General features: G+C 65.4%; 51 protein-coding genes and 1 tRNA gene (1 of these 52 only partly in view). 27 read left to right on the plus strand and 25 right to left on the minus strand.

Annotation, left to right across the window (positions count from 1 at the left end):
* Positions 1-14: 14 nt before the first annotated feature.
* The 4 genes from FDT80_RS12280 to FDT80_RS12295 form a co-directional block, all read right to left on the minus strand.
* A complete protein-coding gene (locus FDT80_RS12280) occupies positions 15-962 on the minus strand; it encodes a hypothetical protein (protein ID WP_138662607.1) in 948 nt (315 codons plus the stop codon).
* A 290-nt stretch (positions 963-1,252) separates the two neighbouring features.
* Positions 1,253-1,325: transfer RNA gene (locus FDT80_RS12285), tRNA-Gln, on the minus strand.
* A gap of 83 nt (positions 1,326-1,408) precedes the next feature.
* Entirely contained in the window at positions 1,409-2,725 is a 1,317-nt protein-coding gene (locus tag FDT80_RS12290; protein ID WP_138662608.1) for a mechanosensitive ion channel family protein, read from the minus strand.
* Positions 2,726-2,794: 69 nt separating this feature from the next.
* On the minus strand, positions 2,795-3,784 hold the full coding sequence (locus tag FDT80_RS12295) for an NADPH:quinone reductase (protein WP_138662609.1): 990 nt from the start codon (positions 3,782-3,784) through the stop codon (positions 2,795-2,797).
* A 90-nt stretch (positions 3,785-3,874) separates the two neighbouring features.
* On the opposite strand from FDT80_RS12295, the gene FDT80_RS12300 reads away from it, so the two are divergent.
* Positions 3,875-4,783: a haloalkane dehalogenase gene (locus tag FDT80_RS12300; RefSeq protein ID WP_138662610.1), complete on the plus strand. Its 909-nt coding sequence runs from the start codon at positions 3,875-3,877 to the stop codon at positions 4,781-4,783.
* A 44-nt stretch (positions 4,784-4,827) separates the two neighbouring features.
* Here FDT80_RS12300 and FDT80_RS12305 read toward each other — a convergent pair whose 3' ends face one another.
* Positions 4,828-5,334, minus strand: a complete 507-nt coding sequence (locus tag FDT80_RS12305) for an SH3 domain-containing protein (RefSeq protein ID WP_138662611.1) — start codon at positions 5,332-5,334, stop codon at positions 4,828-4,830.
* A 117-nt stretch (positions 5,335-5,451) separates the two neighbouring features.
* Between FDT80_RS12305 and FDT80_RS12310 the strand changes: the two genes are divergently transcribed.
* The 4 genes from FDT80_RS12310 (at position 5,452) to FDT80_RS12325 (ending at position 12,401) form a co-directional block, all read left to right on the plus strand.
* On the plus strand, positions 5,452-6,438 hold the full coding sequence (locus tag FDT80_RS12310) for a 2-hydroxyacid dehydrogenase (protein WP_138662612.1): 987 nt from the start codon (positions 5,452-5,454) through the stop codon (positions 6,436-6,438).
* A gap of 31 nt (positions 6,439-6,469) precedes the next feature.
* On the plus strand, positions 6,470-8,248 hold the full coding sequence (gene ggt / locus FDT80_RS12315) for a gamma-glutamyltransferase (RefSeq protein WP_138662613.1): 1,779 nt from the start codon (positions 6,470-6,472) through the stop codon (positions 8,246-8,248).
* Between the two features lie 36 nt (positions 8,249-8,284).
* Complete coding sequence (locus FDT80_RS12320; RefSeq protein WP_138662614.1) at positions 8,285-9,694, plus strand: FAD-binding oxidoreductase; 1,410 nt, start codon at positions 8,285-8,287, stop codon at positions 9,692-9,694.
* A 214-nt stretch (positions 9,695-9,908) separates the two neighbouring features.
* Positions 9,909-12,401, plus strand: coding sequence for a GcvT family protein (locus tag FDT80_RS12325; RefSeq protein WP_138662615.1), 2,493 nt, complete (start codon positions 9,909-9,911; stop codon positions 12,399-12,401).
* Between the two features lie 21 nt (positions 12,402-12,422).
* On the opposite strand, the gene FDT80_RS12330 is transcribed toward FDT80_RS12325, so the two are convergent.
* The 5 genes from FDT80_RS12330 to FDT80_RS12350 all read right to left on the minus strand — a co-directional run bounded on the left by FDT80_RS12330 (position 12,423) and on the right by FDT80_RS12350 (position 16,560).
* Complete coding sequence (locus FDT80_RS12330; protein ID WP_138662616.1) at positions 12,423-13,202, minus strand: glycoside hydrolase family 25 protein; 780 nt, start codon at positions 13,200-13,202, stop codon at positions 12,423-12,425.
* On the minus strand, positions 13,199-13,852 hold the full coding sequence (locus FDT80_RS12335; RefSeq protein ID WP_138662617.1) for a DUF938 domain-containing protein: 654 nt from the start codon (positions 13,850-13,852) through the stop codon (positions 13,199-13,201). Before FDT80_RS12335 ends, FDT80_RS12330 begins: the two co-directional genes overlap by 4 nt.
* A complete protein-coding gene (locus FDT80_RS12340; RefSeq protein WP_138662618.1) occupies positions 13,849-14,925 on the minus strand; it encodes an NAD(P)/FAD-dependent oxidoreductase in 1,077 nt (358 codons plus the stop codon). Before FDT80_RS12340 ends, FDT80_RS12335 begins: the two co-directional genes overlap by 4 nt.
* Positions 14,922-15,860 carry an aldo/keto reductase gene (locus tag FDT80_RS12345; RefSeq protein ID WP_138662619.1) on the minus strand — a complete coding sequence of 313 codons (939 nt, stop codon included), beginning with the start codon at positions 15,858-15,860 and terminating at the stop codon, positions 14,922-14,924. Before FDT80_RS12345 ends, FDT80_RS12340 begins: the two co-directional genes overlap by 4 nt.
* 79 nt (positions 15,861-15,939) lie before the next feature.
* Positions 15,940-16,560 carry a glutathione S-transferase family protein gene (locus FDT80_RS12350; protein ID WP_138662620.1) on the minus strand — a complete coding sequence of 207 codons (621 nt, stop codon included), beginning with the start codon at positions 16,558-16,560 and terminating at the stop codon, positions 15,940-15,942.
* Positions 16,561-16,703: 143 nt separating this feature from the next.
* On the opposite strand from FDT80_RS12350, the gene FDT80_RS12355 reads away from it, so the two are divergent.
* The gene (locus FDT80_RS12355; RefSeq protein ID WP_138662621.1) at positions 16,704-17,093 is read left to right on the plus strand and encodes an ectoine synthase; all 390 of its coding nucleotides are present in this window, start codon (positions 16,704-16,706) and stop codon (positions 17,091-17,093) included.
* 7 nt (positions 17,094-17,100) lie between these two features.
* Here the strand turns inward: FDT80_RS12355 and queF are convergent, their stop codons facing one another.
* From queF to xdhA, 9 genes are all read right to left on the minus strand, one after another.
* Positions 17,101-17,568, minus strand: coding sequence for a preQ(1) synthase (gene queF, locus FDT80_RS12360; protein ID WP_138662622.1), 468 nt, complete (start codon positions 17,566-17,568; stop codon positions 17,101-17,103).
* Positions 17,569-17,654: 86 nt separating this feature from the next.
* Positions 17,655-18,638, minus strand: coding sequence for an aldo/keto reductase (locus FDT80_RS12365; protein WP_138662623.1), 984 nt, complete (start codon positions 18,636-18,638; stop codon positions 17,655-17,657).
* Positions 18,639-19,293: 655 nt separating this feature from the next.
* Positions 19,294-20,373 (minus strand): BMP family ABC transporter substrate-binding protein, encoded by a 1,080-nt coding sequence (locus FDT80_RS12370; RefSeq protein ID WP_138662624.1) that lies wholly within the window; start codon positions 20,371-20,373, stop codon positions 19,294-19,296.
* 52 nt (positions 20,374-20,425) lie between these two features.
* Complete coding sequence (locus FDT80_RS12375; RefSeq protein ID WP_138662625.1) at positions 20,426-21,346, minus strand: ABC transporter permease; 921 nt, start codon at positions 21,344-21,346, stop codon at positions 20,426-20,428.
* On the minus strand, positions 21,347-22,429 hold the full coding sequence (locus tag FDT80_RS12380; protein WP_138662626.1) for an ABC transporter permease: 1,083 nt from the start codon (positions 22,427-22,429) through the stop codon (positions 21,347-21,349).
* A gap of 75 nt (positions 22,430-22,504) precedes the next feature.
* Positions 22,505-24,019: an ABC transporter ATP-binding protein gene (locus FDT80_RS12385; protein ID WP_138662627.1), complete on the minus strand. Its 1,515-nt coding sequence runs from the start codon at positions 24,017-24,019 to the stop codon at positions 22,505-22,507.
* Positions 24,016-24,951, minus strand: a complete 936-nt coding sequence (gene xdhC / locus FDT80_RS12390) for a xanthine dehydrogenase accessory protein XdhC (RefSeq protein ID WP_138662628.1) — start codon at positions 24,949-24,951, stop codon at positions 24,016-24,018. The genes FDT80_RS12385 and xdhC overlap by 4 nt, the downstream gene beginning before the upstream one ends.
* Entirely contained in the window at positions 24,941-27,343 is a 2,403-nt protein-coding gene (gene xdhB / locus FDT80_RS12395; protein WP_138662629.1) for a xanthine dehydrogenase molybdopterin binding subunit, read from the minus strand. Before xdhB ends, xdhC begins: the two co-directional genes overlap by 11 nt.
* Entirely contained in the window at positions 27,340-28,746 is a 1,407-nt protein-coding gene (xdhA, locus tag FDT80_RS12400; RefSeq protein ID WP_138662630.1) for a xanthine dehydrogenase small subunit, read from the minus strand. Before xdhA ends, xdhB begins: the two co-directional genes overlap by 4 nt.
* Positions 28,747-28,972: 226 nt before the next feature.
* Here xdhA and dnaE point away from each other — a divergent pair, with 226 nt between their 5' ends.
* Positions 28,973-32,485 carry a DNA polymerase III subunit alpha gene (gene dnaE / locus FDT80_RS12405; protein WP_138662631.1) on the plus strand — a complete coding sequence of 1,171 codons (3,513 nt, stop codon included), beginning with the start codon at positions 28,973-28,975 and terminating at the stop codon, positions 32,483-32,485.
* Between the two features lie 103 nt (positions 32,486-32,588).
* Complete coding sequence (locus tag FDT80_RS12410) at positions 32,589-33,278, plus strand: hypothetical protein (RefSeq protein WP_138662632.1); 690 nt, start codon at positions 32,589-32,591, stop codon at positions 33,276-33,278.
* A 6-nt stretch (positions 33,279-33,284) separates the two neighbouring features.
* On the opposite strand, the gene FDT80_RS12415 is transcribed toward FDT80_RS12410, so the two are convergent.
* Positions 33,285-33,488 (minus strand): SlyX family protein, encoded by a 204-nt coding sequence (locus tag FDT80_RS12415; protein WP_138662633.1) that lies wholly within the window; start codon positions 33,486-33,488, stop codon positions 33,285-33,287.
* A 69-nt stretch (positions 33,489-33,557) separates the two neighbouring features.
* Between FDT80_RS12415 and FDT80_RS12420 the strand changes: the two genes are divergently transcribed.
* From FDT80_RS12420 to FDT80_RS12465, 10 genes are all read left to right on the plus strand, one after another.
* A complete protein-coding gene (locus FDT80_RS12420; protein WP_138662634.1) occupies positions 33,558-34,361 on the plus strand; it encodes a crotonase/enoyl-CoA hydratase family protein in 804 nt (267 codons plus the stop codon).
* Positions 34,362-34,452: 91 nt separating this feature from the next.
* Complete coding sequence (hisS, locus tag FDT80_RS12425; RefSeq protein ID WP_138662635.1) at positions 34,453-36,090, plus strand: histidine--tRNA ligase; 1,638 nt, start codon at positions 34,453-34,455, stop codon at positions 36,088-36,090.
* Positions 36,090-37,172, plus strand: a complete 1,083-nt coding sequence (locus FDT80_RS12430) for an ATP phosphoribosyltransferase regulatory subunit (RefSeq protein WP_138662636.1) — start codon at positions 36,090-36,092, stop codon at positions 37,170-37,172. The genes hisS and FDT80_RS12430 overlap by 1 nt, the downstream gene beginning before the upstream one ends.
* The gene (hisG, locus tag FDT80_RS12435; protein WP_138662637.1) at positions 37,169-37,858 is read left to right on the plus strand and encodes an ATP phosphoribosyltransferase; all 690 of its coding nucleotides are present in this window, start codon (positions 37,169-37,171) and stop codon (positions 37,856-37,858) included. Before FDT80_RS12430 ends, hisG begins: the two co-directional genes overlap by 4 nt.
* Before the next feature lie 295 nt (positions 37,859-38,153).
* Positions 38,154-38,915: an ABC transporter ATP-binding protein gene (locus FDT80_RS12440; RefSeq protein WP_246039941.1), complete on the plus strand. Its 762-nt coding sequence runs from the start codon at positions 38,154-38,156 to the stop codon at positions 38,913-38,915.
* A gap of 127 nt (positions 38,916-39,042) precedes the next feature.
* On the plus strand, positions 39,043-40,047 hold the full coding sequence (locus FDT80_RS12445) for a branched-chain amino acid ABC transporter permease (protein WP_138662639.1): 1,005 nt from the start codon (positions 39,043-39,045) through the stop codon (positions 40,045-40,047).
* The gene (locus FDT80_RS12450; protein WP_138662640.1) at positions 40,044-41,114 is read left to right on the plus strand and encodes a branched-chain amino acid ABC transporter permease; all 1,071 of its coding nucleotides are present in this window, start codon (positions 40,044-40,046) and stop codon (positions 41,112-41,114) included. The genes FDT80_RS12445 and FDT80_RS12450 overlap by 4 nt, the downstream gene beginning before the upstream one ends.
* A 36-nt stretch (positions 41,115-41,150) precedes the next feature.
* The gene (locus FDT80_RS12455) at positions 41,151-42,356 is read left to right on the plus strand and encodes an ABC transporter substrate-binding protein (protein ID WP_138662641.1); all 1,206 of its coding nucleotides are present in this window, start codon (positions 41,151-41,153) and stop codon (positions 42,354-42,356) included.
* A gap of 70 nt (positions 42,357-42,426) precedes the next feature.
* The gene (locus FDT80_RS12460; RefSeq protein WP_138662642.1) at positions 42,427-43,224 is read left to right on the plus strand and encodes an ABC transporter ATP-binding protein; all 798 of its coding nucleotides are present in this window, start codon (positions 42,427-42,429) and stop codon (positions 43,222-43,224) included.
* 11 nt (positions 43,225-43,235) lie between these two features.
* Positions 43,236-45,056 (plus strand): AMP-dependent synthetase/ligase, encoded by a 1,821-nt coding sequence (locus FDT80_RS12465; RefSeq protein WP_138662643.1) that lies wholly within the window; start codon positions 43,236-43,238, stop codon positions 45,054-45,056.
* A 161-nt stretch (positions 45,057-45,217) separates the two neighbouring features.
* Here the strand turns inward: FDT80_RS12465 and FDT80_RS12470 are convergent, their stop codons facing one another.
* Positions 45,218-45,649, minus strand: coding sequence for a DUF1489 family protein (locus FDT80_RS12470; protein WP_138662644.1), 432 nt, complete (start codon positions 45,647-45,649; stop codon positions 45,218-45,220).
* A 138-nt stretch (positions 45,650-45,787) separates the two neighbouring features.
* Here FDT80_RS12470 and FDT80_RS12475 point away from each other — a divergent pair, with 138 nt between their 5' ends.
* The 3 genes from FDT80_RS12475 (at position 45,788) to FDT80_RS12485 (ending at position 51,189) form a co-directional block, all read left to right on the plus strand.
* Positions 45,788-48,073 carry an adenosylcobalamin-dependent ribonucleoside-diphosphate reductase gene (locus FDT80_RS12475; RefSeq protein WP_138662645.1) on the plus strand — a complete coding sequence of 762 codons (2,286 nt, stop codon included), beginning with the start codon at positions 45,788-45,790 and terminating at the stop codon, positions 48,071-48,073.
* Positions 48,074-49,056: 983 nt separating this feature from the next.
* Positions 49,057-49,971 (plus strand): lipid A-modifier LpxR family protein, encoded by a 915-nt coding sequence (locus FDT80_RS12480; RefSeq protein WP_138662646.1) that lies wholly within the window; start codon positions 49,057-49,059, stop codon positions 49,969-49,971.
* Positions 49,972-50,118: 147 nt separating this feature from the next.
* Entirely contained in the window at positions 50,119-51,189 is a 1,071-nt protein-coding gene (locus tag FDT80_RS12485) for a Hint domain-containing protein (RefSeq protein WP_138662963.1), read from the plus strand.
* A gap of 66 nt (positions 51,190-51,255) precedes the next feature.
* On the opposite strand, the gene FDT80_RS12490 is transcribed toward FDT80_RS12485, so the two are convergent.
* The 4 genes from FDT80_RS12490 to FDT80_RS12505 form a co-directional block, all read right to left on the minus strand.
* Entirely contained in the window at positions 51,256-52,185 is a 930-nt protein-coding gene (locus FDT80_RS12490) for a sterol desaturase family protein (protein ID WP_138662647.1), read from the minus strand.
* Positions 52,182-52,571, minus strand: a complete 390-nt coding sequence (locus tag FDT80_RS12495) for a hypothetical protein (protein ID WP_138662648.1) — start codon at positions 52,569-52,571, stop codon at positions 52,182-52,184. The genes FDT80_RS12490 and FDT80_RS12495 overlap by 4 nt, the downstream gene beginning before the upstream one ends.
* Before the next feature lie 51 nt (positions 52,572-52,622).
* Positions 52,623-53,120, minus strand: a complete 498-nt coding sequence (locus FDT80_RS12500) for a hypothetical protein (protein WP_138662649.1) — start codon at positions 53,118-53,120, stop codon at positions 52,623-52,625.
* Positions 53,121-53,198: 78 nt separating this feature from the next.
* Positions 53,199-53,777 carry a TlpA disulfide reductase family protein gene (locus FDT80_RS12505; protein WP_138662650.1) on the minus strand — a complete coding sequence of 193 codons (579 nt, stop codon included), beginning with the start codon at positions 53,775-53,777 and terminating at the stop codon, positions 53,199-53,201.
* Between the two features lie 24 nt (positions 53,778-53,801).
* On the opposite strand from FDT80_RS12505, the gene argH reads away from it, so the two are divergent.
* The 6 genes from argH to lysA all read left to right on the plus strand — a co-directional run.
* Positions 53,802-55,193: an argininosuccinate lyase gene (gene argH / locus FDT80_RS12510; protein WP_138662651.1), complete on the plus strand. Its 1,392-nt coding sequence runs from the start codon at positions 53,802-53,804 to the stop codon at positions 55,191-55,193.
* Entirely contained in the window at positions 55,190-55,363 is a 174-nt protein-coding gene (locus FDT80_RS18905) for a hypothetical protein (protein WP_170311858.1), read from the plus strand. The genes argH and FDT80_RS18905 overlap by 4 nt, the downstream gene beginning before the upstream one ends.
* A gap of 2 nt (positions 55,364-55,365) precedes the next feature.
* Entirely contained in the window at positions 55,366-55,545 is a 180-nt protein-coding gene (locus FDT80_RS12515; RefSeq protein ID WP_138662652.1) for a hypothetical protein, read from the plus strand.
* 1 nt (position 55,546) lies between these two features.
* Positions 55,547-55,864 carry a DUF2834 domain-containing protein gene (locus tag FDT80_RS12520; protein ID WP_138662653.1) on the plus strand — a complete coding sequence of 106 codons (318 nt, stop codon included), beginning with the start codon at positions 55,547-55,549 and terminating at the stop codon, positions 55,862-55,864.
* Positions 55,865-55,907: 43 nt separating this feature from the next.
* Complete coding sequence (locus tag FDT80_RS12525) at positions 55,908-56,321, plus strand: VOC family protein (protein ID WP_138662654.1); 414 nt, start codon at positions 55,908-55,910, stop codon at positions 56,319-56,321.
* Positions 56,322-56,394: 73 nt separating this feature from the next.
* Positions 56,395-56,997: the 5' end (the start) of a diaminopimelate decarboxylase gene (gene lysA / locus FDT80_RS12530; protein WP_138662655.1), read on the plus strand. 663 nt of this gene lie beyond the right edge of the window; the window shows 603 of its 1,266 coding nt (coding positions 1-603); the start codon lies at positions 56,395-56,397; its stop codon lies beyond the right edge, outside the window.

A 56,997-nucleotide genomic window follows, 5' to 3' on the forward strand; every position in this document is an offset into this window, starting at 1 on the left:
CTCACTTTGTTTTTTTATTCGAGCTCTTCACCGTCGCTCCACCACATTATCCCGTCCATCGCCCGACTTGCCGCATCAGACGTACCCTCTGAAGCCCAGTCCCAAAAACCACTTAATGACGTTTGAGTTCCAACGAGGAAACCTGTCCAATCTATATCAGGGACTTCTATTGATTTTATGTCTTCCAGGGTCGGCGTCAGATCTTTTGCCTTGGCCCAGGCTCTTCCGGGTGAACCCTTTGTTGTTTCCCAAATCTCATGTCGTGTTGGCACTCGCATCGAACATACCGTGATGTCCTCGTCGTCTATAGGTGTCTGGGGGTTGAGGGCATCTCTCAGAGCATTCATTTCCTTGACCGTCTCACATAAGTCGCGGACCTCGAGAGCTGTGACACCAACAATCACGGAAGTGCCGAGATAGGGAATAGCTTCGCCTACCATCGATCCGACATTGATGGATGCCGACTTTGATGCGCGGCTGGCTATTGAGGCTGCTGTCAGCCTAGCCGCGTCACCGGCCAACATCTTCTTACCCCTATAAGTAACAAACTGCGACGCTTTCAGAGCCACCAAATCATTGCTTAGCCCGGCAACCTCACCACGAAGTTTTCTTTGAGCAATGCGTTCAGAGTTCACCAGCGAAGTCGGGTCTGCGACCTTACTTTGAAGTGCTGCTTTTGCTTTTCGTTCGGTGGCTAAGTTGCCGGTCAAATGAGCAATCTCACGTTTGGACCTCTTGTTGATGCCTGCCTCGGCGGTTACCTTTTTCCGCAGGTCTGTCATTCGGGCTGCATTGCGTGTTGCAACCGAAGGACGCCCAGAGACGGCTTCAAATGCTGCCGAAGCGATGTGAAAGGCTGCAGTACTGGCCATAATCGCAACGTTCGTAGCCAGCGACAGGACCAGCAGAACGAGTAAGAGCAAGAACCTGATTGCTTTGAAGTATGAGTAGAGTTTTTGCATAACGGGCTTCTCCTAGGGGAGAGGCTACTCGGGTTCATGATTTTCCCAAAGTTGGTTTTGAGCACCACTGAAGCCGCCTCACTCGTTTCGTCGCCATCGGTGTCATAACCGGCGCTGTATCAACCCGCAGCATCTCGACATCGGGGAGCGGCGTGGCACCCTGCATGACGAGATTGATCGCCGCGCCAACGGTGTTGACTGGTCGATGTTGAGGTAGGTGGCTATGCAACCTTCCGCGACCGGTGTTTAGGCGACCCGCGCCAGCCGAACAGGGTGCCGGGGCATAAACGTGGGGCATTGGTAGGATTCGAACCTACGGTACACTGTACCAAAAACAGTTGCCTTACCACTTGGCTACATCCCAACGTGAGGCGCTAATTAGTCTGGTCGGGCGGTGCGTGCAAGACCCGTTTTGCGAAAAAATCAATAGTTCGGGCGGCTGCGTGTCATTCCTCGGGGGCGCGCGGGCTGAGCAGGTCGTCGCGGGCGGGATCGGCGCGTTCCTGTTCCATGATCGCTTCGAGGTGCTTGTCCGCGCTGGCCTCGACATGCCGTGGCGGGGCGGCGGCAGGGGGTGCCGGGGCCGGCGGCGTGTCGGTGCTTTCAGCCGCGCCAACCCCGATCACCCGGTACGTCGGTTCGGGCATCGCGACCCCCTTGGCGGTGAACGCAGCCATCGTCAGGCGGATCGCCTCGCTGCGGGCCAGAACGATGTCGGTTTCGGTCTGGTCGATCCATCCGGTCATCTCCAGCGTTATCGTGCTGTCGCCGACGGTCTCGATCCAGGCATTGGGCGCTGGCGTCGCCAGAACGAAGGGCAGATCGCCCAAGGTGCGTACGGCCAGATCGCGCGCGGCCGCGAGATCGGTGTCGGGCCCCACCCCAAGAGCGAAATCGAACCGCCGCTCGGCGTTGCGGGTGTAGTTCACGATGCGCGCCTTGAAGACGGTCGAATTGGGAATCCGGATGTGATTGCCGTCAAAGCTTAGCAGGATGGTGGCGCGGCTGGTAAGCCGGATCACCTTGCCCGTGTCGCCTTCGATTTCGACCGTGTCGTTGGGGCGGAATGGCTGACGGACCGACAGCATGATCGATGCGATGAAATTCTCGACCGTGTCGCGCACGGCAAAACCGATGGCGAGGCCGACAATCCCCGCGGCGCCCAGAATGGTCGAGAGCAGCGCAGTCGCCCCGACGATATCCAGCGCCAGAACCAGCCCCGCGACCAGGAATACCAGGCGAACGATTTGTCGATAGATATCGGCGATGAACGCATTGGGCGCGATCCGGTCCCATGGGGCGCGCAGCCGCGCGAACACGATGCCGATCAGCACCACGACCGCAAAGACCACCAGCGCCACGAGGGCCAGCGGCAGAAAGGCGATGGTGGCGTTGGCGCGCGCGCGAAACCGGTCCACGGCCGGGTTCAGGCGCTGCACGACATCGGTGGTTTCCGTGACCTCGTTCTCGATGGCCACGACGCCTTCGACCCGCGCGGCCAGATCGTTGAGCCGCGCGGCCGTCGCCGCATCGACGGTCGTGCCGCGCAATGTGACGATGCCCGACGACACCGAGACCGACACATCCGTATAACCGTCGAGTTCCGCCAGTATGTCGCGGATGCGCCCGGCGATCGCGGCATCCTGACCTGCGCTGTCCGTCACGGCGATCGTGCCCGAGGGTTGGTCGCTGTCCTGCGCCCGGGCGGCCCCGCACGGCAGGGCAAGGCAGACCACCAGCAACAGAAGTGTTATCGGGCGCATGGCCGGACCTTTCACAAGACGCCTCGGATACGCCAGTGTTCCCCCGCACCGCGCGCGGCGCAAGCGGTATCAGCCCCGCACATCGAGCAGGATGGCGCCGTTGCGCGCGCCGCGTTCCACCGCTTCGTGCGCGGCGGCGCAACGCTCGAGATCAAAGATCTCCTCCACCGGGCAATCGAGGGCGCCATCGCGCAGGGCGTTGTGCAGATGCTGGATCGCCGCGGCGCGCAGATCGGGCTGCAACAGATAGATCAGCACGATGTCGATGGTCACCGCCTTGAACAGGAGCGGAAAGAACGGCAGCGTCGGGGTCATGTCGCGGGCCGATCCGAAGGCCGCGATGGTGCCGTTCTCGGCGATGACCTCGGCGTCGGTCTCGATGTTGTTGCCGAACTCAACCTCGACGATGCGGTCGACCGGGGCACCGTCGTTGGCGGCAAGGATCTGCGCCGCCAGGTCGGGTGCCGCATAGTCGATGACCGCGTCGGCCCCCGCGGCGCTGGCCCGGTCGGCGCCATCGCCCCGCGCCGTGGCGATCACCCGCGCGCCGCCCCATTTGGCCAGTTGCACCGCCAGCAGGCCCACCGTCCCCGCGCCGCCCTGAACCAACACGCTGCGCCCCGCGACCGCGCCGCCGCCGAACACCGTGTGGCAGGCCGTCAGCCCCGGAATGCCAAGGCTGGCGCCGGTCTCGAAACTGACCCCGTCGGGCAGTGGCACGGCCTGGTGGGCGGGCAGGGTGATCTGCTCGGCTGCGGTGCCATTGGCGCGCCGCCACTGACCGTTCCAGATCCAGACCCGCTGGCCCACGCGGGCGTCATCGACGCCGGGGCCCACGGCGCGGATCGTGCCTGCGCCATCGCTGTGGGGAATGATCCGCTCGAACGCGGGCCTGGCAAGCCCCGGGCGGCCCATGCGCGACTTCACGTCCGAGGGATTCACGCCGGAATAGGCCAGGTCGACCTGCACCTCGCCCGGGCCCGGCTCCGTGCTGTCGATCTGCTGAACCCGCAAGACATCCGTTGCCGGGCCAAAGTCACTGTAGGTGATCGCGCGCATATCCGTCCCCTTGATCGCTTTTCATGTTGTGTGCACCCTAGCGGCCAAACCCGCGATTGCCAGCCCGCTGACAGACTCAAAGGACAGATCATGGATTATCTGCGCACGCCCGACGATCGTTTTGCCGACCTGCCGGATTTCGATTTCCCCCCGCACTACCTGCATGTCGATGATACCCAAGGCGGCCGGTTGCGCCTGCATTACGTCGATGCCGGACCCGCCGAAGCCGCGCCCATTCTTGCCCTGCACGGAGAGCCGACGTGGAGTTTTCTGTATCGTCACATGATCCCGGTGCTGGCCCGCGCGGGCCACCGAGTGATCGCGCCCGATCTGATCGGGTTCGGCCGGTCCGACAAGCCCCGGCAGCGGTCGGATTACACCTACGGTCGGCACGTCGACTGGATCGCGGAGGCGGTCGAGCAGCTCGATCTCGACGGCATCACGCTGGTCTGTCAGGATTGGGGCGGGCTGATCGGGTTGCGGCTGGTCGCGCAGATGCCGCAGCGGTTCGCGCGCATCGTGGTCGCCAATACCGCGCTGCCCACCGGGGATCAGCCGATGGGCGAGGCGTTCGAGAACTGGCGCAGCTATTCCCAGACCGTGCCCGAGTTCCGCGCCGGGCGGATCGTTCACGGTGGAACGGCGCGCGGGCTTGGCGCGCAGGCGATCGCGGCCTATGACGCGCCCTTTCCCGACCCCGCCTATCTTGCGGGTGCGCGGCAGTTTCCGATGCTGGTTCCCACCACGCCCGACGACCCGGCAAGCGATGCCAACCGCGCGGCGTGGACGGTCCTGCAAGGTCTGGACCTGCCCGTGCTGACCGCATTTGGCGCCGATGACAGAATCATGGCGGGTCTCGATCGCGTGTTCCAGGCGCGGATGCCCGGCGCACGGGGCCAGCCCCATGTCCTGTTGCCCCAAGCGGGCCATTTCCTGCAGGAAGACGTCGGACCGGAGCTTGCGGAACGGATCTGCGATTTCATCGCGGCCACGTCCTGAGACGATGACGGCATGCCATCGTCATGCGCCGGTGCGAGGCTGGCTCAGTCGCGCAGCTCCGTTGGCCCGACCCCCCAAAGCCGCACCTTGGGTGCCCAGCCCTTGAACCCGCCAGAGCGTACGAAACACCACTCGGGCCCGCATTCGCCCAGGCGCCCGATCACGCCCACCTCAAGCGCGGCGGCGATGGGGGCCGTCGGATCGGGCCGCACATGCAGGCTCAGCATGTCCTGCTCGACGATCACGGTGCGCACACCCGACAGCAGCGAATAATGCACCCAGCCGCCTTGCCCCTCGCGGTCCTCGACCCGGCGCCAGTGACCATGCTCGGCGGTGATCTGAAGCGGCATGTCGCGGCGCGTGAACACCCAATCGATGCGGTGCGTCAACGATGGGCCACGCCGCACGTTGCCCTCCGACGCCTTCATGGACACATAGCGCGGCAGCGGCATGTTGGTCACCGGCCCCAGGGTTTCGGCCCGCGTCGCCTGCGCCAGCATGCACACCACAATCAACACGCCCCAGCGCACCGATCTTGAAATCCGGGTCATGATTTGCCTGTTCTTTTTCAAATTGCCGTTTTGCGGTCCGAGGTTCTTGTGCCTCGTCGCCACATCCGCCACCATGCCATGCAAAGGGCGCACGCGCCAAGACTGGGAAGGACCAATATGTCAAAGCATCGCTTGAGTGTTGTCGTTACGCGACGGTTGCCGGAGGTCGTCGAGACGCGGCTGTCGGAACTCTTCGACGTGACCCTGCGCGAAGATGACACACCGATGACCCGCGCCGAATTGGCCGAGGCGATGAAGGCCGCGGATGTTCTCGTGCCGACCCTCACGGACGAGATCGACAACGCGCTGATCGGGCAGGCGGGAGACCGGCTCAAGCTGATCGCGAACTACGGGGCGGGGGTCGATCATATCGACGTTGCGACCGCCCGACAACGCGGGATCCTGGTGTCCAACACCCCCGGCGTGCTGACCGACGATACCGCCGACATGACGATGGCGCTGATTCTGGCCGTGACCCGGCGCATTCCCGAAGGGCTGGCCGTGATGCAGCGCGGCGAGTGGCAAGGCTGGGCGCCGACGGCGCTTCTGGGCGGACGCGTCGGCGGGCGGCGGCTCGGCATCCTCGGGATGGGCCGCATCGGGCAGGCCGTGGCGCGCCGTGCGGCGGCCTTTGGCATGCAGGTGCATTACCACAACCGCCGCCGCCTGCGCGCCGAGACGGAAAAGGCGCTCGACGCGACCTATTGGGAAAGCCTCGACCAGATGACCGCGCGCATGGATGTGCTGAGCATCAACTGCCCGCATACGCCCTCTACGTTTCACCTGATGAACGCGCGGCGGCTCAAGCTGATGAAACCCGACGCGGTGATCGTGAACACGTCGCGCGGCGAAGTGATCGACGAAAACGCGCTGACGCGGATGCTGGCGGCGGGCGAATTGTCCGGTGCGGGCCTGGATGTCTACGAACATGGCACCGACGTGAACCCGCGCCTGCGCGAACTGCGCAATGTCGTCTTGCTGCCGCACATGGGGTCCGCCACCGTCGAGGGACGGATCGAGATGGGCGAAAAGGTCATCATCAACATCAAGACCTTCGACGATGGACACAGGCCGCCCGATCAGGTCGTTCCATCCATGCTGTAGATCCCTTCCGGACCGAACGAGGAGTGACGTGATGCGCAAGATCCTGACCCTTCTGGCCCTTGGGCTGGCCAGTGCCGCGGGGGCTCAGCAGGCCGCCGACGCGATTGCCCCCGAGGCTGCAACCAGCGGTGTGTTCGACGCGATTTCCCCCGCTGTTGCCGCCGCGCTCGAGGCCAAGGCCGCAGGCACACCGGTCGAGGCGACCGAGTGGATGGTCGCGGCCGCGAACCCCTGGGCGGTCCAGGCGGGTGCGGACGTACTGGCGCGCGGTGGCACGGCGGCCGATGCGCTGGTGGCCGTGCAGGCGATGCTGGGCCTGGTGGAGCCGCAGTCCTCCGGTTTGGGCGGCGGGGCCTTTTTGGTCTATTACGACGCCGCCGCGGGCGAACTGACAACGCTGGACGGGCGCGAAACCGCCCCCCTGGCCGCAACGCCGCGCCTGTTTCAGGACGATGCGGGCGCGCCGCTCAAGTTCTTTGATGCCGTGGTGGGCGGGCTGTCGGTGGGCACGCCCGGAACGCCCGCGTTGCTGGCGGCGGTGCACACCCGCTGGGGCAATCAGGACTGGGCCGGCTTGCTGGCCCCCGCCATCGCCCGCGCCGACGAAGGCTTCGCCGTCTCGCCCCGGCTGGCGGGGCTTGTCGCCGACGACGCCGAGCGTCTGTCGCGCTTTGCCGCCACGGCGGCCTATTTCCTGCCCGGCGGCACGCCGCTGGCGGCGGGCGACAGGCTGACCAATCCCGCCTATGCCGACACCCTTCGGGTGCTGGCCAAAGACGGCGTCGCGGCCTTCTACACCGGCGATATTGCCGCCGATATCGTGGCCACGGTGCAGGGCGCGCCGGGCAACCCCGGCGTGCTGTCGCAGATGGATCTGAGCCTTTACGCGGTCAAGGAACGCGCGCCGGTCTGCGCCACCTACCGCGCGCATGATGTCTGCGGCATGGGCCCGCCGTCCTCGGGGGCGCTGACCGTCGGGCAGATCCTGGGGATGCTCGATGGCTACGACCTGAGCGCGGGGCCCGCGGACCCCGAGGTGCGCCGCCTGATCGGTGACGCGTCGCGGCTCGCCTTTGCGGACCGGGGGCGGTACATGGCCGACAGCGATTACGTGCCCATGCCGACCGCCGGGCTGGTCGATCCGGCCTATCTGAAGGCGCGCGCCGCCCTGCTGGCCGGTGACGATGCGCTGCCCGAGGTCGCGCCCGGTACGCCCGCCTTCGATCACGCGCTGAACTGGGCCGATGACGTGTCGATCGAATTTCCCTCGACCTCGCATATTTCGATCGTGGATGGCGCGGGAAACGTGGCCTCGATGACGACCACGATCGAGAACGGGTTCGGCAGCCGTCTGATGGTAGGGGGCTTTCTGCTCAACAACGAGCTGACGGATTTCTCCTTTCGCTCGCATGACGACGGCGTGCCCATCGCCAACAGGGTCGAGCCGGGCAAACGGCCGCGGTCGTCGATGGCGCCCACCGTGGTGATGAAGGACGGCGCGCCGGTGCTGGCCATCGGGTCGCCCGGCGGCAGCCGGATCATCGGCTACGTGGCCGAGGCGATCATCGCGCATCTGGATTGGGACATGGACGTTCAGCAGGCGGTGTCGGTGCCGCATGCGGTCAACCGCTTCGGCACCTACGACGTCGAGGAAGGCACCGCCGCCGAGGCGCTGGCGGAGCCGCTGGCGGCGCTGGGCTACGAGGTCGGCGCGCGCAGCCTGACATCGGGCCTGCACGCGATTTCGCTGGGCGGGGTGCTGCTGGGCGGCGCCGATCCGCGCCGCGAGGGGATCGCGCTGGGCAACTGAGCCCGGCGCCCTGGGAAACGAGTGAGAGGACGCACAATGGTGCAGACCACGGCATTGCCGCGCAACGAGGACGGGATCAAGACGGCGCTGGGGGTGCTGAAACAGCAGTTCGGCGACCGGTTCCAGACCGGGCAGGCCGTCCGCGATCAGCACGGTCACACCACGACCTGGATCGAAACGCAGGCCCCGGACGCAGTGGTGTTTCCCGCCACGACCGCGGAGGTGTCGGAGATCGTCAAGGTCTGTGCCGCGCATAGGGTGCCGGTCATCCCCTTCGGCACCGGGACCTCGCTGGAAGGGCATGTGAATGCGCCCGCGGGCGGCATCTGTGTCGACCTCAGCCAGATGAACGCCGTGCTGCGGGTCAACGCGGGCGATCTGGATTGCACGGTCCAGCCCGGTGTGACGCGCGAGCAGCTCAACACGCATCTGCGCGACCAGGGGCTGTTCTTTCCCATCGATCCCGGCGCCAACGCGTCGTTGGGGGGCATGGCCTCCACCCGTGCCAGCGGCACCAACGCGGTGCGCTACGGCACGATGAAGGACAATGTGCTGGCGGTCGAGGCGGTGATGCCCGATGGGCAGATCATCCGCACCGGGCAGCGGGCGCGCAAATCCTCCGCCGGGTATGACCTGACGCGGCTGATGGTGGGGGCCGAGGGCACGCTGGGGCTGATCACGGAACTCACGCTCAAGCTGCAGGGCATACCGGAGGCGATCAGTTCGGCGCGCTGTTCGTTCCCGAGTGTCGCGGCGGCCTGCGAGGCGGTCATGGCGGTGATACAGTATGGCTTGCCGGTGGCACGGATCGAGTTGCTGGATGCGCTGACGGTGCGGGCGGTGAATGCCTATTCCAAGCTGACGCTGCCCGAAACGCCGCTCTTGCTGCTGGAATTCCACGGCACGCAGGCCGGCGTGGTGGAGCAGGCCGATACCTTTGGCACGCTGGCGGGTGAATTCGGCGGCGAGGGATTCGAGGCGGTGACCACTGCGGAGGAACGCAGCGCGCTGTGGCAGGCGCGGCACGACGCGTATTGGGCGACGCTGCAGCTGCGCCCCGGCGCCAAGGGAATTTCCACCGATGTCTGCGTGCCGATCTCGCGGCTGGCCGATTGCGTCGGCGCCGCGCAGGCCCGGCTGGACGAGCTGGGCTTTATCGCGCCCATCGTGGGCCATGCGGGCGACGGCAATTTCCACGCGCTGCTGCTGGTGGACATGGAGAACCCGCAGGAGTTGGAGAAAGCCGACGCCTTTGTCGGATGGTTGAACGACATGGCGATTTCGATGGATGGCACCTGCACCGGGGAGCATGGCATCGGACAGGGCAAGCGGCCCTACCTCGTCAAGGAACTGGGGCCGGCGACGCGGGTGATGGCGGCGATCAAGGCGGCGCTGGATCCCGATGGCATCATGAACCCCGGCAAGGTCCTGACACCGGGGTCGTGACCCGAATGACGCGCTGACGCGCGACATGATGTTTGCAGCCGCGTCCCGCGTCTGCGTCTGTGCGCTCCGCGCGGCGGTATTTTTATCCATTTGGAAGGAGGCGCGCGAGGCCGGGAGGTCGGTTTTTTGCCATGAGTCGTCGGCGGTTGTGCGCGGCGTTTCGCGTCTGCGACTAAAAGGGGCGCAGGTCAGGTTCGTGAAGGAGAGTCGCGCCATGAAAACGCAAGTGAAGGCACTGGTCGTGGGTGGCGGCGCGGTAGGCACGTCGATCGCCTATCATCTGGCCCGCGCGGGGTGGGACGATGTGATGCTGCTGGAGCGCGACGAGCTGACCTCCGGCTCGACATGGCACGCGGCGGGGCTGCTGCCGTATTTCAACATGTCCTTTGCGACGACGCATATCCACGACTATTCGATCCGCTTTTACAAGACGCTGGAGGAGGAGACGGGGCTGAACGCGGGCTTTGCGGTGGTGGGAAACCTGCGCATGGCGCAGACCGACGCGCGCATGGACGAGTACATGCTTTATGCCTCGACCGCGGAGACCTGCGGCGTGCCCTACCAGTGGATGACGCCCGACGAGATCAAGGCGAAATGGCCGCTCATTCGCACCGAGGACCTGAAAGGCGCGCTTTATCATCATACCGACGGCTATATTAACCCCGCCGATGTGACGATGGCGATGGCCAAGGGCGCGCGTCAGCGCGGGGTCGCGATCGAGCGCAAGTGGCAGGCGGATGCGTTCCACTGGACCGGCAGCCATTGGGAGGTCACGGCGACCAAGATGGTCGAACGGGGCGGCAACCTTGTGCCTGGCGACGAGCAGGTCGTCATCACGGCCGAGCATGTGGTGACCGCCAGTGGCAACCATGCGCAGCGCACCGCAAAAATGCTGGGGATCAAGATCCCGGCCATTCCGGTGGAGCATCAGTTCATCGTGATGGACCAGGACCCCGAACTGGTCGCGTTCCGCAAGGCGGGCAATGCCGAGCACCCGGTGATCCGCGACGCCGACGCGCAGTCCTATGTGCGCGAGGAGCGCGGCGGCTGGATCCTGGGTGTCTATGAGCGGGGCGCGCCCGCGCGGTTCGAATACGGTGTGCCCGACAGTTTCCGCGCCGATCTGTTCCAGCTTGATCTGGACCGGATCGAGGACCAGTACATGGCGATGAACCACCGCATTCCGTCGGCCGAGAATTGCGGGTTGAAGGACGATTTCAACGGGCCGATCTGCTATACGCCCGATGGCAACCCGCTGGTCGGTCCCGCGCCGGGGCTGCGCAACATGTGGCTGGCCGAAGGCTTCAGCTTTGGCATCACCGCGGCGGGGGGCACCGGCCATTACCTGGCGCAACTGATGACCCAAGGCGAGGCCGAGATCGACATGGCGAGCCTTGACCCCAAGCGCTACGGCGACTGGATGACGACGGAATATGCCGCGCGCAAGAACGAGGAAGCCTACGAGCACGTCTATATCCTGCACCACCCGGACGAGGAGCGGCCCGCGTGCCGGCCCTTGCGGACCTCGCCCGCCTATGACCGGCAGGCGGCCCGCGGGGCGCAGTTCGGCCACGTGAACGGGTGGGAGCGGCCGAATTATTTCGCAGCCGCCGGGTTCGACGATCACGACAGCCGCAGTTTCCGGCGTGGTGGCTGGTGGCCCCATGCGGTGGACGAGGCGAAGGCGATCCGCGAGGGTGTCGGGCTTATCGATGCGACAGCCTTTACCAAGCACCTGGTGCGGGGGCCCGGCGCGACGCAGTTCCTGGATTGGTTCACCTGCAACAAGCTGCCCAGCGTGGGCCGTATCAATCTGACCTATGCGCTGACCGCGCATGGCACCACGCGCACCGAATACACCATCGTGCGGCTGGCGCAGGATGAATACTATCTCGTGTCCGCCGGTGCCTGGACCGCATACGACAGCGATTACCTGCGCAAGGCGATCGCGGACAAGGCGCCGGAGTTCGGCTATGTCGAATGCCATGACGTGACGACGCAATGGGGTGTGTTCGCCATTGCCGGGCCCAGGTCGCGCGATGTCCTGAACGCGCTGGTCAAGGATGCCGACCCCGCCAGCGTGCTGGGCAACAAGCGGTTCCCCTGGCTGACGATGCGCAACATCGAGCTTGGCATGGTTCCGGTGCGTGCGATCCGCGTCGCCTATACCGGCGAATTGGGTTGGGAATTGCACCACCCCATCGAGATGCAGAACCATCTTTTCGATCAGCTGATCAAGGCGGGTGAGCCGCATGGCATGAAGCTGGTGGGTGCGCGGGCGCAGAACTGGCTGCGGCAGGAAAAGAGCTACCGCGCCTTTGGCACGGAACTTGGCCGCGATGCCACCCCGCTCGAGGCCGATCTGCCGCGGTTCGTGGACTTGTCGAAGGACTTTCACGGAAAGGACGCGATGCAGGCGCATGGCATCCGTGCAAAATGCGTGACGCTGCTGATCGACGGGCCCGAGGATGCCGACCCCTGGGGGCGCGAGGCGCTCTACGATGGCGACACGCGGGTGGGTCGCCTGACATCGGGGGGGTATTCGGTCGCCTTTGGGAAATCCATCGGCATGGGCTATGTCACGCCTGAGGTGGCGGTGCCGGGGACCAGGTTGCAGGTCAAGATGTTCGACCGGTTGTGGGATGCCGAAGTGACCGAGGACAGCCCCTATGACCCCAAGAACACGACCATCCGCGTAGACGGATAGCACCGGTGCGGGCGGCGCGTCTCAGCGATGCTGGCGCGCCGCGACCCAGGCCGCCCAGTGGGCCTTGCTGCCCTGAAAGACGTTGAGGTCGATCGCGCCGCTGGCCCCCGGCACCGTGCCCGTGCCGGTGTATTGCCAGAACGACCATCGGGTTCCGGGATAGGCTTCGGACGGGAGCTTGGCCGTTGAGCGCAGCCAGAATTCGACGCCGCGCAGGCGGCCCAGATCGGTGTCGCGGAAAAACTGCGGCGTCGTATAGACGATGGGTGTCTGACCGTAGTGCGCCGCCAGCGCATCGATGAAGGTCCGCGCCTCGCGGCGCACGGTCGCCCCGTCGGGCCGAAGGCGGCAACTGGGCGAATAGGCGTTCCATTCCAGATCGAGAACCGGCGGCAGCATGCCGCGTGTGCGGGGCACATTTTCGATGAACCAACGGGCCTGCACCGCCGCGGGGGTGCAGAAGTAATAGAAATGATAGGCGCCGCGCGGCAGGCCGACATCCCCCGCGCCGCGCCAGTGGTCCTTGAACATCGGGTCCAGGCGGTCGCCGCCCTCGGTCGCCTTTATGAAGGCAAAGCTGACCCCGCCGCGCCGGGCCTCGCGCCAGTCGATCGCATCCTGATAGCGCGCCACGTCGATCCCGTGCACCGGGTGCGCGCGTGGTCCGGGCCCCGGCCAGTCCACCGGGCTTGTGTCGCCAAAGGCGAGCACGCCAGCGGTGCCTATGGTCGGCGGCTGCGGCGCGCCGCAGGCGGCAAGGACAAGCAGGGTGGCGCAGAGAAGGCCGCGCGATCGTGTCATGTCGTGATCTCCCTTCGGGCGACGAACGCCAGGTTGTTGGCCGGCATTTCAACGGTGTCGATCCGGTTCAGACCGCTGTCGGTCAGCCAGTCGCGCAGCAGCGCATCGTCGGTATAGCCGATGGCGGGATCGGCGCGGCGCAGCTCGGCGTCGAAACGGGCGTCGCCGTCGCTGGTGAACCGCCCGCCGCGTGTGAACGGACCATAGAGGATAACGACACCGCCCGGCGCGAGGGCGGTCGCGGCTTCGGTGACAAGCACGGCGGCACGGGCATCGGGAATGAGGTGCAGCAGGTTGACCAGCACGATCAGATCCCTGGGGTGATGCGCCACGCCCCAACCCGGCGCCGTGGCATCCAGCGCCACGGCGGGCCGAATGTTGGCGGCCCCGGCGGCGTAGGCGTCGATGCTGGCGCGGCGTATGGGGTCGGGATCGGTCGGCTGCCAATCCAGCCCGGGCAGGGCGGCGGCAAAGACCGCGACATGCTGTCCGGTGCCGCTTGCGATCTCGAGCGCGGCACCGTGCGCGGGCGCATGGGCCAGCAACAGATCGCACAGGGCGGGTGCGTTCCGCTCGGCCGAGGGCGCGTGCAGCCGTGCGCCGTCCAACGGGGTGGCCACGCTGGCCGTGGGGGGCAGCTTGCCGGTCATCGCAGCCGCGCCGGATCAAGCGCCGCGACCGTCGCGGCATCCAGCGCGGGCTGGCGGCCCAGCATCACGTCGGCCAGCAGTTGCGAGGCGGCGGGCGCGGTTTGGAACCCATAGCCGCCTTGCCCGGCGCACCAGACGAATTCGGGCGTGCCGGGGTCCCGGCCCAGAACCAGCGTGCGGTCGGGCGCAAAGCTGCGCAAGCCCGCCCAGGTGGCCAGCGGCCTGGTGACAGGATGGGTGACCATGACCTCGTAGCGGGCCAGCCCTTCGGCCAGGACCATGTCGTCGGCCCAGGCGTCCTGCGGCTCTGCCGGGTCCTCGTCGGCGGGCGATACCAGCAGCGCACCGGCGTCGGGTTTGGCATACCAAGTCTCGCCCACGCCGAAGAACATCGGCCAGCGGGTCACGTCATGCCCGCCCGGCGCCGCCAACCGCGCCATCGACCGGCGGTGCGGCACGATGCCGAGCGGGGCAACGCCTGCCATGCCCGCCACATGATCGGCCCAGGCGCCGGCGGCATTGACCAGCGTCGGCGCGCGATGGGTCTGCGCGCCGCAGGCGACATGCCATTGGCCCGCGTCGCGGCGCACCGCGTCCACGCGCTGCCCGGTCAGCACGGCGCCGCCATTGCCGCGCACCTGCCGCGCGAAATCCTGCATCATGCGGTCGGTGTCGATGTCATACGCCGCCTCGTGGAACCCCGCGAAGGCCAGCTTGCGAGGATCGAGGATCGGCACCATCGCCAGCGCGTCGCCGGGCGTGATCTGCTCGACGCCCATCACGGCCAGGTCGCTGGCGAAGGCATCGGCCTCGTGCGCCTGCGCCAGGATCAGCAGCCCCCGCGGGCTGAGGTATCCGCCGTTGGCGGTGCGGTGATAGGGGGCGCTTGCCTTGTTCAGCGCGATGGTCGTGGGCTTGCCGTAGTTCTGTTCGAACAGGGCCGCCGACCGGCCCGAAGCGTGATAGCCAAGCGCGCCTTCCGCTTCGAGGACGGTGACATGTGCATGATCCGACAGGCGGGCCGCCGCGGACAGGCCGGCGATGCCGCCGCCGACGATGAGGATGTCGCTCATGCCTGCTCCTCGCTGCGGTCGGTGGCGGGGGGCGGTGTCGGGCTGAGCGCGGACAGCCTTTGGTACAGATCGGGCGTCATTTTGTACGTCATGGCAGCGAGCGAGGGCGCCAGTTGCTCGGTCGTGCGGGCCGAGATGATGGGCATCGGCCCCATCGGGTGCGCAGCGGCCCAGGCCACGGCCAGTGTCGCGGGGTCTTCGCCGCGTTCAGCGGCCAGATCGCACAGCCCGCGTGCCGCGTCGTGCATCCAGTCCGATCCGTATCGACGCCCGTATCGGTCATCCTCGGTCAGCCGCCCGGCCTTGCCGCGGGCGTATTTTCCGGTCAGCAGACCACCCCCGAGTGGCGAATAGGGGGCGCAGGCGATACGCTGATCGGCGCACATCGGCAGAATTTCGACTTCGACCTGACGTTTCACCAGGTTGTACATCGGCTGGACGATATCGATCGCCAGATCGAATTTCGCCGCGATATGGACCGCCTTGACCACCTGCCACGCGGCAAAGTTCGACACGCCGACATAGCGGATCCGCCCCTGCTGCTTCAGGTCGGCCAGTGCCTCCATGCTTTCGTGCAGGTCGGTCGCGGCGTCAAAGCGGTGCATGTAGAGCAGATCGACCATGTCCATCCCCAGCCTCTGGCGCGAGACCTCGAAGGAGCCGAGGATGTTGTCGCGCCCGCCACCGCCCGAATAGGCCGCCTTGGTCGCGATCAGAAGGCGATCGCGGTGCGGACCCGCCATCGCGCCGAGCAGAGTTTCGGACGCGCCGTCGTTATAGACATGGGCGGTGTCGAAATGGGTGATCCCGGCGCCAAGGCAGGCATCGAACATCGCGCGCGATTGCGCCGCGTCGGCGCGCCCGCCGAATTGCATGGTGCCAAAGGCAAGGCGGCTGGCGGGGGTGCCGTCGGGGCTGGAAAGGGGGCGTGTCATGGCGCAATTGGTGGCATGGTGCCCGCGCCCGCGCAACGTTTATCGCGGGGCGCGCGGGCGGCTGCGGGCAACAAGACGCCTAGGCGTCTATCGTGCCGTCACCCATCGCGGTCGCCCGGGCGTAGGCCGGCCGGGCATGGATCATCTCGACGAATTTGGCAAGCTCGGGGAAATCGGCCTGCCGCCCTTGCCGCATCGCGATCTCTGCGGGAAAGCTCAGCATGATGTCGGCGGCCGACAAGTCATCCAGCACGAAATGTCCCGACGGGCGCAGCGCATCGTTCATGTAACGGTAATGGCTGTCAAGTTCCGACCGGATGCGCGGATGCAGCGGAGCGCCCGCATCGCCAAGCCTGCTGACATAGAGGTTCAGCAGAATGGGCGTCATCGCCGACCCTTCGGCAAAATGCATCAGCTCCAGATGGCGGATATGCGCGTCGCTGCCCGCCTGCGGGATCATCTGCGGCCCGAAGCGCGTACAGAGCACCTCGACGATGGCGGCGCTTTCCGCGATCAGCTTGCCGTCGAGTTCGATCATCGGGGATTTGCCCAAGGGATGCACGTCGAGCAACTCTGGCGGCGCGAGGTTGGTCTTGGCATCGCGCGCGTAGGGTTTGACCGAATAGGGCTGGTTCAACTCTTCGAGAAGCCACAGGATCCGGTGGGAGCGGGAGCGGTTGAGGTGGTGAACGGTAATCATGTGCGGCCTCGCGTGGGGGGAGAGAGGGTGAAGGATCAGACGGCCACCTTACAGTGTGCGGCGGGCAAGGAAAGAGATGGCTGGCGCGATAGGCGCATCCGGCCCTACACTGAAGCCACACCAATTTGCGGAGGGGGGTCAACATGATCATCGTGGATAAATCAGATATCGCCGGGACGATGCGCGATGCCGCCGGGCCGGGCTGGAACAGCCTGCGTTTGCTGGTGCGCGATGACGGCATGGGGTTTTCGATGACCGAAACCACCATCGACCCCGGCGCGGTGCTGAGCTTGCAGTACAAGCACCACATCGAGGCCTGCTACTGCATATCCGGTGTCGGGACGGTGACCGAACTTGACAGTGGCGCGCAGCACGCAATTCACGCCGGAATTCTGTATGCCCCAGATGCCCATGACCGGCACGAGGTCAGGGTGACGGGCAATCAGCCGCTGCATCTGATCTGTGTGTTTTCGCCCGCCCTGCAGGGCGACGAGGTACACGGCCCGGACGGCAGTTATGCCGCGCCGTCGTGATCCGTTTTCAACCGCGTCCGCGGTATGGCGGTACGCCCTGATCGGGAATCCAGACGCCGTCGGGCATCGGCCCCGTCTGGTAGAACACGTCGATCGGAATGCCGCCGCGCGGATACCAGTAGCCGCCGATGCGCAGCCATTGCGGATCGAGGAAATCGACCAGCCGCCGCGCGATGGACACGGTGCAATCCTCGTGGAAGGCGCCGTGGTTGCGGAACGATCCGAGGTAGAGTTTCAGGGATTTGCTTTCGACCAGCCATTGGCCGGGCACGTAGTCGATCACCAGATGCGCGAAATCGGGCTGGCCGGTCATCGGGCAGAGCGAGGTGAATTCGGGTGCGGTGAAGCGCACGTTATAGGCAACATCCGCCTGCGGGTTTTGCACGCGCTCAAGCTCTGCGGCCTCGGGGGAGGCGGGCAGCGCGGTGGCGCCACCAAGCTGGGTGAGGTTGGAATAGATGTCGTCCTGCGGCATGGTCGTGATCCTTCTGGAGCGTGGTGTGCAGGGCATTTAACCGATGCGCCTGCGCCCTTCCAGTGGCGGTTTGGCCCGAATGTCGGTCAGCAGTACCGCTCCACCGATTGCATCTGCGTGTCGGAATAGCGGTCACCGTGGGCGAACCCCACCGGCAACAGGCGTTCTATCTCCGCCATGTCCTCGGGCGGGAGGGCGACCGCGTCGGCGTTGATCCACTCCGCCAGGTGCGCGGCGGTGCGGGTGCCGGGGATCGGGATCAGGTGATCGCCCCGGTTCAGAACCCAGGCCATCGCCAGTTCGGCCACGGCCTGTCCGCGATCGGCTGCATAGGATTTGAACCGGTCGATGATCGCCTTGTTGCGGGGATAATTCCGATCCGAAAAACGCGGGATGGGCAGGCGGAAATCGCCCGGCGCCATGCTGGTGGTGTCGGGGTATCCCTGTCCGAACACCCCCCGCGCCAGCGGCGAGAACGGCACGAAGGCCACGCCAAGGTCTGCGCAGGTCTGGATCATCCCGAGCTCGGGCAGGCGGGTCCAGAGCGAATATTCGCTTTGCACCGCGGTGCAGGGGTGGATGGCATGCGCCAGCCGGACGGTTTGGGGGGCGACTTCGGACAGGCCGTAGCCGCCGATCTTTCCCTCCGCCACGAAATCCGACAGGGTGCCGATCACATCCTCCAGCGGCACGGTCTGGTCGCGGCGGTGGATGTAGTACAACCCGACATGATCGACCCCAAGCCGCTTGAGCGAGCCTTCGAGCTCGCGGCGCAGGTGGTTGGCCTCGTTGTTGGCGCGGCGGTTCGGGTCGCGCACGATCCCGCCCTTGGTCGCGATGGTGACATCCGGCTTGCGCGACGCCAGCCACGCGCCAAGCACGTTTTCGGACCGCCCCATGCCATAGACATTGGCGGTGTCGTAAAAGGTGATCCCGCCGTCATGGGCGGCGTCGAGGCACCGCAGGCTCGTGGCCTCGTCGGTCTCGCCAAAGGCTCCGGCAAAGCTCATGCAGCCCAGACCGATGGCAGAGACCGAAGGACCGCCCGCGCCGAGTTTACGTTGTTTCATGGGCCTCTGTCACCTCAATGGAAATGGCCCGCGCAGGCCCGTATCGGACAGCAGTCTTGCAGGGCGGAAGGCGAATGAAAAGGAGGAGTCTGTGGAACGGGTTGCTCGGCTGCGTGGATTTTTTTGTTCGTGCGCCGCTGTGGCGTGTCAGGGTGTGTTGAAAAAACCGTCGGCCATTTTGTGTACTTCGTGCACAGCGCAGCATTTGGTGGCTGGTGCAACGGGTCGAGACCGTGATCCTTAACACAGCAGTAATCAGAAAAATCACATATGCTTCTTAGGATTGGCTTGGGCAATGACGATACTGGGTGTGACAGCACAGGCAGAAGAAGTGTCTTTTCTTTTTTGCGAATACGAAAGCCTACGGGAAATCTGGCATGGGGTTTGCACGAGCCATAACGAAGCTCGATTCTGACAAATAGCCCGGGCCAGCGTGCATATCGTGAAACAGGGTTTTCGTTTTCCGTCGGTGCGTTCAGCGGCTGTCTTGGCGCAGTTTGGATTTGATTGAGCCAGACGGCCTTCGATAATTAATATCGGTGGCGTCGGCAAAGCCGCTTCGGCCTCAAACCCTGCCAGCCCATTTCCCGCCGCTGCCGCACGAAAAAGGCCCCGCGCGTCGGCGGGGCCTTGGACATTCTCGACGCCAATTCGCTTATTGCGGAATGTCGCCCTCGATGCCTTCGACGTAGAAGTTCATGCCGGCGAGCGTGCCGTCGTCGGCCACTTCACCATCCGCCAGCCAGACCGATCCGTCCTGCTTGTTGATCGGGCCGGTGAAGGGGTGGTATGCGCCGCTCGCGATGCTCTCCTTGAGCGCCAGCGCCTCGGCCTTGACGTCCGCCGGAACCGCATCGGTGATCTCGCCGATGCCGACCATGCCGGCGCCGATGCCGTCCCATGTGTCGGTCGATTCCCAGGTGCCTTCCATCACGGCCTTGGTGCGCGCGATGTAGTAGGGCGCCCAGTCATCGATGATCGAGCTGACGCGCGGCATCGGTGCGTATTGTGCCATGTCCGAGGCCTGACCGAAGGTGATCACGTTGCCCGCTTCCTGGGCCGCGGCCTGCGGCGCTGTGGAATCGGTGTGCTGCAGCACCACATCGGCGCCCTGTTCGATCAGCACCTTCGCGGCGTCCGCCTCTTTCGCGGGATCGAACCAGGTATAGGCCCAGACGATCTTGAATTGCACGTCCGGGTTGGCCTTGCGCGCGTGGATGAACGCGGAGTTGATGCCCCGGATCACTTCGGGGATCGGATAGGAGCCGATGTAGCCCACGATGTTGGACTTGGTCATCTTGCCCGCGATATGACCCTGGATCGCGCGTCCCTCGTAGAAACGGGCGGAATAGGTCGAGACGTTGTCGGCGCGCTTGTAGCCGGTGGCGTGCTCGAACTTCACGTCCGGGAACTTCTTGGCGACGTTGATCGTCGGGTCCATGTAGCCGAAGGAGGTGGTAAAGATCAGGTCGGCCCCATCCAGCGCCATCTGCGTCATCACCCGCTCCGCATCCGGGCCTTCGGGCACGTTTTCCACAAATACAGTCTCGACCGCGTCGCCGAACTCTTCCTCGACGGCCAGGCGGCCCTTGTTGTGCTCATAGGTCCAGCCGCCGTCGCCCACGGGGCCGACATAGACAAAGCCGACCTTGGTTTTTTCATGGCCCGCGGCAAAGGCCGCAGTGGCCAGCCCCAGCGCCATCGCGGCAGAGGTCAATAGGGTGGTGAGTTTCATATTCAGGTCTTCCCCGGTTGGTGACGCCCCTTGGTCGGGGCTTGTTTGGCCCCTAGCTTGAGGCGTGGAAAATACGGCCAAGCGAGGCAGGCGCCCGGCTTTTGTCCGCAGAGAGGATCACCAGCACGAGGATGGTGACAAGGTAGGGTGACATTGCCAGATATTCGACCGGAATGGCAACGCCCGCACCCTGCAGATTAAGCTGCAATTGAGTGATGCCGCCAAAAAGATAGGCACCCAGCAAGACGCGCCAGGGCTTCCAGCTGGCAAAGACCACCAGCGCCAGCGCGATCCAGCCCACACCGGCGGTCATGCCTTCGGTCCATTGCGGTACGCGGATCAGGCTGATGTAGGCACCGCCCAGGCCCGCGCAGGCACCGCCGAACAAGATCGCCAGCACCCGGATGCGCACGACCTTGAGCCCCAGCGCATGGGCGGCGTCGTGGTTTTCGCCCACCGCCCGCAGGATGAGCCCCGCGCGGGTGAATTTCAGCAACGCCCAGACCGCCGCCACCAGCGCCAGCCCGAAGTACAGCACCGGATCATGGCTGAACAGGATCCGCCCGAGGATAGGAATATCGGCCAGCGCCCCGAAATTCACGTCCGGCATGCTGGGCGGCTTCACCCCCACATAGCCTTGGCCCAGCAGCGCCGAAAGCCCCAGTCCGAACAACGTCAGCGCAAGCCCGGAGGCGACCTGGTTGGCCAGCGTGACCTGCGTCAGGAACGCGAACAGCAGGCTGAGAAGCGCGCCGCCCGCCGCCGCCGCGACAAAGCCGAGCGCCGGCGATCCGCTTTCCACCGCGACCGCAAAGCCGCAAATCGCACCCACGATCATCATCCCCTCGACGCCAAGGTTCAGAACGCCGGCCCTCTCGGCCACCAACTCGCCCGTGGCCGCCAGCAGGATCGGGGTCGCCGCGCTCATCAGCGCGGCGATCAGAAGAACGGGATTGATGACCGACAGATCCACTTACGCAACCTCCACCCGGCCCAGCCGCAGCCGGAAATTCGTGAACAGATCAAAGGCCAGCAGGAAAAACAGCAGCATGCCCTGGAACACCTGGATCGCGGCGGCAGGCAGGCCCATCTGGCTTTGCGCGATGTCGCCGCCGATATACGTCAGTGCCATCAGCAGCCCCGCCAGCAGGATGCCGACAGGATGCAAGCGCCCCAGAAAGGCCACGATGATCGCGGTAAAGCCATAGCCCACGTTGAAATCGATGCTGACCACGCCCGACGGTCCCGACACTTCGAACAGCCCCGCAAGCCCGGCCAGCATGCCCGAGGTCCCCAGGCAGAACAGGATCAGCCGCGACGGGTTCACCCCCGAAAACCGGGCGGCGCGCGGCGCGTCGCCGGTGACGCGGATGGCAAAGCCCAGCCTGTGCCGCGCCAGCAGCACATAGGCGAAGATCACCGCGATGATTGCCGCCACCACTCCCCAATGCATGCCGGTGTCGGCAACGATCTCGGCATTATGGGCACTCGCGTATTGCTGCAGGTTGCGGCTGCCCGGAAAGCCGAAACCTTCGGGGTTCTTCATCAGCCCCAGCGACATCGACGCCAGAAACTGCTCGGCCACATAGACCAGCATCAGCGACACCAGGATCTCGTTGGTGCCGAATTTCACCTTCAGCACAGCGGGGATCATCGCCCAGACCCAGCCGCCGAACGCCCCGGCCAACACCATCAGCGGAAAGACCATGGCGCTCTGTGCCGGGTAGAAGGCCAGGCCCACGCCCGCGCCAAAGAGCGCGCCCATGATATACTGTCCCTCGGCCCCGATATTCCAGATCCCCGCTTTGAACCCAAGGCTCAGCCCGATCGCGATCAACACCAAGGGCGCCCCCTTGATGAGCAGTTGCGGGCGATAGTAGAACGCGAATTCCCCGAACAGCGGCTGCCAGAAAATCGTGACGATGGATTGCACCGGGTCCTTGCCCAGAAAGGCAAACAGCAGCCCGCCGAAAAAGAAGGTCGCGATCACCGCCAGTATGGGGGCCGCCCAGGCAAATCCCCGACTGGGCTCGGGGCGCTTCTCCAGCCGGATCACAGGCGCACCTGCCTGGCTTCCAAATGGATGAAAATACCGCCGCCGGAGGCCAGAAAACTCTTTTGGTGCAATCGCCTAGACATGCGCCACCTCCATGCCGTGCGCGCCCCCCATCATCAGCCCGATCTCCTCCACCGAAAGCCCCTGCGCGGGGCGCGGATCCGACAGGCGGCCCTCGTTCAGCGCGGCGAACCGGTCCGATATCTCCATCAACTCGTCCAGATCCTGGCTGATCGCGATCACCGCCGCGCCGCCCGTCGCCAGATCCAGCAGCGCCTGGCGAATGGCCGCGGCGGCAGAGGCATCGACCCCCCAGGTCGGCTGGTTGACGACCAGCACGTCGGGCCGCTGCAAGACCTCGCGGCCGATCACGAACTTCTGCAGATTGCCCCCCGACAGCGACCGCGCGGCATTTCCGGGGCCCGGCGTACGCACGTCGAATTCCGCGATGATGCGCTTGGCGAAGCTGCGCGCCGCGGCCCAATCCAACATCCCCCGCCGCTCCAGCCCCTCGCGCGCGGCGCCGGTCAGCATGGCGTTTTCTGTCAACGACATGTCGGGTGCGGCGGCATGGCCCAGCCGTTCCTCGGGCGCGGACAAAAGCCCGCGGACCCGTCGCGCCGTGGGTCCCAGCCGCCCGATATCCTCGCCCTTGAGCGCGATCATCCCCGGTCCGGCCGTCATTTCGCCCGACAATGCGGCGAGCAATTCGTCCTGACCGTTGCCCGCGACGCCGCCGATGCCAAGCACCTCGCCCGCGCGCAGCGTGACATGGATGTCGCGCAACGGCATGCCAAAGGCGTGCGGGGAGGGCAGCGACAGCCCGTTCAGCGACAGCACCACATCGCCCAGTTGCGACGTGGCGCGTGTCGGCGTCGCCAAGACCTTGCCCACCATCATCTCGGCCATGTCGCGCGCCGTGGTCTCGCGCGGGACACAGGTGCCGACAACACGGCCCAGCCGCAGGATCGTCGCGCTGTCGCACAGCGACCGGATTTCCTCCAACTTGTGCGAGATATACAGGATCGCGGTGCCCTCGGCACTCAGCTTGCGCAGGGTCTGGAACAGGATTTCGACTTCCTGCGGGGTCAGCACGCTGGTGGGTTCGTCCATGATCAGCAGCTTGGGATCCTGCAGCAGGCAGCGGATGATCTCGACCCGCTGACGTTCGCCCGCCGACAGGTCGCCGACGATCCTGTCCGGTGACAGCGGCAGGCCATAGGTGTCCGACACCTCGCGAATCCGGCGCGACAGTTCGCGCATCTTGGGCGCGTGCTCCATGCCGAGCGCGATGTTTTCCGCCACGCTCAGCGCATCGAAGAGCGAAAAGTGCTGGAACACCATGCCGACGCCGGCGGCCCGCGCCGCGCGCGGTTCTGCCGGGGCATAGGGCGCGCCGTTCATCGCCATGCTGCCCGTGTCCGGCATGACCAACCCATAGATCATCTTGACCAGCGTGGATTTGCCCGCGCCGTTCTCGCCCAGAAGTGCGTGCACCTCGCCCGCCGCGATGTCGAGCGATACGTCATCGTTGGCTATCACGCCGGGGTAGGCCTTGGTCAGACCGGACAGGGACAAAAGGGCGGTCATGCAAGGCTACTCATGTTGCGCTGGGGCGTTTGTGCCAATGACAGCAGGTCTTGGGCAACCCCTATTGCGATGATATGCGGGTGTTTTCCCAGTTCCGGGTGTCCGATGGGGCAGGTGATGCGCGCGATCTGCGCGTCTGAGTGGCCAAGATCACGCAAGCGGTTCCGGAACCGCGCCCATTTGGTCGCTGATCCGATCAGCCCCGCAAAGCCGAAGCCATGCCCCAGCAGCGCATGACACAGCGCGAGGTCGAGAGCGTGGGAATAGGTCACGATCAGATGCTCGGCTTGCGCCGGTGCATGGCGGACCAGCATCGCGGGGTCGGCGGCGGGCAGTTGCGTCACGCCGTGGGGGATCGTTTCGGGATACCGGGCGGAATCGCTGTCGATCCAGGTGATCGCCACGTCCGGCAGCGGCGCCAGCACATCGACCAGGGCCCGGCCCACATGGCCCGCGCCCCAGATCCAGATCGCGCGGTCGCGCCGTGCGACCGGCTCGACCATCCAGCCATCGATCAGGCGCGGGTCGGGCAACTGCCCGGTGCCGCGCGCCTGCGCCCTGATCCGCGTCACCGCCAGCGGCTCGGGGCCCGGTCCGCGCGCGATCAGATCGGCGGCAAGCGCCTGCGCGCGCTCCAGATCGTAGACTTCCGTCAGCACCTGCACCGCACCGCCGCAGCATTGGCCCATGTCCGGACCCAGAGCATGGCGGGTCAGCCGGTCGCCGCCTGTGCCCAGCAGGGCGCGCGCGGCCAGGGTCAGGTCGTGCTCCAGCGTGCCGCCGCCGATCGTGCCCGATTGCCCGTCCGCCCAGACCAGCATCGCGGCACCCACCTCGCGCGGGGCCGATCCGCGCACCTGCGCCACCACGACGCGCGCCACGCGGGGCCGTGCGCGGCAGGCCGCGATCAGGGCGTCGCGATCAAACCCCATTGCGCGCCCGCCCGATGGCGGCCAGGACCGCCTCTGCCGTGGCGGGGGCCTGCAAATCACCGTAGGCCGGCCCGCAGGACCGCACCGCGTCCGCCAGGGCGGCAAAGGCGGAAATGCCCAACATCAGCGGCGGCTCGCCCACGGCCTTGGACCGATAGACGGTGTCCTCGCGGTTGGGCGCGTCCCACAGCGCGACGTTGAACACGTCGGGCCGATCCGAAAACGCCGGGATCTTGTAGGTCGATGGCGCGTGGGTGCGCAGCCGGCCCGCGTCGTCCCACACCAGTTCCTCGGTCGTCAGCCATCCCGCGCCCTGAACATAGCCGCCTTCGATCTGGCCGATGTCGATGGCGGGGTTCAACGATGCGCCTGCGTCATGCAGGATGTCGGCGCGCAGGATGCGGTTCTCGCCCGTCAGGGTGTCGATCACGACCTCTGTCACCGCCGCGCCATAGGCGAAATAGAAAAACGGCCGGCCGCGGCCCTTGATCCGGTCCCATTCGATGCCGGGCGTCCGGTAGAACCCGGTGGCGGACAGGCTGATCCGGTTCTCGTAGGCCGAGCGCGCCGCTTCGGCAAAGGAGTAATCGCCACCCGCCGTCGTCACGCGCCCTTCGGCAAAGCGGACGTCGGACGGGTCCGCCTGGTGACGCTCGGCCAGGTGCGCCGCGATCCGGTCGCGAATCGTGTCGCAGGCGGCCTGCACCGCCATGCCGTTCAGATCGCTGCCCGACGAGGCCGCGGTCGCTGAGGTGTTGGGCACCTTGCCGGTGTCGGTCGCGGTGATCCGCACCTGCGCCACATCGACGCCAAAGCGCGCGGCGGCGACCTGCGCGACCTTCTGGAACAGGCCTTGGCCCATCTCGGTGCCGCCGTGATTGAGATGGATCGAACCGTCCTGATAGACATGCACCAGCGCCCCGGCCTGATTGAGATGCGTCAGCGTGAAGGAGATCCCGAATTTCACCGGCGTCAGCGCGATGCCACGTTTCAGCAGCGGGTTTGCCGCGTTCCAGTCCGCGACCGCGCGGCGGCGCGTGTCGTAGTCGGCTGTCTGCGCCAGCTTTCGCGTCAGCGCGCCGATGATGCAGTCGGTGACGGCCTGATGATAGGGCGTGGTCTGTGTGCCGGCGGGGGGCGCGGGCACATGGGCGGGGGCGTCGGGCGGCGCGCCCCGGCTGGCCAGATCGCGGTCGGTCCGCGGTGGATCGCGCGGCGGGATGTCCTGCGGCGGATAGTCCGGCCCCTGCGCGTCGCGGTAGAAGTTCGCGCGCCGCACATCCAGCGGATCGCGGCCCAGGTGGGTTGCGATATGGTCCATCACCCGTTCGATCCCCAGCATCCCCTGCGGCCCGCCGAAACCGCGAAAGGCGGTGGCGCTTTGGGTGTGGGTGCGCAAGCGGTGCGACGTGATGCGCACATTCGGCAGATGATAGGCATTGTCGGCATGCAGCATGGCGCGGTCGGCCACCGGCAGCGACAGATCCTGCGCCCAGCCGCAGCGCGCGTAATGGGTGAACTCGATCCCCTGCACCACGCCATCCGCGTCGAACCCGACGGCATAATCGATGCGGAAATCATGCCGCTTGCCGGTCACGGTCATGTCGTCGTCGCGGTCGTACCGCATCTTGCAGGGCCGCCCGGTCCGGTGTGCCGCCACCGCGCAGGCCACGGCCAGCGCGTTGCCCTGGCTTTCCTTGCCGCCGAACCCTCCCCCCATGCGCCGTGTCTCGACCCGGACGCCATGCATCGGCAGGCCAAGCGCCTCGGCCACCTTGTGCTGGATCTCGGTGGGGTGCTGGGTCGAGCTGTGCACCACCATGTCGCCGCCTTCCTGCGGCAGGGCAAGGGCGGCCTGCCCTTCGAGATAGAAATGCTCCTGCCCGCCGATGTGCAGGCGGCCGGACACCTTGTGCGGGGCGCCGGCGATCGCGGCCTCCGGCGCGCCGCGGCCATAGACGCGGGGGCCGTCCTCGAACCGCGCATCCGCCGCCAGCGCGTCGTCGATCCCGAGGATCGGATCGGTGGCGGTGATGCGGATCTCGCCCAGCCGCGCCGCCCGGCGGGCGGCCAGGTGCGAGGTCGCCACCACAAGAAACACCGGCTGGCCCGCGTAATGCACCCGGTCGGTGGCCAGGAGCGGTTCATCATGCGCAGATGCGGATACATCGTTGGCAAAGGGCAGATCGGCGGCGGTCAGCACGGCCACCACGCCGGCGGCGGCGCGCACCGGCTCAAGGTCCATCGCGTCCAGCGTGCCGGCGGCGACCGTGCTGAGCCCAAAGGCCAGATGCAGGGTGCCCCGGGGGGTGGGGATGTCATCGACATAGTGCGCGGCGCCGGTGACATGCAGGGCGGCGGCGTCATGGGCCAGGGACCTCGTGACGCTCATGCCGAGATCCCCTGCACCGAAACGGGCGCGCCGCCGGCGTCGTGGAAATAGCGCAACAGCATGTTCCGCGCGGTCTGCATCCGGTAGGCGGCGCTGGCGCGCATGTCCGACAGGGGCGTGAAATCGCGTGTCAGCCCGTCCATCGCGGCGCGTATCGTCGCCTCGGACCACGGCTGGCCGATCATCGCGGCCTCGGCGTGGGCGGCGCGTCTGGGCGTGGCCGCCATCCCGCCAAAGGCAAGGCGCGCGCCGGTGATCGTGGTGCCGTCGCCGGTGATCGACAGGCCGCCGCAGACCGCCGAGATGTCCTGATCGAAGCGTTTGGACAGCTTGTAGCAGCGCAGGCTGTCGCGCTGGCGCGGGATCGCGATCGCCTCGACGAATTCGCCCGGCGCGCGGTCCTGTCTGCCGTAGTCGAGAAAGAAATCCTCGAGCGGCATCCGTCGGCGGGTGTCGCCCCGGCGCAGGTGCAGCGTGGCGCCAAGCGCGATCAGCGCGGGCGGCCCGTCACCGATGGGGGATCCGTTGGCGATATTGCCGCCGATGGTGGCGGCGTTGCGCACCTGCACCGACCCGTAGCGCCGGATCATCGCGGCAAAGGAAGGATGCAGCGGCGCCATCGCGACCTCAAGTTCGGTGAGGGTGGTCATCGCACCGATGCGGATTGTGTCGTCGTCCTGCGTGATCCCGCGCAGGTCGACGCAGCGGTTGAGAAAGGCGAGGGGGCCGAGGTCGCGGAACTCCTTGGTCACCCACAGGCCGACGTCGGTGGCGCCCGCGACCAGCGTGGCGTCGGGGTGGTCGGCGTACCAGCGCGCCAATTCGTCGGAATTCGCGGGGTGGAGGTGTCGGGGGGGCTGCCCGCCCCGGCCGCCTGCGGCGTCCCCCCCGGCGGTATTTTGTCCATTTGGAAGGGGGGCGTCGCGCATGTGGGCGGGAACCGGCGCGCCTTGGGCGGCCCGGGCGGCGCGCAGGATGGGGGCGTATCCGGTGCAGCGGCAGAGATTGCCGGCCAGTTGCACGTCATGATCTGTGGCGCCGTTGAGATGCGCGGTGGCCATGGCGACGATGAAGCCCGGCGTGCAGAAGCCGCATTGCGAGCCGTGGTGGTCGATCATCTGTCTTTGCACCGGATGCAGGGTGCCGTCGGGGGCCGCGATGCCTTCGACGGTGCGCACCGCCTTGCCGTCAAGCTGCGGCAGGAACAGGATGCAGGCGTTGAGCGCGCGCGCGCCGTCCGCGTCGGTGATCATGACGGTGCACGCGCCGCAGTCGCCCTCGTTGCAGCCTTCCTTGGTGCCCGTGAGGCCGCGGTCCTCGCGCAGCCAGTCGAGCAGGGTTGTGGTGGGCGCCACATCGTGCAGCTCCACGGTTTCTCCGTTCAGGCGAAACGCAATGTCCATAGATCAGATCCGCCGCGGTACCGGATGGCCCTTTGGGATGCCCCGCGTTCGATGCGGCGTAGAAGGCGGGGCGGGCAAGTGTCGCTGAAAAGGCTATGCGCGCCGTGCCGCGTTTGGCAAGGGGGAACTGGCCACGGGGCGCCGGGGAAGGTGGGGCATGGCGAAAATCGGGGACGCGATTGCGTCGGCTCTGGCGGGGGCGGGCGCGGCAGCCTAGGATGGCGGCATGACACAAGATCCGCGATTCATTCACCTGCGCACCCATTCGGAATATTCGTTGCTGGAAGGGGCGCTGCGGCTGAAAAAGCTGCCCGATCTGTGCCGCAGGGCCGGCATGCCCGCGATGGCGCTTACCGACAGCAACAACATGTTCGCGGCGCTGGAATATTCGGTCGCCATGTCCGGGGCGGGTGTGCAGCCGATCCTGGGGTGCCAGGTCGATCTGGAGTATGTCGAGACACGGCCCGGCGAGCGACCGCGCGACCCGGCGCCGCTGGTTCTGCTGGCGCAGACCGAGGTCGGCTACATGAACCTGATGAAGCTGAATTCCTGCCTGTACATCGACAAGGCGGGCGCGCTGCCGCAGGTCACGGCGGAGGAGCTCGAGCAGTATTCCGGCGGCCTGATCTGCCTGACGGGCGGGCCGGAGGGGCCGGTGGGGCAGTTGTTGCAGGGCGGCCAGCAGCCCGCGGCGCAGGCGCTGATGGACCGGCTCAAGGCGGCCTTTGGCGACCGGCTTTACGTCGAGTTGCAGCGCCATCCCGGCGAGGATGGCCAACCCGAGGCCGAGCGCCTGACCGAACGCCCCTTTGTCGAGATGGCCTATGCGATGGATCTGCCGCTGGTCGCCACCAACGACGTCTATTTCCCCGACGCGAAGATGTACGAGGCGCATGACGCGCTGATCTGCATCGCCGAGGGGGCCTATGTCGATCAGCAGGATCCGCGCCGGCGCCTGACCGCGCAGCATTACTTCAAGTCGCAGTCGGAAATGATCACGCTGTTCGCCGACCTGCCGGAGGCCATTGCCAATACCGTGGAGATCGCGAAACGCTGCGCCTTTCAGGCCTATCGCCGCGATCCGATCCTGCCCAGGTTCGCCGATGACGAGATCGAGGAATTGCGCCGGCAGGCGCATGAAGGATTGACCAACCGGTTGGCCGTGATCCCCCATGCCGTGAGCGTCGAGGAGTACGAAAAGCGGCTCGATTTCGAGCTGGGGATCATCGAGGGAATGGGCTTTCCGGGCTATTTCCTGATCGTGGCCGATTTCATCAAGTGGGCCAAGGATCACGACATTCCGGTCGGGCCGGGGCGCGGGTCGGGCGCGGGTAGCCTGGTGGCCTATGCGCTGACGATCACCGATCTGGATCCGCTGCGCTACAACCTGCTGTTCGAGCGGTTCCTGAACCCCGAACGCGTGTCGATGCCCGACTTCGACATCGACTTTTGCATGGATCGCCGCGAGGAGGTCATTCAATACGTGCAGGGCAAATATGGGCGCGACAAGGTGGGCCAGATCATCACCTTCGGCGCGTTGCTGTCCAAGGCCGCGGTGCGCGACATCGGGCGCGTGCTGCAGATGCCTTACGGGCAGGTGGACCGCCTGAGCAAGATGATCCCGGTGGAGGGTGTGAAACCCGTCAGCATCGAAAAGGCGCTGGCGGACGAGCCGCGCCTGCGCGAGGAGGCCCGCAACGAGGAGGTCGTCGCCCGCCTGCTGGAGTATGGCCAGCAGGTCGAGGGGCTGTTGCGCAACGCCTCGACCCATGCCGCCGGTGTCGTGATCGGCGACCGGCCGCTGGATGCCCTGGTGCCGCTCTACCAGGACCCGCGGTCGGACATGCCCGCGACGCAGTTCAACATGAAATGGGTTGAACAGGCCGGGCTGGTGAAGTTCGATTTCCTGGGTCTGAAAACGCTGACGGTCATCCAGAACGCGGTGGATCAGATCAAGGCGGCGGGGCGGCATCTGCACATTGCCGCCGACGGCACCGAATTGTTCGCGCCGCCCGAGGACCTGATCGACGACATCGGGGCGATTCCGCTGGATGACGAGGCGTCCTACAAACTTTACGCCAGCGCCAGGACGGTCGCGGTGTTCCAGGTGGAAAGCTCGGGCATGATGGATGCCCTGAAGCGGATGAAACCCACCTGCATCGAGGATATCGTGGCGCTTGTGGCGCTGTACCGTCCCGGCCCCATGGAGAACATCCCGACCTATTGCGAGGTCAAGAACGGGCTGCGCGAACGTGAAAGCGTGCACCCGCTGATCGATCACATCCTCGAGGAAACCCAGGGCATCATCGTCTACCAGGAACAGGTGATGCAGATCGCGCAGGTGATGGCGGGCTACAGCCTGGGCGGCGCCGACCTGCTGCGCCGCGCGATGGGCAAGAAGATCGCCGAGGAGATGGCCAAGGAGCGCCCCAAGTTCGAAAAGGGCGCGATGGAGAACGGCGTCGACAAGAAAAAGGCGTCGGAGGTGTTCGACCTTCTGGAGAAGTTCGCCAACTACGGCTTCAACAAATCGCACGCCGCGGCCTATGCGGTCGTAAGTTACCAGACGGCCTGGCTGAAGGCGAACCACCCGGTTGAATTCATGGCCGGGGTGATGAATTGCGATATCCATCTGACCGACAAGCTGGCGACGTATTTCGAAGAGGTCCGCAAACGGTTGGAACTGCCCTGGGTGCCGCCCTGCGTGAACCGCTCGGACGCGACATTCAAGGTGGTCGACGGCGCGCTTGTCTATGCGCTGGGCGCCCTCAAGAACGTCGGCGTTGAGGCGATGAAGCTGATCACCGAGGGCCGCAAGGTCGAGGGGCGCGACAAGCCGTTCGCCACGCTCTTTGACCTGGCGCGCCGCGTCGATCTGAAACGGGTGGGCAAGCGTCCGCTGGAAATGCTGGCCCGCTCGGGTGCGTTCGATGCGCTCGATCCCAACCGCCGCCGCGTCTTTGGCGCGCTGGACGCGCTGGTGAACTACTCCGCCGCGATCCACGAACAAAAGTCCAGCAGCCAGGTGTCGCTGTTCGGTGAGGCGGGCGACGACCTGCCCGAACCGCGCCTGCATCCGATGGACGACTGGCTGCCGGCGGAACGGCTGAGCGAGGAATTCAAGGCGGTGGGCTTTTACCTGTCGGGCCATCCGCTCGACGACTACATGGGGCCGCTGAAACGCAAGGGCGTCATGACGCTGGACGAGGTGAACGCCAGGGCCGAGCGCGGGCCGCTGGTGGCAAAACTTGCGGGTGTGGTGGCCGGGCGGCAGGAACGCAAGTCGGCGCGCGGCAACCGCTTTGCCTTTGCGCAACTCTCCGACACGACGGGCGCCTACGAGGTCACGATCTTTTCCGACACGCTCGAGAAATGTCGCGATCACCTGGAAACCGGGGCCAAGGTCGTCGTCGGCGTCGAGGCGACGATGGAGAGCGATCAGCTTAAGCTGCTGGCGCGGTCGGTGGCGCCCATCGACATGGCGGTGGCCGACGTGGGCGGCATCGGCCTCAGGATTTTCGTTGATCAGCCGGGCGCCATCGCGGCGGTGGCCAGCGTGCTGGACGGCGCGGCCCATGCCGCCAAGGCCGCCGGGCGCGGGCCGATCCAGTTCTGCCTGATGGACGCCAGCCTTCCCGGCGAGGTCGAGGTCGATCTGGGGCAGGAATTTCCGGTCACGCCACAGATAAAGGGCGCGATCAAATCGCTGTCTGGCGTGCTCGAGGTCGAGGAAATCTGATGCGCCGCGCGCCGCCGCGTCAGCGTGTCGGCGCCGATCCGGTGGACCTTGGCGCGCAAGCACGCTAAGACCGTCTCTCCAATCGCTTGGGGAGGCTCTTGGAATGAAACAACCTGTCGCCGCGCTGTGCGCACTGGGCTTTTTGACCGCCTGCGGGGATCCGCTGGCCGGCGTGGACCGAATTTCGGATGTCGATCTGGCCGAAACCGACCCGGTGGCCAACGCCGTCCCCGACGCGCAGGAGATCGCGCGCGAGGGGTATTTTTCCGGCCTGTTCGGCGGTGTCGACGCGCGTCGCGCCGAGGGCGACGTGCCACCGGGCACGGTTCTGCCCTATGGCACCGTGGCGCGCGTCTGCGGTGCCAGGGGCGCCAAACTGGGCAAGAAGGTCGAAAAATTCCCGACCCGCGGGCGCGGTTATACCTTGCACGACACATTCCCCAACAGCACCGCGCCGCGGACGTTTTACGTGACCGGCTTTTCCGACGGCTGTCCGCGCCAGTTCACGGCATCGCTCGCGCTTTTCGGGGCGCCGTCGATGCATGAGAAACTGCGTTACGGCCGGCCCGGCGATGCCTACCCCTACAGCGCGACGGACAGCGCCTATGAGGATATCAAGCGCGATGTGTGCGGCGCGGCAAAGCGCAAGCCCTGCGGATCGCGGATCAAGCGGCTGGAGCGCAACACCGTCTTCATCAGCACCTACGAGCGTTTTGGCGGCACCTCGCGCTGGTCCGATATCCTGCTGCACGACGGAGAGGTCATGGCCAGCGCGATCAAGGCGCAGCCCTGAGAGTGGTCAGTAATGCGGCGGGCGTTCGTCGCCCATGACCACGCCGCCCGACTGCGAGGCCTCGCGTTCGCCCTCGCGCCGCATCAGCATCTCGACCCGGCGCGTCAGGATCGCAATTTCGCTTTCCTGCCGCGCGACGATATCCGACAGGTCATCGACCGCGCGGGTCAGGTGGGCTATCTGCTCTTCAAGCTGATCGGTCCGGGCCATGAAGGGCTCCTTTTTGGGCGCGCCATGAGGTAAGATGGCACTGGATGCAAGCGACCGAAAGGCTTTGCCATGACACTTCGGATTACGCAACAGGGGCGGGTCGCGGTGATTTCCATCGACCGGCCCGAGGCGCGTGGCGCCGTCAACCCCGCCACCGCGCAGGCGCTGTACGATGCGATGCTCGCGGCGGACCGGGACGACGAATGCGACGTCATCATCCTGACCGGCACCGAAGAGTCGTTCTGCGCGGGCTTCGATCTGAAAACCGCCGCCGATGGCAGCGCCACCGACTGGATCGCCGGACTGGACATCCCGCAGGGTTGGAGCGATCCGATGGCGCAGCCGTTGCCGGGGCCGATGGGGCCAAGCCGGTTGATGCTGCGCAAGCCCGTCATCGCGGCCATCGAAGGGCCCGCCGTGGCGGGGGGCATGGAATTGGCGATGTGGTGTGACATGCGGGTGATGGCCGAAGGCGCCGTGATGGGTGTCTATTGCCGTCGATGGGGCGTGCCGCTGATCGACGGCGGAACGGTGCGCCTGCCGCGCCTCGTGGGGCAGGGCCGCGCCAACGACCTGATCCTGACGGGCCGCCGGGTGACCGCGGCCGAGGCGCTGACGATGGGCTTGGCCGACCGCGTCACCACGTGGGGCACGGCAGTGACCGTGGCGATGGCGCTGGCGCAGGATCTGACCCGCTTTCCCCAGGGCTGCCTGCGCGCCGATCACCTGAGCGCGCGCATGGCGCCCGCCGACCTGGCCGAAGCGCTGCGCCGCGAATGGCGCTCCTCGGCGCTGTTTCATGCCGAAGGGCAGGCGGGCGCCGCGCGCTTTGCCGCCGGGCGCGGCCGGGGCGGCGATTTCGACGTCATCTGACGCCCCGTGCGATCCGGGCCGCGCGACCTTGCCCCGCAGCGGCCCTTGGGCTATGCCGCGCGCAATGTCAGACCCGCGAGGAGCCGCCAGCATGGCCAAGCCAAAGAAGACCCCGCGCCCCAAGGCGGATACGCCCAAGGGGTTCCGCGATTATTTCGGCGCGGAAGTGACCCAGCGCGCCGAAATGCTGCGCAAGATCGCGGCGGTCTATCATCGCTATGGCTTTGACGCGCTGGAAAGTGCGGCAGTCGAGACGGTCGAGGCGCTGGGCAAGTTCCTGCCCGACGTGGACCGCCCCAACGCCGGCGTGTTTGCCTGGCAGGAGGATGCCGAGGGCGACAAGCCGGGCGACTGGCTGGCGCTGCGTTATGACCTGACCGCCCCGCTGGCGCGGGTCTATGCCCAGCACCGCAACGATCTGCCCACGCCCTATCGCCGCTATGCGATGGGCCCCGTCTGGCGCAACGAAAAGCCGGGTCCGGGGCGGTTTCGGCAGTTCTATCAATGCGATGCCGATACCGTGGGCGCGCCCAGCGTGGCCGCCGATGCCGAGATTTGCGCGATGCTCTGCGACTGTCTCGAAGAGGTGGGAATTCCGCGTGGGGATTACGTGGTGCGGGTGAACAACCGCAAGGTGCTGGACGGGGTGATGGAGGTGGCGGGCCTGTCCGGGGAGGACAAGGCGGCCAAGCGAGGGATCGTGTTGCGTGCGGTCGACAAGCTGGACCGGTTGGGGGTCGAAGGCGTACGCGCGCTATTAGGCGAAGGACGCAAGGATGAGAGTGGGGATTTTGCGGCAGGGGCTGGGTTGAGTGCAGAACAGGCTGATGTGGTGATGGGTTTTCTTACTTCCAAAGAACGAGCAAGGGCAAAAACCCTTGATGACTTAAGGAACGCTGCGAAACGGGAAGATGGATTGCTAGCTAGTTGGATCGCGACGGAACTCGACTACCACGAAGAACCTTGGAAGCTTATTGAGGAACGGTTCAACGCGGGGCGCTACGCGGGCCTGTTAGTATTGGAAGAACTCAGCAAGCTCGTTGGCGACTCTCTAGTTGGCAACCAAGGAATTGATGAGCTTGAAATGATCACAGCACTCCTCGATGCCCAAGGCTACGGCCCTGACCGCATCGTCATCGACCCTTCCGTCGTGCGCGGCCTGGGCTATTACACCGGCCCGGTGTTCGAGGCCGAGCTGACCTTCGAGATCACCGACGAAAAAGGCCGTCCGCGCAACTTCGGCTCGGTTGCCGGCGGTGGGCGCTATGACGATCTGGTCAAGCGTTTTACCGGGCAGGAAGTGCCCGCCACAGGCATCTCCATCGGGGTGGACCGGCTGCTGGCCGCGCTGCACGCCAAGGGCCGGATGCAACAGACCGAAGCAGGCCCCGTCGTGGTGACGGTGATGGATAAGGCGCGTATGGCCGACTATCAGGCCATGGTGGCCGAGTTGCGCCAGGCGGGCATCCGCGCCGAGGTCTACCTGGGCAATCCCAAGAACTTCGGCAACCAGCTCAAGTACGCCGACAAGCGCGGCAGCCCGGTCGCGGTGATCGCGGGGGGCGACGAGTTCGACAAGGGCGTGGTGCAGATCAAGGACCTGATCCTCGGAGCGAAGATCGCCGAGAGCGCGACGCTCGAGGAATGGAAAGACCGCCCCAGCCAATACGAGGTGCCGCGCGACCAGATGGTGGCCAAGGTCCGCGAAATCCTGGACGCGCACCGCTGATGCCCAACCGGTCCCAGACCCTGGCGCGCGCCGGCGCGCTGCGCGCGATGTTCGAGGCGCAGGGCGCCGTTCCGGTCGAGCCGCCGATCCTGCAACCGGCGGGCGCGCTGCTGGATCTGTACGGCGAGGACATTCGCGCGCGCGCCTATGTCACCAGCGATGCGTTGCGCGGCGAACAGATGCTGCGCCCGGATTTCACCGTTCCCGTGGTGCAGATGCACATGAGCCACGGCGCCGAGCCTGCGCGCTATACCTACGCGGGCGAGGTGTTCCGCCGCCAGGAACATGACCCCGACCGGCCCAATGAATACGTGCAGGTGGGATACGAGGTGTTCGACCGTGCCGACCCGGCGGGCGCGGATGCGGAGGTGTTCGCGCTGATCGGCGACGCGCTGGCGCATCTCGATCTGCGCGCGGCCACAGGCGATATCGGCGTGCTGATGGCTGCCGTCGCGGGGCTGCGGACAACCGATGCGCGGCGCGCGGCATTGATGCGCCACATCTGGCGGCCCCGGCGGTTTCGGGCCCTGCTGGATCGCTACGCGGGCCGGACCCGGATGCCGGGCGCGCGGCGCAACCTGCTGGCCGGTGATCCGCCAAAGTCGCCCGCCCCGATGATCGGCCTGCGCCGGCAGGACGAGATCGACGCGCGCATCGCCGCCCTGCGCGAGGATGCCAGCGCAGCCCCCCTCGGCGCGCATGAAGTCGAACTGATCGAAGCGCTGCTCGCGGTGCGCGAAACCATGCCCTTTGCCCTGCAGCAGTTGCGCGATCTCGCGGTGGACCTGCCCGCGATCGCCGAAGCCGTGGACCGTATCGCGCGGCGCGCCGACGCCATGGCCGCGCGCGGCGTCGACGTCGGCGCGCTGCCGTTCGAGACAAGCTATGGCCGCACGTCGATGGAATACTACGACGGTTTCGTCTTTGGCTTTCACAGCGTCACGCGCCCCGACCTGCCCGCGATCGCCAGCGGGGGGCGGTATGATGCGCTGACCCGCCGGCTTGGCGATGGCGGCGAAATTCCGGCGGTGGGCGGCGTGATGCGCCCCGGTCTGATGCTCGATCTGGAGGGCGTGGCATGACCCTGAAGCTTGGTGTGCCGTCCAAGGGGCGGCTGATGGAAAAGACGTTCGAGTGGTTCGCGCAGCACGGCATCACCCTGTCGCGCAATGGATCGGAGCGTGAATACGCGGGCTCCGTCGAGGGGATCGACGGTATGTCGCTGGTGCTTCTGTCGGCGGGGGAAATTCCGCGCGAACTTGCCGCCGGGCGCATTCATCTGGGGGTGACGGGCACCGATCTGGTGCAGGAAAAGCTGCCGCTTTGGGAGCAGCAGGTCTGCCCCATGGAGGAGCTTGCCTTTGGTCATGCCGATCTGATCCTGGCGGTGCCGAGGGCCTGGGTCGATGTCGATACGCTCGACGATCTGGACGCGGTCGCGGCGGCCTTTCGGGCGCGCCACGGGTTCCGGCTGCGGATCGCCACGAAATATCACCGCCTGGTGCGCGAATACCTGCGTCAGGGCGGCGTGGCGGATTATGCGCTGGTCGACAGTCAGGGCGCGACCGAAGGCACGGTGGCCAACGAGACCGCCGAGGCGATTGCCGATATCACCTCGAGCGGCGAGACCCTGCGCGCCAACCATCTGAAAGTGCTGAGCGATGGACCGATCCTGCGCAGTCAGGCGACGCTTTGGCGCAGCCGGGTGGCCGAGCTGGAGGACGCCGACCGCGCCACGCTGGCCACCTTTACCGCCCGGCTGGGCTAGGCCCCGCTGCTGACGCAGCGTTAGACCTTTTGGTCCAATGACGCTACGGCATGCCGGGGATTTCAGTAATGAAATCATCCGGTTGGGCCGTCAGTGCGGCGGGCGTGCGGCGAAAGCGCCGCTGCGCAACAAAAAGAAACATTATTCGCCCATTGCGACACATTCCGCCAAATGCAACGGTGCGCGCCAAAGGCGATCCGGCCCGCGCAACCGCTCATCCGCTGCGGTGCGGTCGGACAGGAAAAGTCGACCGGGCGTGTCACACCGGGCGGACGGTTTGGGAGGACCGCACCACGTGCTGAAAATCGAAAACCTGCATCTGTCTTTTGGCGGGATCAAGGCGCTGCAAGGCGTGAATTTCGAGGCCCGCGAAGGCGAGATCACAGGCGTTATCGGCCCCAATGGCGCGGGCAAGACCTCGCTTTTCAACTCGATCTCGGGCTTCTACACCCCCGACCAGGGCAGCGTCAGTTTCGAGGGCAATGACATCACGGGCCTGAGCCCGGACAAGCGGGCGGAGCTTGGCCTTGCCCGCACGTTCCAGAACATCGCGTTGTTTCGCGGCATGACCGTTCTCGACAACATCAAGCTGGGCGGCCACACCCGCCTGAAGACCGGCGTCTGGCAGGCGTTGCGCTATTTCGGCGCGGCCCGGCGCGAAGAACTGGAGCTGCGGCGCGACATCGAGGAACGCGTGATCGATTTCCTCGAGATCGACCACATCCGCAAGTATCCGATCACAATGCTGCCCTACGGCCTGCAAAAGCGGGTCGAACTGGGCCGCGCGCTGGCGATGCGGCCCAAGGTGTTGCTGCTGGACGAACCCGTCGCGGGCATGAACCGCGAGGAAACCGCCGACATGGCGCGTTTCATCCTGGATGTGCAGGACGAATTCGGAACGACCGTTCTGCTGGTGGAACATGACATGCACATGGTCATGGACATCTGCAGCCAGATCGTGGTGCTGAACTTTGGCCAGCAGATCGCCAGCGGCACCCCCGCCGAGGTCAGCCGCAACGACGCGGTGATCGAAGCCTACCTGGGGGCCGCGGCATGACCCACGGGGTGCGGAGAACCCAAGCCCGGTCAGCGCGCCGGTTTTCTCGAAATGACCGGGCCGGAGTTTTCGAAAACTTCGGGTCGCGGCGGCGATCTTTCGCGCCGGCTTCAACAAGGGGGTGCTGATGGGACAGATCGCACAATATGCCATCAACGGCCTGATGAGCGGCGCGATCTATGCGCTGATCGCCGTCGGGATCGTGTCGGTCTACAAGGCCACCAAGGTGGTGAATTTCGCGCATGGCTACCTGATCATGTTCGGGGCCTATTTCTACTACACCTTCGCGGTGATCTTCCCGGGGATGGATTGGGCGCCCGCTTGGCTGGCCAGCTGGCAACCGGGGTGGATGACCGAAATGCGCGAAGGGCTGACGATGTTCTCGCCCATGGGCGCGGTGCTGGACTGGGCAGCGAACCTGCCGCGGATCGTGTTCGGTCTGGCCGGTGCGCTGGTGTGCAACGCCATTCTGGGCCGCATCATCGAACGGGTGCTGATGCGCCCGCTGATGGGGCAGTCGGTTTTCGCGATGATCATGGTGACCGTGGGCCTGATCTCGATCCTGTCGGGCGGCGCGCAGCTGATCTGGACGGCGGATGCGGATTTCGTGCCGACCATCGCCCCCAACACGCCGCTGCGGTTCGAGATGTTCGGGACGATGATCTTTCTCTTCGGGGCGGATCTGGTGAACATGGTGATCGCGCTCTTGATGTTCGGCGGTATCGTTCTGTGGGTGCGCTACACCAAGGGCGGCATCGCCATCCGCGCCACCGCAGAGGATCAGTCGACCGCCTATTCGATGGGAATTTCGGTGCCCAAGGTGTTCAGCCGCGCCTGGGTTCTGGCCTCGACCACCGGGGCCATCGCGGGGGCGATCCTGGCTACGCGAAACGGCATCTCGCCCTCGCTTGGCCTGTTCGGGTTTTCGGTGCTGGCGATCGTGCTGATGGGGGGCCTCGACAGCTATGTGGGCGTCTTCATCGCCGCGATGTCGGTCGGCGTGCTCGAAGCGATGACGCAATGGAAAATGGGCGGCGACTGGGCCGAGATCGTGCCTTACGTCACCGTGCTGGTGGTGCTGATCTGGCGCCCGCATGGCCTGTTCGGACAAAAAGAGGTTGAACGGATATGATCAACGCAAACCTCAAGGCCAGCTATGGCGCCGACGAGCGGGTGCTCGACAATCGCTACAAGCAAGGGTTCGTCTATGGCATGATCGTGCTTCTGGCGCTGTTCACGATGGGCGCCAACGACTATGCGATCCTGATCGCGTCCAAGATGGGGCTGCTGCTGATCGCGGTGGTGGGGATCAACGTTCTGACGGGCTATACCGGGCTGGTGTCACTGGGGCATGGGGCCTTTGTCGCGATCGGTGCCTATGCCGTGACGATCTTCAACAACGTGTTCACCGGCACGCTGCCCGCCGGGATCATGCCGTTTCTGTCGGTGCCCTTTGCCGTGGCGCTGGCTGCGGGCATCGGCATCGTGGTGGGCCTGCCGTCGCTGCGGGTCAAGGGGCTGTACCTGGCTGTCACCACGCTCAGCGCGAACTTCATCGTCATCTTCCTGATCGAGCAGGAGGTCTTTGCCCCCTGGACAGGCGGGATGGTGGGCCTGACCACGAATGTGCCGAACATCCTCGGCTGGGAGCTGGATACCAAGCGCGAGATGTTCGGCCTGATCGCGGTCGTGGGCCTGGCCACGATCCTGATGGCGCAGAACCTGATCCGCACCCGGGTGGGCCGGGCGTTCATCGCGATCCGCGACCGGGATTATTCGGCGGAAATCCTCGGTATTTCGCTGTTGCGCTACAAGCTGACCAGCTTTGCCATCTCGGCGGCGTTCTGCGGGTTGTCGGGCGCGCTCTTCGCATTCTTCTATGCCCGCATCCTGCCAGAGCAGTTCGAGCTGAACCTCAGCCTCGAGCTTGTCGCCGCGCTTATCATCGGGGGCATGGGCCGCACCATGGGGCCGGTGTTCGGCGTCATCATCATCGTGATGGTGCCCGAGGTGATCAAGATCACCTTTGGCGCGATCACCGGCGACGCGGCCGGCATGGCGCAGTTGCGCGCGCCGCTGCAGGAAATCGCCTTTGGCCTGTTGCTCGTGGTGTTCCTGCTGAAGGAACCGCTTGGCATCAATCAGATCACCGACAGACTTCTGCGTGCTGCAAACCGTTGGCCGTTTGCCCGTGGATAATTCAATCAACAAGGCCACACTCAGGGAGCTTTACACATGAAACTCAACCGACGTTCTTTCCTAGCCTCCTCTGCGGCGGCGACCGCCGTGATGGGCACACCGATGATCCTGCGCGCGCAGCCCAGCGAATATGTCGTGGCCTCGTCGCTGCCTCTGACGGGTCCCTTCGCCACCGCGGGCCAGCTGGTATCGCCCGCGCTCAAGATGTTCGAGGCGCTGGTGAACGAGGATGGCGGCATCGGCGGTGTGCCGATCCGCACCACGATCGAGGACAGCGGCTACGTACCCGCCAAGGCGCTTGCAAACTACCAGCGCGCGCTGGCGACAGAGCCGAACATGGTGATGTACTACGGCGACAGCACCGGCTTCATGAAGCTGGTGGCGCCCGAGCTGAAGGGCGAGAACGCGACGCTCATGGGCTCGACCTCCTTTGCCTCCGACCTCGCCAATCCGGCGGAAAACCCCTACCAGTACCTGCCGGGCCCCTCCTACGAGGATCAGGTCGACATCCTGCTTCAGAACATCAAGGATGCGGGCGGCACCACGGTGGCGTTCATCTTCTCCAACACCGAATTCGGGCGTGACCCGATCGAGCATGGCCGCAAGCGCGCAGAGGAACTGGGCATCAAGGTCGTGCTGGAGGAAAGCACCAAACCGCAGGGCGCCGATATTCCCACGCACGTCACCAAGCTGGCGCAATCGGGGGCCGAGCACTGCATCCTGCAAGGTTATGTCACCGGCGTCTGGCCGCAACTGATCGGCGGCGCGCGCCAGTTCGGCCTGCCGACGCAGTTCCACGGCACGTTCTGGGGTATGGAAAAGCTGATCGCGGACCGCGTGACCGCCGAAGCCGGGCCGTTCCTCAGCGGCTATTCCGGTGTCATGCCCTACCGCTATTCCTACGACAGCGCGGATGCACCGGCCTACCAGCGCTATGCTGCGTTCCAGAAAAAGGCATTCGCGGGTACGCCGCTGGAAAACTACATGCCGACCTGGGGCCTGCAGTCGCTGGCGTCGCTCAACCTCGGGATCGAGGCGCTGCGCCGCGTGGCCAACAAGGGCGAGGAAATCACCGCGGACCGCGCGGCGGAAGAACTTGCCGGCATCAGCGATTTCGACATGGGCGGCTTTTTCGGCGGCCCGGTCACCATGAAGGACAACAAGATCGGCACGGGCCGCGTCTATACCTACGATGCGGAAACGACGCTGTTCACGCCGTCCTCGGACTGGCTGACCGTCTGATCCCACACGACTGTCACGTCCCGGCCCGATGCGGCCGGGGCGCGGCCCCCCTGACCGACCGGAGCCCCCAATGCTGACGATTGAAAACATCGAAGTCACCTATCACCACACGGTGCAGGCCCTGCGCGGCCTGTCGCTCGAGGTTCCGGATGGCAAGATCGTCACGCTGCTGGGCACCAACGGCGCGGGAAAGACCACGACGCTCAAGGCCGCGAGCAACCTTCTGGCGCTGGAGAACGGCGAAGTGGGCGAGGGGCGGATTTCGTTCAACGGCCAGTCGATCATGTCGATCCAGCCCGACCGACTGGTGCAGCAGGGGTTGTTCCATGTCCGCGAAGGGCGCCGGGTGTTCACCGAGATGACGGTCGAGGACAACCTGATCGCGGCCTCATACGCGCTCGATCAGCGCAAGGTGAAGCCGGACTACGACAAGGTTTACGACTTCTTTCCCCGGCTCAAGGAACGCCGCCGCCAGGTCGCGGGCTACCTGTCGGGCGGCGAGCAACAGATGCTGGCCTTTGGCCGGGCCATGATCGCGCGGCCCGAACTGATCCTGATGGACGAGCCGAGCCTGGGCCTTGCCCCCAAGATCGTCGAGGAGATCTTCGACACCATCAAGCGGCTCAACACCGAGGACGGCACCTCTATCCTGCTGGTGGAGCAGAACGCGGGCGTGGCGTTCGGGGTCGCGGATTACGGCTATATCATGGAAAGCGGCCAGATCGTCATGGAAGGCGACGTGGCCAAGCTGCGCAACGACAAGGACATCCAGTCATTCTATCTCGGGATGTCCGACGATGGCAGCGACGCGCGGCAATCGTTCCGCGACGTGAAACACTACAAGCGCCGCAAGCGCTGGCTGAGCTGAGGGAGGACGCCATGCCGTTCGATCAGAAAGACGAAAGCTTTGCATCGCTGGTGCAGATGGTGGCCGATCACGCCACCGCGCGCCCCGATGGCGTTGCCATGCGGCAAAAGGAATTCGGCATCTGGAACGAGGTGACATGGGCCGGCCTGCAGGAGATCATGCAAGCGACCGCCGCCGGGCTGATGGATCTTGGACTGGAAGCGGGCGGTCACGTCGGCATCCTGTCGGAAAACCGAGCCGAATGGGTGCAGGCGCAGTTTGGCATCGCGGCGGCCGGTGGCGTCGTCGTGGGCATGTACCCCACCAGCCCCGCGGCCGAGGTCGAACATTTGGTCAATGCCTCCGACACCACGATCCTGTTCATCGAGGATCAGGAACAGCTCGACAAGATCGTGGATCTGGAAGGCAAGCTGCCCAACCTGCGCCAGTTGGTGGTGTTCAACCCCAAGGGCACGCGCGGGCAGGACACGCTCGGCCTGCTGAGCTTTGACGACCTGTTGACGCGCGGGCGCCGCGCGCTGCAGGGCCCGATCGCGGATGACCTGCGCGCACGCGGCGCCGCGATCGCCCCGCAGGATACCGCGATGATGGTCTTTACCTCCGGGTCGACCGGCTTGCCCAAGGCGGCGGAGATTTCATACGGCAACATCCACGCCGGCAGCCGCAACGCGGCGGATGTGTTTGGCGACTACGGGCCCGGCACCGACGTGCTGAGTTATCTGCCGCTGTGCCACATCGCCGAGCAGGCGGTGACGGTGATCAACGCGCTGAGCCGCCAGTTCGTGATGAATTTCGGCGAAAGCCTGCGGACCATCACGCTGGACTTGCGCGAGGTCGCGCCGCAGGTGTTTTTCGGGGTGCCGCGCATCTGGGAAAAGATGCAGGCGGGCGTGATCGTGCAGGCGCAGACCGCCGGGCGGGTCCGCCGCCCGCTGGTGCAGATGGCGTTGAAGGGCGCGCAGGCGCGCGGCGCGAAACGCCGCGACCGCTGGAGTGCGGGCGACAGGGCGGCGCATGCGTTCTGGGACACCCTGGTCTATCGCCATATCCGCAGCTACCTGGGCCTTGGCCGCACGACGTTCGCCATTTCCGCCGCAGCCCCGATTTCGGCCGATCTGCTGGCGTTCTTCCGTGGTATCGGCGTGAACATCCGCGAAGCCTGGGGCATGTCGGAGACCACTGGCGTGGGCACGATCCAGCCCGCCTGGGGCAACTGCGACGGGCGCATCGGATACGCCGTACCTGGGGTCGAGACCAAGATCGCCGAGGACGGCGAGGTGTTGTTCCGGGGCGATACGATCTTCAAGGGGTACTACAAGAACCCCAAGGCCACCGCCGAGACGATCATCGACGGCTGGCTGCACACCGGCGACGTGGGAAAGATCGCCGACGACGGATCGCTGAGCCTGGTGGACCGCAAGAAGGACATCATGATCAACGCGGCCGGCAAGAACCTGTCGCCCGCGCTGATCGAGAACGTGATCAAGGCCAGCAATTTCATCAAGGAAGTGATCGTCATCGCCGACAAGCGCCCCTATGTCAGCGCGCTTGTGCAGATCGACATGGATACTGTGCGGCTTTGGGCCGAGGGGCAGGGGATCGCCTATACCACCTTCCGGTCGCTGGCCGAGAACCCCAAGGTGCAGGCGCTGATCGATGCCGAGGTCAACACCCAGAACCAGAACCTTGCCCGCGTGGAGCAGATCAAGAAAGTGTATCTGCTGCCCAAGGAACTGGACCACGACGATGGCGAGGTGACTGCGACGATGAAAGTGCGCCGCGCCAAGATCTACGAGATTTATTCCGATCAGATCGAAAGCCTCTACGCCTAACTGTTTTCCTGCATAGAAAACGAACCGCAACATTCGAATTTTGCGGTCACCGGGCCGTGAGGTCCGTGCCTGTATGCGAAAGGGGAGTAACGTCACCCGCGCGGACAGGCTGCGGACAGGCTGTGGTCAGGGGGTTCCGTGCCGCGACACGAGGCAGTCGGTCAGAGCACGCCGATTTCCGCCAGCGCCCTGTTCAGGTCGGCGGGCAATGGCTCTTCGCTCTCGCGGCCCTTGGGCAGGTCGGGCGGTGCGTCGGCGACCGGCAGGTAACGCCAGCCCTGGAACGGGCGCTTGACGCTGCCCTGGGTCCGGACAAGCTCGGGGTCCAGCACCACGGCGCAGCGGCGGATGCCGTCCGTGCCGATGTATTCATCCAGCCGCAGCACCGTTTGCCGGCATTGCACGACCCCCTTGATCACCCAATAGATCGACCCCCCGTTCAGGATCTCCGCCTCGCGTTTGGGCCACATGCGCGTGACGTGGCGCGGCAGCCCGTCGGGGGTCTGTGCGCGCCTCGACGACTGCCACGCGGCAAGATCGTCTATGGTCTCGGTTCCCACCGACAGCTTGATCAGATTCACGGTTTTTGTCATCGTATCCACCCCACGGGCGCGACACTATTACGCCCTCGCATCCGAAGCTAGTGCCCATGCCGTCGCACACAAGGTGTTGAAGCCTACCCGCGTTTGGGGCTATCTGTTGTGCCTGCCCTCAACCCAAGGAATCGTCGCATGACCCGATTTGCCGCCCCAATTGCCGAACAGATCTGGGATATGAAATACCGCTTCAAGGCGGCGGACGGCACACCGAAGGATGTCACGGTCGAAGACACCTGGCGCCGCATCGCGCGTGACCTGGCGCAGGTCGAGAATGACCCGAAGCTGTGGGAAGACCGGTTCTTCGCCGCGCTGGAAGATTTCAAGTACCTGCCCGCCGGTCGGATCACCGCAGGTGCCGGCACCGCGCGGCGCGTGACGCTGTTCAACTGCTTCGTGATGGGCACGATTCCCGATAGCATGGCGGGCATCTTCGACATGCTGAAAGAGGCCGCGTTGACCATGCAGCAGGGCGGCGGCATCGGGTATGATTTCTCGACCATCCGGCCCAAGGGCGCGGATGTGCTGGGCGTGTCGGCGGATGCGTCGGGGCCGTTGTCGTTCATGGATGTCTGGGATGCGATGTGCCGCACGATCATGTCCGCAGGGTCGCGTCGCGGCGCGATGATGGCCACGATGCGCTGCGATCATCCGGACGTCGAGGATTTCATCACTGCGAAATCCGATGCGGCGCGCCTGCGGATGTTCAACATGTCGGTGCTGATCACCGATCCCTTCATGGATGCGGTCAAGGCCGATGGCCCGTGGGACCTTGTGTTCGGCGACAGGGTCTATCGCACGGTGCAGGCGCGCGATCTGTGGAACAAGATCATGCAGGCGACTTATGATTACGCCGAGCCGGGTGTGATTTTCATCGACCGGATCAATGCGGCCAACAACCTGAGCTACTGCGAGACCATCGCCGCCACCAACCCCTGCGGCGAACAGCCGCTGCCGCCCTATGGCGCCTGCCTTCTGGGGTCGATCAACCTTGCGCGGCTGGTCAGCGATCCGTTCGGCGATGCCGCCCGGCTGGACGAAGCGGCGCTGAACGATCTGGTCGCGGTGGCCGTGCGGATGATGGACAACGTGGTCGATGTCTCGCAATTCCCGCTCGAGGCGCAGGCGCGCGAGGCGCAGGCCAAGCGGCGCATCGGGCTGGGCGTCACCGGGCTGGCCGATGCCCTGCTGATGCTGGGCCTGCGCTATGGCTCCGACGCGGCCGCCGCACAGACGGAAAGCTGGCTCAAGGCGATCGCGCGCGCGTCCTATTTGGCCTCGGTCGATCTGGCCCGCGAAAAAGGGGCTTTTCCGCTGTTCGATGCCGATGCCTACCTCGCGTCCGGCACGATGAAGAACATGGATGACGACGTGCGCGAGGCGATCCGCGAACATGGCATCCGCAACGCGCTTTTGACCTCCATCGCGCCCACGGGCACGATCAGCCTGTATGCCGGCAACGTCAGTTCCGGAATCGAGCCGGTGTTCGCCTATGCCTATACCCGCAAGGTTCTGCAAAAGGACGGCAGCCGGACCGAGGAGGAGGTGGTGGACTACGCGGTGCAGATGTGGCGCGACCTGAAGGGCGATGCGCCTCTGCCGGATTATTTTGTCAACGCCCAGACGCTGGCGCCGCTTGATCACGTCAAGATGCAGGCCGCGGCGCAGAAATGGGTGGACAGTTCGATCTCCAAGACGATCAATTGCCCCGAGGACATCAGCTTTGACGCGTTCAAGAGCGTCTACATGGAAGCCTGGGATTCCGGCTGCAAAGGGTGCACGACCTATCGGCCCAACGATGTCACCGGATCGGTTCTGACGGTCAGCGAAACCACCGATACAGCGCCAGGAGAGGCACCGGCCCAGGTGCAGGGCGTCGACGAGACCGGCGAGGTCGTTTACATGTCCGAGCCGCTGGACCGCCCCGAGCAGCTTGAGGGCAATACCTACAAGATCAAGTGGCCGGACAGCGAGCACGCGATTTACATCACCATCAACGATCTGGTGGTGGGCGGCCATCGCCGCCCCTTCGAGGTCTTCATCAACTCCAAGAACATGGAGCATTTCGCCTGGACCGTGGCGCTGACGCGGATGATCTCGGCGGTGTTCCGTCGGGGCGGCGACGTATCGTTTGTGGTCGAAGAGCTGAAAGCGGTCTTTGACCCGCGCGGCGGCGCGTGGATGCAGGGAAGATACATCCCTTCGATCCTCGCTGGTATCGGCGGCGTGATCGAACAACATATGATCGCCACCGGTTTCATCGCGGGCGAGGGCATGGGCCTGAAATCGGATCCGCAAGCCAAGGTGGTCGGTCTCGACGCGCCTCGCGGCAAAGCATGCAGCAGCTGCGGGCAGTATGATCTGCGCATGGTCGAGGGATGCATGACCTGCGGAAGCTGCGGATACTCCAAATGCGGTTGAGCCTTTGGGCGTGGCTGTTTGATCTGACCACCAGTTAGTGGCCAATGGCGGGCCCAAAATGGCCATTTCGCAAGCATATGCAGTCAATCGGGCGGAAACGCCCGATTTCGCTTATCTGATCGCATGTGTTGCGCGGATGCAGGTTTGCCTCTGTCCTTGGAAACATCGGGCACAGATTGCAGGGCCCAGCACCAGTTTCAAATGTCTCTTGCTCAGCTTCCCAAGGCGTGAAGTTTTCTACCGTCAACCCTTCATGGGGTCTGAGGCAATTGAGATGACAGGCCTCTCGAAGCTGAGCGCGAGATCTGAAGCATAAATATTCGCCTTGAGTGCGTAGAGATGCCGACGCGAGCTGATGATGTGTAGACACAAAATTGGGCAGCTCGCGCCACCGGCCGTCAGTGTTTTTCGATACCCTAAAGAGCTTGTCGGCGGCGCGAGGCGTCCCCGGTGCGAGCGCAGGGCGTCGTGCGTCTATTCATTGCTGTCAGAGCGCGTGTAACCGTGGGTGCCCGGGCAAGCGTTCCGGCGCTCGTTGTCCAAAGCCATGAATCCCCCACTGGCTGCTGGGATCCTCGCAAAAGGGACACCCTGCACGCGACGCCGCAAGGCAGGACGTGTTCGACTGCATCGCGATGTTCTACAACCCGAACCGCAAGCCCACAAACAACGGCACGCTGTCGCCCGTTGACTACGACGCAAGACAGCAGAAACTGAATTAGGCAGGTGTCTTGGAAACCAGGGGCACCTCATGGCCGAGGACGGGGAAGAGGACGAGATCTCCGGCTCTACCTCCGACCGTCGCTGGAGGGTAGCGCAGCGCAACAGATCAAAGGCGGGGCGCAGGATCAAGGCAGCATGAGGACCGTTTCGAGGCAGGCGACCGCGTGAAAGTCTGGACTGTTGCGCCGCTGCACTAGGCGGCGCGCCGCGCAGACTTTAGTCAGGAAAGGCCGGGGGGCCATACCGCAGGAAAGATCTTGATGTTTCGGAGTGTTTTAGCGTCGGCATGTGCCGTGTGTCTTGCCGTCACCGGTGCCCAGGCCGAAGAACGCACACGCCTTGGATACGGTCGGTTGGTGACCAATGATTTCTTCGGCGATGGCAAAGACCGCTGGCGCACCGGTTCGATCACCTCTTCGCGGATTTGGGGGCGGCGGGCGCCCGAGGGCGCGCGCGGGTTTGGGGATCTGATCGAACTGCGGCTGGGGGCCGAGATCATGGCCCCCGGACACCTTGGCGGGCGGCCCGATCCGACGGATCGCCCCTATGCCGGGACATTGTCGGTCGGGGCGCATACGCATTTCGCGTGGCACGGGTTCGAGATGTCCACCGGCGCCGATCTGGTGTTTGTCGGCCCGGCCACCGGACTTGGGTCGTTTCAACGGGAGATGCACGATCTGCTGGGCATGCCGCGTCCCTCGGAAGCGCAACTGGACGCGCAGATCGAAAATGCGGTCCGGCCCACTGTCGTCGTCGAGATGGGGCGCAGCTTTGCTTTCGGCGATCGGATCACGCTGCGTCCTTTCGTCGAGGCGCGCGTTGGGGCCGAGACATTGCTGCGGGCGGGCGCCGACCTGACCCTGGGCCGTGTGGGGCAGGGTGAACTGCTGATCCGCGAGACCGCGACCGGCCAGCGATACCGAACGGTCCAGGCTGCCGATCCGGGCTTTTCGCTGGTTCTGGGCGGCGACATGGCGGTGGTCGAGGACAGCGTCTATCTGCCGGAGGATCGCGGCTACGACCTGACCGACAGTCGCGACAGGGTCCGCGCGGGCGTGCATTGGCAAGGCGAAAGCGCATCGGCTTTCTATGGCCTGACCTGGCTTGGAGAAGAGTTCAGGACCCAAGGTAGCGACCAGATCGTGGGATCGGTGCGCATCAACCTGCAGTTCTGATGGCGGGAGGGATCCGACGCCTGTGAGGCCGCCACATGAAGGTCTAATTGCAACACTCTGAATCCCTGCACTAATCAGGCTTCCCACGGGCTGCCGCCTTTGCTAAGCTCACGGCAATAAAAAAAGACAATGGCAGGCATACAGGCAATGAAGACGGGCTTTCGTGGCACGTTTGTCATCTCCTGGTCGCAGACAGAAGTAGACGGCCTAGAGGCCGCGCCGGTGCAGTCGCTCAGTGTGGGCGCGGCGTGGTCCTGGCGCGGGGACGCTATCCGCGTGGATGGGCCGTCGGATATTTTGCGACTGGATCGGGCAGACGGCGCCGACAATCTGCGCAAGCGCGCGGCACGCATGGTGCACCGCCTTGTGGGCGCGGCGCTGGATCCGCAGTCCAAGCCCCTGGTGATGGATGAACCGCAGCGCGATGCCCCGTTGATGGACAGCAGTTTCGTCGTCACGGACGGCGCCCAAAGCTATACGGTGACATTGATCGAGGTGGGCCGCGGGTCACAGCCCCTGCTGATGTTCCTGGACGAAATGCCGCCCCGAAACTGCGATCTGTGGATCGTGCATCACACGTTGGGGGCTGGGCCCGCCAACGTGATGGGCCCCGAAAGCGGCGGCGTGATCTGCTTTACACCCGGCACCTTCATCCAGACGCCCGATGGCCCGCGCCGGATCGAGGAGCTTTGCGTGGGCGACCGGGTGCAGACCAAGGACAATGGCCCCCAACTCATCGAATGGGTGGGCAGCCGGCGGATGACGGGGGCGCGGTTGTTCGCGATGCCGCGCTTGCGCCCTGTGCGCATCCGCACCGGCGCGCTGGGGGTCGACCGGCCCGAGCACGAATTGCTGGTCTCTCCCGAGCATCGGTTGCTGGTGAAGGGCGCGGTGGCGCAGTCGCTGTTCAATACCGCTGAGGTTCTGGTGACGGCCAAGGACCTGGTCAACGGCACCACGATCACCGTCGATCTGAAAGTGCCGCAGGTGACGTATATTCACCTATTGTTGCCCAGCCACCAGGTGCTCTGGGCCAACGGGGTCGAGACCGAAAGCTTTCATCCGGCGAATGCCGCGCTCAGTACGCTGGATGATTTCGACCGCGCGCGTCTGTTGGCCGAGCATCCCGACCTGGAGTTCGACCCGCACACCTACGGCGGCTATGCCCGCCGCAATCTCTCGGCATCGGAAGCGGCGATCCTCAACCACGCGGCGTAGTCGTTTTCAGCTCGGAAACCGGACCGGCATGTTCGGAAATTCCGCCAGCGCCGGTCGTATCCGGTGCTAGTCTGAAAACCCCTCCGTGCCCGTGTCTTGCGGATTTCGGGCCAGATGCTTGGCCTTGATGGCTTGCGTGGTGTCGCGGCTGCCATCGTGGCTGTAGCCGGGCGGGCCAAACGCATAGCCAAGCCGCGCACGCAAGCCGATGCCCGGTTGCAGCGCGTCGCGCATCAGGGCGATCCATTCGTGAAACGCCACGCGGACGGGATTGAACGTGCCGATGTTCTGCACCAGCCCGTAATCGGGTTTCTCTGTCGCCTGTTCGGGCACGAAGGTGCCGAACATCCTGTCCCAGATGATGAAGACCCCCGCATAATTGGCATCGAGATACCGTGCGTTGCGCCCGTGGTGCACCCGGTGATGGCTGGGCGTGTTCATCACGGCCTCGAACCACCGGGGCATCCGGCCAATGGCCTCGGTGTGGATCCAGAACTGATAGATCAGGTTCAGGCCGCCCACGAACAGCACCATCGCCGGATGAAACCCCAGCAGGATGAGCGGCGCGCGGACCACCATCATCAGGGTGAATGTGCCGGTCCAGGTCTGGCGCAGCGCCGTGGTCAGGTTGTAGTGCTGGCTGGAATGGTGGTTGACGTGGCTGGCCCAGACCCAGCGGACACGATGCCCGAAACGGTGCACCCAGTAGTAGCGCAGATCGTCCAGCACGAAGCACACCAGCACGACCCAGACGGACGTGCCCAGATCCAGCGGCGTCACCGCCCAGAGCGCCATGAAAAAACCGTAGGCCACAAAGCCCAGCACGATCCCCGCCGCGACATTGCCCGCCCCCATCAGCAGCGAGGTCACCGCGTCGCGCGTCTCGTACCGGCCACCGCGCCTCCTCAGCACGATCCAGCCCAGTTCGACCAGGATGGCCAGGATGAAGAAAGGAACGGCCAATTGCACCACGTCGGGATAGGTCAGGTCGCTCATGCGGCAGTCTCCAGCCTTTTGGCCCACACCGGGCGTTCATCATGTCCAAGGGTCAGCGTGACGCGCGGCGCCCCGTCATCGGCAAAGCGCAGGGACAGCCCACGCCGGTGCGGTGTCACCCGTGGCGCCGTCAGGACGCGCGCCACCGTATCGGCGCCAAAGCACCACACCAGGCCCGTGCCCCGGTCCAGCGCGATCAGCGCGGCGCGACGATCGTCGCTCAGCAGAATGTCGGCAGGAGGGTCGTCGGGATAGGCGCGCAGCCACGCCCTGCGCGCGCTGTCGCGCGTCAACGGCGTCACGCGCGACAGCCCCAGCAGATGCAATAGCCCCGCGATGACGGCGATACCGCCGATCACGAGAATGAGCAGGATGTGCAATGGCATGTATCCGGTCCTCCGCCCCGCCGACATTTCAGAGCCAGCGGCGGTGCGCCGTCAAGGGTGACGCGGGGACATGAAGTCTTCGGGGTCAAGGTCCAGCCGCGACCAGTCCCGCCAGGGGACCTGCAAGAACCGCAGCGCGTCGTTGGCGGTGTCAAAGCGTTCGGCCCTGAGCTTGGGCGTCGGGGCCAGCACGCCAGCCATGAACCGCTGGGCGATCTCGCGCCCCGGCGCGCGGGGTGCATAGCAGGCGATACGCGGGGACATATCGTTGCGGGCATACATGCCTCTGATCAGCGCGATCAACCCATCGACCTGATCGTCGGAGATGTCTAAATGGGTCAGTTTCGAAAAATCGGTCAACTCCCGCACCAGCGCAGAGCCCCGGTCCAGATTTTCGATCCGATCGAAAAACGTCGTCACATCCTGCACCGCGACACCGCCCTTGATGGCGGTGTGCAGCAAGCCGATATCTTCGTAGAAACGATATTCGATTGGCACGGTAACATCGTGAACGACCAGGACAAGACCCGACCGTAACGGGTTTTTCACGACCTGTCGATCCGTCGTGCCGACCAGCAAGATCCGCGATGCCCGGCCCGAGAGCGGCGAACGGCCCCGGCCGTTGGCTCAGGTGCCGGTACTGGCAATCAGGGCCGCCACGATGGCCCGCGCGCTTTCGCTGTTCCAGTCCGCATCGCCGCGCAGCCGAGCGATTTCGCGGCCTTCGGGGTCCAGGATCACGCTGATCGGCAGGCCGAAGATGCCCATCTGACTTGCCAGTTGCTGCTGGGGGTCCTGATGGCGCGGCAGATTCGTCACGCCGATCTCGTCAAAGAACTTGGCGATGCCCTGCGGAGAATTGCGCCCCGTGGCGATGGTCAGAACTTCGAAATCATCGCCACCGAAATCGGCCTGCAGGGCGGAAAGCTGCGGCATTTCCTTGCGGCAGGGTGCGCACCACGTGGCCCAGAAATTCAACAGGATGTACTTTCCGCGATATGCATCCAAGCTTGTCTCGCCCGCGTCGTCGGCCAGTTGAAACGGCGCCGAGGACGTCGCCTCGGGGGTGGCATGCACCACCAGCTTTTTCATGTCGCCGTCGCGCAGACCCTCGATTGCGGCGGTATCGGCCCAGGCGCCGCCCGCGCCCCAGATTGCACCCAAGGTCAGGGCCGTATACACGAACGCGGCGAACAAAACTTTCATATCCCCTCCGAAGGGCTGGATTACATGACCGACACGACCTCGAACAAAATGTGGGGCGGCCGTTTCGCCGCCGGGCCCGATGCGATCATGGAGGCGATCAACGCCTCGATCGGGTTCGACAAACGCATGGCCGCCCAGGATATCGCCGGGTCGCGCGCCCACGCCGCGATGTTGGCCGCGACGGGTATCATTCAAGCTAGCGATGCCGACGCCATCAGGGAAGGGCTGCTCACGGTCTTGTCAGAGATCGACGGCGGTACGTTTCAATTCTCCGCCGCGCTGGAGGACATCCACATGAACGTCGAGGCGCGCCTGAAGGAGGTGATCGGGGAACCCGCGGGCCGCCTGCACACGGGCCGCAGCCGCAACGACCAGGTCGCGACGGACTTCAAGCTCTGGACCCGCGATCAACTGGACGCGGCGGATGCGGGGCTCGTGGCGTTGATCGGCGCGCTGCTGACGCAGGCAGAGGCGGGCGCGGAGTGGGTGATGCCGGGGTTCACCCATCTGCAAACCGCGCAGCCGGTGACATGGGGCCATCACATGATGGCCTATGTCGAAATGTTCAGCCGCGATCTGGGCCGGTTCCGCGACGCCAGGGCGCGCATGAACGAATGTCCGCTGGGCGCCGCCGCGCTGGCCGGCACCAGCTTTCCCATCGACCGCGACATGACGGCGCAGGCGCTTGGGTTCGATCGCCCGTCGGCCAACAGCCTGGATGCGGTCAGCGACCGCGACTTTGCGCTGGAGTTTCTGGGCGCGGCCAGCATCTGCGCCATGCACCTCAGCCGCTTTGCCGAGGAACTGGTGATCTGGTCGTCGGCGCAGTTCCGGTTCGTCACGCTGAGCGATCGGTTTTCCACCGGGTCGTCGATCATGCCGCAGAAAAAGAACCCCGACGCCGCCGAGCTGATCCGCGCCAAGGTGGGCCGCATTTTTGGCGCGAACACGGCACTGATGATGGTGATGAAGGGGCTGCCGCTGGCCTACTCCAAGGACATGCAGGAGGACAAGGAACAGGTCTTTGACGCGGCCGACAACCTGATGCTGGCGCTGGCCGCGATGGAGGGGATGGTGCGCGACATGACCGCCAACCGCGACCATCTTGCCGCCGCCGCCGGATCGGGGTTTTCGACTGCCACGGATCTGGCCGACTGGCTGGTGCGCGTGCTGGGCATGCCGTTCCGCGACGCGCATCACGTGACCGGGACATTGGTGGCGCGGGCGGAAACGAAGGGCTGCGACCTGCCGGACCTGACGCTGGACGACATGCAGGCGGTGCACCCCGAGATCACAAATGCCGTGTTCGACGTGTTGGGAGTGGAAAATTCCGTCAATTCGCGTACATCTTATGGTGGGACGGCACCCGCACAGGTGCGCGCCCAGATCGCCCGCTGGAAGGACAATCTGAAATGAAACCGCTGCTCGCCGCGCTCGGCCTGATGACCCTCGCCGCCTGCGGCGCGGATGGCGAACCGGTGCGGCCCACGGCGAACGGCACCGTCACCATTTCAAGCAGCGGGGTGCATGCGGGCGTGGGCGTCGGCCTCCACAAGGGGCCGTTTTCGGTCTTTCTGGGGCTGTGACGATGACACGCTTGCTGATCCTGGCCGCGGCGCTGGCGCTGGCGGGCTGCACCGGGCCGGACGGGGCGCGCGATACGGCGCCGCGCGCCACCTCGGGCGCGGCGGACCGCGCAGTGTCGGAGTACCGCCCCGGCGTTCACGTCAGCGGAACCGCCAGCGTCGGCGTCGTGAAGAGGTACTGATATGTCCCCCCTGCGCATGATCTACCTGGCCCTCGCCATCTGGGGCGCGATCCATCCGATGTATTATTTCGTGACGTGGTTTGCCGCCAACGGCGTCAGCCTGCCGGGCATGGTCGCGGCATGGCATGTCAACGCCGCCAGCAGCGGCCTGGTCTGGGATCTGACGATCGCCGCCGTCACCCTGACTGTCTGGATCCTGGCCGAGGTCGCCGTGCGGCGCAACTGGCTGGCGCTGATCGCCATCCCGGCGACGTTCGGTATCGGAGTGAGCTGCGGCTTGCCGCTGTATCTGTTCCTGCGCAGCCGTCAGCCCGGCTAGCGCCATTTGACGCACCCATGCGCGGGGCGGTACACTGCGCCCCATGCCCCATGTCACCGCCGTGCTGGAAACTGTGCTATACGTGGCCGACCTGGACCGCGCGGCGACGTTTTACCGCGAGGTGATGCAGCTTGAACCGCTGTTCGCCGACGGTCGGATGCGCGCCTTCGACGTTGCGGGGCGCGGTGTCTTGCTGCTTTTCGTCGAGCGGGGCACACTGGACCCGGTCACCACCCCCGGCGGGGTGATCCCACCGCATGACGGCGCGGGGCCGATGCACCTCGCCTTTTCCATCGCCAAGGACGACACGCAGGCCTGGCGCGATCACCTTGCGCGGCACGCCATCGCGATCGAAGGCACGGTGGACTGGCCGCGCGGGGCGCACAGCCTGTATTTTCGCGATCCCGACAATCATCTGCTCGAACTGGCGACGCCGGGGCTTTGGCAAGGATACTAGCAGGACGCGGAATTGCATTCGCGCGCCGCTCTGCTATGTCGCGCCTGAATACGTTCAGGCCCCGAGGACCAGCATGGATCATTTTCTGTACCGCGACGGCGCACTTTTTGCCGAAGACGTGCCTGTGGCCGAGATTGCCGCGGCTGTGGGAACGCCGTTCTACGTCTACTCCACCGCGACGCTTCTGCGCCATTTCCGCCTGTTCGACGAGGCGTTGGAAGGCATGGAGCACCTTGTCTGCTTCGCGATGAAGGCGGCCAGCAATCAGGCGATCCTCAAGACGCTTGCGCAGGCGGGCGCGGGCATGGACGTTGTATCGGAGGGCGAATATCTGCGCGCACGCGCCGCCGGTGTGCCGGGCGAACGGATCGTGTTTTCCGGCGTGGGCAAGACCGCGCGCGAGATCCGTACCGCGCTTGAGGGCGGCATTCGTCAATTCAACGTCGAAAGCGAGCCGGAAATGGAGGTGCTGAATGCCGTTGCGCTGTCCTTGGGCACAGTGGCCCCCATCACGATCCGCGTAAATCCGGACGTGGATGCCAAGACACACGCCAAGATCGCCACCGGCAAGTCCGAGAACAAGTTCGGCATCCCGATCGCCCGCGCGCGCGAGGTCTATGCGATGGCCGGCGCGATGGAGGGGATCGACGTCATCGGCATCGACGTGCACATCGGC

Source organism: Sulfitobacter sabulilitoris, from assembly GCF_005887615.1.
Classification (GTDB): domain Bacteria; phylum Pseudomonadota; class Alphaproteobacteria; order Rhodobacterales; family Rhodobacteraceae; genus Sulfitobacter_E; species Sulfitobacter_E sabulilitoris.

Excerpts from the sequence above, each read along its gene's own strand:
- FDT80_RS12305 (WP_138662611.1), bottom strand. The coding sequence starts at position 5,334 with ATGACCCGGATTTCAAGATCGGTGCGCTGGGGCGTGTTGATTGTGGTG.
- FDT80_RS12475 (WP_138662645.1), top strand. The coding sequence starts at position 45,788 with ATGACCCGATTTGCCGCCCCAATTGCCGAACAGATCTGGGATATGAAA.
- FDT80_RS12410 (WP_138662632.1), top strand. The coding sequence starts at position 32,589 with ATGAAACAACCTGTCGCCGCGCTGTGCGCACTGGGCTTTTTGACCGCC.
- FDT80_RS12415 (WP_138662633.1), bottom strand. The coding sequence starts at position 33,488 with ATGGCCCGGACCGATCAGCTTGAAGAGCAGATAGCCCACCTGACCCGC.
- FDT80_RS12295 (WP_138662609.1), bottom strand. The coding sequence starts at position 3,784 with ATGCGCGCGATCACCTACAGTGACTTTGGCCCGGCAACGGATGTCTTG.
- dnaE (WP_138662631.1), top strand. The coding sequence starts at position 28,973 with ATGACACAAGATCCGCGATTCATTCACCTGCGCACCCATTCGGAATAT.
- FDT80_RS12385 (WP_138662627.1), bottom strand. The coding sequence starts at position 24,019 with ATGACCGCCCTTTTGTCCCTGTCCGGTCTGACCAAGGCCTACCCCGGC.
- queF (WP_138662622.1), bottom strand. The coding sequence starts at position 17,568 with ATGCCGCAGGACGACATCTATTCCAACCTCACCCAGCTTGGTGGCGCC.
- FDT80_RS12290 (WP_138662608.1), bottom strand. The coding sequence starts at position 2,725 with ATGCGCCCGATAACACTTCTGTTGCTGGTGGTCTGCCTTGCCCTGCCG.
- FDT80_RS12520 (WP_138662653.1), top strand. The coding sequence starts at position 55,547 with ATGTCCCCCCTGCGCATGATCTACCTGGCCCTCGCCATCTGGGGCGCG.
- FDT80_RS12345 (WP_138662619.1), bottom strand. The coding sequence starts at position 15,860 with ATGACACGCCCCCTTTCCAGCCCCGACGGCACCCCCGCCAGCCGCCTT.
- FDT80_RS12505 (WP_138662650.1), bottom strand. The coding sequence starts at position 53,777 with ATGAAAGTTTTGTTCGCCGCGTTCGTGTATACGGCCCTGACCTTGGGT.
- FDT80_RS12365 (WP_138662623.1), bottom strand. The coding sequence starts at position 18,638 with ATGAAACAACGTAAACTCGGCGCGGGCGGTCCTTCGGTCTCTGCCATC.
- FDT80_RS12485 (WP_138662963.1), top strand. The coding sequence starts at position 50,119 with ATGAAGACGGGCTTTCGTGGCACGTTTGTCATCTCCTGGTCGCAGACA.
- FDT80_RS12465 (WP_138662643.1), top strand. The coding sequence starts at position 43,236 with ATGCCGTTCGATCAGAAAGACGAAAGCTTTGCATCGCTGGTGCAGATG.
- FDT80_RS12470 (WP_138662644.1), bottom strand. The coding sequence starts at position 45,649 with ATGACAAAAACCGTGAATCTGATCAAGCTGTCGGTGGGAACCGAGACC.
- FDT80_RS12355 (WP_138662621.1), top strand. The coding sequence starts at position 16,704 with ATGATCATCGTGGATAAATCAGATATCGCCGGGACGATGCGCGATGCC.
- FDT80_RS12525 (WP_138662654.1), top strand. The coding sequence starts at position 55,908 with ATGCCCCATGTCACCGCCGTGCTGGAAACTGTGCTATACGTGGCCGAC.
- hisG (WP_138662637.1), top strand. The coding sequence starts at position 37,169 with ATGACCCTGAAGCTTGGTGTGCCGTCCAAGGGGCGGCTGATGGAAAAG.
- FDT80_RS18905 (WP_170311858.1), top strand. The coding sequence starts at position 55,190 with ATGAAACCGCTGCTCGCCGCGCTCGGCCTGATGACCCTCGCCGCCTGC.
- FDT80_RS12325 (WP_138662615.1), top strand. The coding sequence starts at position 9,909 with ATGAAAACGCAAGTGAAGGCACTGGTCGTGGGTGGCGGCGCGGTAGGC.
- FDT80_RS12455 (WP_138662641.1), top strand. The coding sequence starts at position 41,151 with ATGAAACTCAACCGACGTTCTTTCCTAGCCTCCTCTGCGGCGGCGACC.
- FDT80_RS12330 (WP_138662616.1), bottom strand. The coding sequence starts at position 13,202 with ATGACACGATCGCGCGGCCTTCTCTGCGCCACCCTGCTTGTCCTTGCC.
- FDT80_RS12430 (WP_138662636.1), top strand. The coding sequence starts at position 36,090 with ATGCCCAACCGGTCCCAGACCCTGGCGCGCGCCGGCGCGCTGCGCGCG.
- FDT80_RS12300 (WP_138662610.1), top strand. The coding sequence starts at position 3,875 with ATGGATTATCTGCGCACGCCCGACGATCGTTTTGCCGACCTGCCGGAT.
- FDT80_RS12450 (WP_138662640.1), top strand. The coding sequence starts at position 40,044 with ATGATCAACGCAAACCTCAAGGCCAGCTATGGCGCCGACGAGCGGGTG.
- xdhB (WP_138662629.1), bottom strand. The coding sequence starts at position 27,343 with ATGAGCGTCACGAGGTCCCTGGCCCATGACGCCGCCGCCCTGCATGTC.
- FDT80_RS12280 (WP_138662607.1), bottom strand. The coding sequence starts at position 962 with ATGCAAAAACTCTACTCATACTTCAAAGCAATCAGGTTCTTGCTCTTA.
- xdhC (WP_138662628.1), bottom strand. The coding sequence starts at position 24,951 with ATGGGGTTTGATCGCGACGCCCTGATCGCGGCCTGCCGCGCACGGCCC.
- FDT80_RS12480 (WP_138662646.1), top strand. The coding sequence starts at position 49,057 with ATGTTTCGGAGTGTTTTAGCGTCGGCATGTGCCGTGTGTCTTGCCGTC.
- FDT80_RS12445 (WP_138662639.1), top strand. The coding sequence starts at position 39,043 with ATGGGACAGATCGCACAATATGCCATCAACGGCCTGATGAGCGGCGCG.
- FDT80_RS12350 (WP_138662620.1), bottom strand. The coding sequence starts at position 16,560 with ATGATTACCGTTCACCACCTCAACCGCTCCCGCTCCCACCGGATCCTG.
- FDT80_RS12490 (WP_138662647.1), bottom strand. The coding sequence starts at position 52,185 with ATGAGCGACCTGACCTATCCCGACGTGGTGCAATTGGCCGTTCCTTTC.
- FDT80_RS12320 (WP_138662614.1), top strand. The coding sequence starts at position 8,285 with ATGGTGCAGACCACGGCATTGCCGCGCAACGAGGACGGGATCAAGACG.
- xdhA (WP_138662630.1), bottom strand. The coding sequence starts at position 28,746 with ATGGACATTGCGTTTCGCCTGAACGGAGAAACCGTGGAGCTGCACGAT.
- FDT80_RS12460 (WP_138662642.1), top strand. The coding sequence starts at position 42,427 with ATGCTGACGATTGAAAACATCGAAGTCACCTATCACCACACGGTGCAG.
- FDT80_RS12340 (WP_138662618.1), bottom strand. The coding sequence starts at position 14,925 with ATGAGCGACATCCTCATCGTCGGCGGCGGCATCGCCGGCCTGTCCGCG.
- argH (WP_138662651.1), top strand. The coding sequence starts at position 53,802 with ATGACCGACACGACCTCGAACAAAATGTGGGGCGGCCGTTTCGCCGCC.
- FDT80_RS12310 (WP_138662612.1), top strand. The coding sequence starts at position 5,452 with ATGTCAAAGCATCGCTTGAGTGTTGTCGTTACGCGACGGTTGCCGGAG.
- ggt (WP_138662613.1), top strand. The coding sequence starts at position 6,470 with ATGCGCAAGATCCTGACCCTTCTGGCCCTTGGGCTGGCCAGTGCCGCG.
- FDT80_RS12420 (WP_138662634.1), top strand. The coding sequence starts at position 33,558 with ATGACACTTCGGATTACGCAACAGGGGCGGGTCGCGGTGATTTCCATC.
- FDT80_RS12495 (WP_138662648.1), bottom strand. The coding sequence starts at position 52,571 with ATGCCATTGCACATCCTGCTCATTCTCGTGATCGGCGGTATCGCCGTC.
- FDT80_RS12370 (WP_138662624.1), bottom strand. The coding sequence starts at position 20,373 with ATGAAACTCACCACCCTATTGACCTCTGCCGCGATGGCGCTGGGGCTG.
- FDT80_RS12335 (WP_138662617.1), bottom strand. The coding sequence starts at position 13,852 with ATGACCGGCAAGCTGCCCCCCACGGCCAGCGTGGCCACCCCGTTGGAC.
- FDT80_RS12515 (WP_138662652.1), top strand. The coding sequence starts at position 55,366 with ATGACACGCTTGCTGATCCTGGCCGCGGCGCTGGCGCTGGCGGGCTGC.
- hisS (WP_138662635.1), top strand. The coding sequence starts at position 34,453 with ATGGCCAAGCCAAAGAAGACCCCGCGCCCCAAGGCGGATACGCCCAAG.